The 55,176-nt window shown below is 63.3% G+C and carries 59 protein-coding genes and 5 pseudogenes; 44 read left to right on the top strand and 20 right to left on the bottom strand.

The annotated features are described in order from the left end of the window. The first annotated feature begins 1,375 nt into the window (after window positions 1–1,375). The gene (locus X756_RS140150; RefSeq protein ID WP_031239413.1) at window positions 1,376–2,128 is read left to right on the top strand and encodes a crotonase/enoyl-CoA hydratase family protein; all 753 of its coding nucleotides are present in this window, start codon (window positions 1,376–1,378) and stop codon (window positions 2,126–2,128) included. An 8-nt stretch (window positions 2,129–2,136) separates the two neighbouring features. Here the strand turns inward: X756_RS140150 and pdxH are convergent, their stop codons facing one another. Then, entirely contained in the window at window positions 2,137–2,766 is a 630-nt protein-coding gene (gene pdxH / locus X756_RS140155; protein WP_081725434.1) for a pyridoxamine 5'-phosphate oxidase, read from the bottom strand. Window positions 2,767–2,794: 28 nt separating this feature from the next. Here pdxH and X756_RS140160 point away from each other — a divergent pair, with 28 nt between their 5' ends. Then, a complete protein-coding gene (locus X756_RS140160) occupies window positions 2,795–3,256 on the top strand; it encodes an RT0821/Lpp0805 family surface protein (RefSeq protein WP_023731327.1) in 462 nt (153 codons plus the stop codon). A gap of 125 nt (window positions 3,257–3,381) precedes the next feature. After that, complete coding sequence (locus X756_RS140165) at window positions 3,382–4,311, top strand: J domain-containing protein (RefSeq protein WP_023692090.1); 930 nt, start codon at window positions 3,382–3,384, stop codon at window positions 4,309–4,311. A 19-nt stretch (window positions 4,312–4,330) separates the two neighbouring features. Here X756_RS140165 and X756_RS140170 read toward each other — a convergent pair whose 3' ends face one another. Then, window positions 4,331–4,966, bottom strand: a complete 636-nt coding sequence (locus X756_RS140170; protein WP_023692089.1) for a TetR/AcrR family transcriptional regulator — start codon at window positions 4,964–4,966, stop codon at window positions 4,331–4,333. 187 nt (window positions 4,967–5,153) lie between these two features. Here X756_RS140170 and mddA point away from each other — a divergent pair, with 187 nt between their 5' ends. The 3 genes from mddA to X756_RS140185 all read left to right on the top strand — a co-directional run bounded on the left by mddA (window position 5,154) and on the right by X756_RS140185 (window position 7,568). Then, the gene (gene mddA / locus X756_RS140175) at window positions 5,154–5,888 is read left to right on the top strand and encodes a methanethiol S-methyltransferase (protein ID WP_023702030.1); all 735 of its coding nucleotides are present in this window, start codon (window positions 5,154–5,156) and stop codon (window positions 5,886–5,888) included. Window positions 5,889–6,112: 224 nt separating this feature from the next. Continuing rightward, window positions 6,113–6,934, top strand: a complete 822-nt coding sequence (gene fabI / locus X756_RS140180) for an enoyl-ACP reductase FabI (RefSeq protein WP_031239410.1) — start codon at window positions 6,113–6,115, stop codon at window positions 6,932–6,934. A gap of 46 nt (window positions 6,935–6,980) precedes the next feature. Continuing rightward, a complete protein-coding gene (locus X756_RS140185) occupies window positions 6,981–7,568 on the top strand; it encodes a histidine phosphatase family protein (RefSeq protein WP_023731325.1) in 588 nt (195 codons plus the stop codon). Between the two features lie 79 nt (window positions 7,569–7,647). Here X756_RS140185 and X756_RS140190 read toward each other — a convergent pair whose 3' ends face one another. Continuing rightward, window positions 7,648–7,902 (bottom strand): DUF1344 domain-containing protein, encoded by a 255-nt coding sequence (locus tag X756_RS140190; RefSeq protein ID WP_023685405.1) that lies wholly within the window; start codon window positions 7,900–7,902, stop codon window positions 7,648–7,650. A 183-nt stretch (window positions 7,903–8,085) separates the two neighbouring features. On the opposite strand from X756_RS140190, the pseudogene aroC reads away from it, so the two are divergent. The 3 genes and pseudogenes from aroC (at window position 8,086) to X756_RS140200 (ending at window position 10,828) form a co-directional block, all read left to right on the top strand. Continuing rightward, window positions 8,086–9,212, top strand: a pseudogene (aroC, locus tag X756_RS04005) (chorismate synthase). Window positions 9,213–9,286: 74 nt separating this feature from the next. Further along, window positions 9,287–10,387: a 3,4-dihydroxy-2-butanone-4-phosphate synthase gene (gene ribB, locus X756_RS140195; RefSeq protein WP_023685407.1), complete on the top strand. Its 1,101-nt coding sequence runs from the start codon at window positions 9,287–9,289 to the stop codon at window positions 10,385–10,387. 18 nt (window positions 10,388–10,405) lie between these two features. Further along, the gene (locus X756_RS140200; protein WP_023685408.1) at window positions 10,406–10,828 is read left to right on the top strand and encodes a hypothetical protein; all 423 of its coding nucleotides are present in this window, start codon (window positions 10,406–10,408) and stop codon (window positions 10,826–10,828) included. A gap of 62 nt (window positions 10,829–10,890) precedes the next feature. Here X756_RS140200 and X756_RS140205 read toward each other — a convergent pair whose 3' ends face one another. Next, the gene (locus X756_RS140205) at window positions 10,891–12,114 is read right to left on the bottom strand and encodes an MFS transporter (protein ID WP_023716104.1); all 1,224 of its coding nucleotides are present in this window, start codon (window positions 12,112–12,114) and stop codon (window positions 10,891–10,893) included. A 118-nt stretch (window positions 12,115–12,232) separates the two neighbouring features. On the opposite strand from X756_RS140205, the gene X756_RS140210 reads away from it, so the two are divergent. From X756_RS140210 to X756_RS140245, 8 genes are all read left to right on the top strand, one after another. Beyond that, window positions 12,233–12,841: a TetR/AcrR family transcriptional regulator gene (locus X756_RS140210; protein ID WP_023685410.1), complete on the top strand. Its 609-nt coding sequence runs from the start codon at window positions 12,233–12,235 to the stop codon at window positions 12,839–12,841. Between the two features lie 93 nt (window positions 12,842–12,934). Then, a complete protein-coding gene (locus X756_RS140215) occupies window positions 12,935–13,918 on the top strand; it encodes a hypothetical protein (protein ID WP_023731322.1) in 984 nt (327 codons plus the stop codon). Window positions 13,919–13,989: 71 nt separating this feature from the next. After that, window positions 13,990–14,916 (top strand): histone deacetylase family protein, encoded by a 927-nt coding sequence (locus tag X756_RS140220; protein WP_023685412.1) that lies wholly within the window; start codon window positions 13,990–13,992, stop codon window positions 14,914–14,916. 3 nt (window positions 14,917–14,919) lie between these two features. After that, a complete protein-coding gene (locus X756_RS140225) occupies window positions 14,920–15,171 on the top strand; it encodes an exodeoxyribonuclease VII small subunit (protein WP_023731321.1) in 252 nt (83 codons plus the stop codon). 38 nt (window positions 15,172–15,209) lie between these two features. Further along, a complete protein-coding gene (locus X756_RS140230) occupies window positions 15,210–15,476 on the top strand; it encodes a DUF2277 domain-containing protein (RefSeq protein WP_023668432.1) in 267 nt (88 codons plus the stop codon). A gap of 10 nt (window positions 15,477–15,486) precedes the next feature. Then, the gene (locus tag X756_RS140235) at window positions 15,487–16,407 is read left to right on the top strand and encodes a pirin family protein (protein WP_023685413.1); all 921 of its coding nucleotides are present in this window, start codon (window positions 15,487–15,489) and stop codon (window positions 16,405–16,407) included. 101 nt (window positions 16,408–16,508) lie between these two features. Next, complete coding sequence (gene dxs, locus X756_RS140240) at window positions 16,509–18,422, top strand: 1-deoxy-D-xylulose-5-phosphate synthase (RefSeq protein WP_023731320.1); 1,914 nt, start codon at window positions 16,509–16,511, stop codon at window positions 18,420–18,422. 143 nt (window positions 18,423–18,565) lie between these two features. Further along, complete coding sequence (locus tag X756_RS140245) at window positions 18,566–18,850, top strand: hypothetical protein (RefSeq protein WP_023668429.1); 285 nt, start codon at window positions 18,566–18,568, stop codon at window positions 18,848–18,850. Here X756_RS140245 and X756_RS04065 read toward each other — a convergent pair. Then, window positions 18,847–19,249, bottom strand: a pseudogene (locus X756_RS04065) (GFA family protein). The gene X756_RS140245 and the pseudogene X756_RS04065 sit on opposite strands and share 4 nt — an antisense overlap. A gap of 146 nt (window positions 19,250–19,395) precedes the next feature. Between X756_RS04065 and X756_RS140250 the strand changes: the two are divergent. Continuing rightward, window positions 19,396–20,205, top strand: coding sequence for a TlyA family RNA methyltransferase (locus X756_RS140250; protein WP_023731318.1), 810 nt, complete (start codon window positions 19,396–19,398; stop codon window positions 20,203–20,205). After that, window positions 20,202–21,437, top strand: coding sequence for a class I SAM-dependent RNA methyltransferase (locus X756_RS140255; RefSeq protein ID WP_023731317.1), 1,236 nt, complete (start codon window positions 20,202–20,204; stop codon window positions 21,435–21,437). Before X756_RS140250 ends, X756_RS140255 begins: the two co-directional genes overlap by 4 nt. A gap of 66 nt (window positions 21,438–21,503) precedes the next feature. Here the strand turns inward: X756_RS140255 and X756_RS140260 are convergent, their stop codons facing one another. The 5 genes from X756_RS140260 to X756_RS140275 all read right to left on the bottom strand — a co-directional run bounded on the left by X756_RS140260 (window position 21,504) and on the right by X756_RS140275 (window position 24,786). Continuing rightward, on the bottom strand, window positions 21,504–21,893 hold the full coding sequence (locus tag X756_RS140260; RefSeq protein WP_023709873.1) for a type II toxin-antitoxin system VapC family toxin: 390 nt from the start codon (window positions 21,891–21,893) through the stop codon (window positions 21,504–21,506). Next, window positions 21,880–22,155 (bottom strand): AbrB/MazE/SpoVT family DNA-binding domain-containing protein, encoded by a 276-nt coding sequence (locus X756_RS1000000168100; RefSeq protein ID WP_084569973.1) that lies wholly within the window; start codon window positions 22,153–22,155, stop codon window positions 21,880–21,882. Before X756_RS1000000168100 ends, X756_RS140260 begins: the two co-directional genes overlap by 14 nt. A gap of 79 nt (window positions 22,156–22,234) precedes the next feature. Next, entirely contained in the window at window positions 22,235–23,938 is a 1,704-nt protein-coding gene (gene tldD, locus X756_RS140265; RefSeq protein WP_245264574.1) for a metalloprotease TldD, read from the bottom strand. After that, complete coding sequence (locus X756_RS1000000169510) at window positions 23,935–24,132, bottom strand: hypothetical protein (protein WP_155923284.1); 198 nt, start codon at window positions 24,130–24,132, stop codon at window positions 23,935–23,937. Before X756_RS1000000169510 ends, tldD begins: the two co-directional genes overlap by 4 nt. 69 nt (window positions 24,133–24,201) lie before the next feature. Further along, on the bottom strand, window positions 24,202–24,786 hold the full coding sequence (locus X756_RS140275) for an invasion associated locus B family protein (protein ID WP_023668422.1): 585 nt from the start codon (window positions 24,784–24,786) through the stop codon (window positions 24,202–24,204). A 375-nt stretch (window positions 24,787–25,161) separates the two neighbouring features. On the opposite strand from X756_RS140275, the gene coxB reads away from it, so the two are divergent. The 13 genes and pseudogenes from coxB (at window position 25,162) to X756_RS140335 (ending at window position 35,129) form a co-directional block, all read left to right on the top strand. Beyond that, window positions 25,162–26,046, top strand: coding sequence for a cytochrome c oxidase subunit II (coxB, locus tag X756_RS140280; RefSeq protein WP_023687148.1), 885 nt, complete (start codon window positions 25,162–25,164; stop codon window positions 26,044–26,046). Window positions 26,047–26,084: 38 nt separating this feature from the next. After that, window positions 26,085–27,737: a cytochrome c oxidase subunit I gene (gene ctaD, locus X756_RS140285; protein WP_023668420.1), complete on the top strand. Its 1,653-nt coding sequence runs from the start codon at window positions 26,085–26,087 to the stop codon at window positions 27,735–27,737. Between the two features lie 70 nt (window positions 27,738–27,807). Next, the gene (locus X756_RS140290; protein WP_023731315.1) at window positions 27,808–28,752 is read left to right on the top strand and encodes a heme o synthase; all 945 of its coding nucleotides are present in this window, start codon (window positions 27,808–27,810) and stop codon (window positions 28,750–28,752) included. A gap of 2 nt (window positions 28,753–28,754) precedes the next feature. Then, window positions 28,755–28,904 (top strand): hypothetical protein, encoded by a 150-nt coding sequence (locus X756_RS140295; protein WP_023698516.1) that lies wholly within the window; start codon window positions 28,755–28,757, stop codon window positions 28,902–28,904. An 8-nt stretch (window positions 28,905–28,912) separates the two neighbouring features. Further along, complete coding sequence (locus X756_RS140300; protein WP_031239405.1) at window positions 28,913–29,539, top strand: cytochrome c oxidase assembly protein; 627 nt, start codon at window positions 28,913–28,915, stop codon at window positions 29,537–29,539. A 1-nt stretch (window position 29,540) separates the two neighbouring features. After that, a complete protein-coding gene (locus X756_RS140305; RefSeq protein WP_023668416.1) occupies window positions 29,541–30,422 on the top strand; it encodes a cytochrome c oxidase subunit 3 in 882 nt (293 codons plus the stop codon). A gap of 82 nt (window positions 30,423–30,504) precedes the next feature. Continuing rightward, window positions 30,505–30,639: pseudogene (locus tag X756_RS1000000168095) on the top strand (L,D-transpeptidase family protein); the annotation flags it as partial. A 13-nt stretch (window positions 30,640–30,652) separates the two neighbouring features. After that, a complete protein-coding gene (locus X756_RS140310) occupies window positions 30,653–31,039 on the top strand; it encodes a DUF983 domain-containing protein (protein WP_023685423.1) in 387 nt (128 codons plus the stop codon). Then, window positions 31,036–31,857, top strand: coding sequence for an SURF1 family protein (locus tag X756_RS140315; RefSeq protein WP_023731312.1), 822 nt, complete (start codon window positions 31,036–31,038; stop codon window positions 31,855–31,857). The genes X756_RS140310 and X756_RS140315 overlap by 4 nt, the downstream gene beginning before the upstream one ends. Window positions 31,858–31,953: 96 nt before the next feature. Continuing rightward, window positions 31,954–32,964 carry a 4-hydroxy-3-methylbut-2-enyl diphosphate reductase gene (gene ispH, locus X756_RS140320; protein ID WP_023731311.1) on the top strand — a complete coding sequence of 337 codons (1,011 nt, stop codon included), beginning with the start codon at window positions 31,954–31,956 and terminating at the stop codon, window positions 32,962–32,964. Between the two features lie 7 nt (window positions 32,965–32,971). Beyond that, complete coding sequence (locus X756_RS140325; protein WP_023731310.1) at window positions 32,972–33,934, top strand: homoserine kinase; 963 nt, start codon at window positions 32,972–32,974, stop codon at window positions 33,932–33,934. Continuing rightward, entirely contained in the window at window positions 33,931–34,476 is a 546-nt protein-coding gene (gene rnhA / locus X756_RS140330; RefSeq protein WP_023731309.1) for a ribonuclease HI, read from the top strand. The genes X756_RS140325 and rnhA overlap by 4 nt, the downstream gene beginning before the upstream one ends. 29 nt (window positions 34,477–34,505) lie before the next feature. After that, a complete protein-coding gene (locus X756_RS140335) occupies window positions 34,506–35,129 on the top strand; it encodes a histidine phosphatase family protein (protein ID WP_023731308.1) in 624 nt (207 codons plus the stop codon). 28 nt (window positions 35,130–35,157) lie between these two features. Here the strand turns inward: X756_RS140335 and X756_RS140340 are convergent, their stop codons facing one another. From X756_RS140340 to X756_RS140350, 3 genes are all read right to left on the bottom strand, one after another. Continuing rightward, window positions 35,158–35,637 (bottom strand): DUF2938 domain-containing protein, encoded by a 480-nt coding sequence (locus X756_RS140340; RefSeq protein WP_023731307.1) that lies wholly within the window; start codon window positions 35,635–35,637, stop codon window positions 35,158–35,160. Window positions 35,638–35,715: 78 nt separating this feature from the next. Continuing rightward, entirely contained in the window at window positions 35,716–36,198 is a 483-nt protein-coding gene (locus X756_RS140345; protein WP_023698522.1) for a peroxiredoxin, read from the bottom strand. A gap of 111 nt (window positions 36,199–36,309) precedes the next feature. Next, entirely contained in the window at window positions 36,310–37,116 is an 807-nt protein-coding gene (locus X756_RS140350) for a protein-disulfide reductase DsbD domain-containing protein (RefSeq protein WP_023731306.1), read from the bottom strand. A gap of 215 nt (window positions 37,117–37,331) precedes the next feature. Between X756_RS140350 and X756_RS140355 the strand changes: the two genes are divergently transcribed. Further along, window positions 37,332–37,940 carry a YqgE/AlgH family protein gene (locus X756_RS140355; RefSeq protein WP_023668405.1) on the top strand — a complete coding sequence of 203 codons (609 nt, stop codon included), beginning with the start codon at window positions 37,332–37,334 and terminating at the stop codon, window positions 37,938–37,940. Between the two features lie 196 nt (window positions 37,941–38,136). On the opposite strand, the gene X756_RS140360 is transcribed toward X756_RS140355, so the two are convergent. The 4 genes and pseudogenes from X756_RS140360 to thrC form a co-directional block, all read right to left on the bottom strand. Beyond that, complete coding sequence (locus tag X756_RS140360; protein WP_023706671.1) at window positions 38,137–41,025, bottom strand: EAL domain-containing protein; 2,889 nt, start codon at window positions 41,023–41,025, stop codon at window positions 38,137–38,139. Window positions 41,026–41,028: 3 nt separating this feature from the next. Further along, window positions 41,029–41,625, bottom strand: coding sequence for a GNAT family protein (locus X756_RS140365; protein WP_023668403.1), 597 nt, complete (start codon window positions 41,623–41,625; stop codon window positions 41,029–41,031). Window positions 41,626–41,639: 14 nt separating this feature from the next. Beyond that, a pseudogene (locus tag X756_RS01000000166005) lies at window positions 41,640–43,008 on the bottom strand (pitrilysin family protein). A gap of 14 nt (window positions 43,009–43,022) precedes the next feature. After that, a complete protein-coding gene (gene thrC / locus X756_RS140370) occupies window positions 43,023–44,420 on the bottom strand; it encodes a threonine synthase (RefSeq protein ID WP_023754850.1) in 1,398 nt (465 codons plus the stop codon). 128 nt (window positions 44,421–44,548) lie between these two features. Here thrC and X756_RS140375 point away from each other — a divergent pair, with 128 nt between their 5' ends. From X756_RS140375 to X756_RS140405, 7 genes are all read left to right on the top strand, one after another. Continuing rightward, the gene (locus tag X756_RS140375) at window positions 44,549–45,280 is read left to right on the top strand and encodes a hypothetical protein (protein ID WP_023687159.1); all 732 of its coding nucleotides are present in this window, start codon (window positions 44,549–44,551) and stop codon (window positions 45,278–45,280) included. Between the two features lie 199 nt (window positions 45,281–45,479). Next, the gene (locus X756_RS140380) at window positions 45,480–45,803 is read left to right on the top strand and encodes a metalloregulator ArsR/SmtB family transcription factor (protein ID WP_023687160.1); all 324 of its coding nucleotides are present in this window, start codon (window positions 45,480–45,482) and stop codon (window positions 45,801–45,803) included. Continuing rightward, a complete protein-coding gene (locus X756_RS140385; RefSeq protein WP_023709863.1) occupies window positions 45,800–46,225 on the top strand; it encodes an SRPBCC domain-containing protein in 426 nt (141 codons plus the stop codon). Before X756_RS140380 ends, X756_RS140385 begins: the two co-directional genes overlap by 4 nt. A gap of 57 nt (window positions 46,226–46,282) precedes the next feature. Further along, window positions 46,283–46,675 carry a VOC family protein gene (locus X756_RS140390; protein ID WP_023731302.1) on the top strand — a complete coding sequence of 131 codons (393 nt, stop codon included), beginning with the start codon at window positions 46,283–46,285 and terminating at the stop codon, window positions 46,673–46,675. Window positions 46,676–46,701: 26 nt separating this feature from the next. After that, entirely contained in the window at window positions 46,702–46,923 is a 222-nt protein-coding gene (locus tag X756_RS140395) for a hypothetical protein (RefSeq protein WP_023731301.1), read from the top strand. A gap of 3 nt (window positions 46,924–46,926) precedes the next feature. After that, window positions 46,927–47,385 (top strand): DUF1801 domain-containing protein, encoded by a 459-nt coding sequence (locus tag X756_RS140400; protein ID WP_023731300.1) that lies wholly within the window; start codon window positions 46,927–46,929, stop codon window positions 47,383–47,385. A 13-nt stretch (window positions 47,386–47,398) separates the two neighbouring features. After that, window positions 47,399–47,830, top strand: a complete 432-nt coding sequence (locus tag X756_RS140405; protein ID WP_023731299.1) for a DUF1801 domain-containing protein — start codon at window positions 47,399–47,401, stop codon at window positions 47,828–47,830. A 5-nt stretch (window positions 47,831–47,835) separates the two neighbouring features. On the opposite strand, the gene X756_RS140410 is transcribed toward X756_RS140405, so the two are convergent. Then, complete coding sequence (locus tag X756_RS140410) at window positions 47,836–48,522, bottom strand: HAD family hydrolase (RefSeq protein ID WP_023698533.1); 687 nt, start codon at window positions 48,520–48,522, stop codon at window positions 47,836–47,838. Between the two features lie 196 nt (window positions 48,523–48,718). Here X756_RS140410 and X756_RS140415 point away from each other — a divergent pair, with 196 nt between their 5' ends. Further along, window positions 48,719–49,852, top strand: coding sequence for a site-specific DNA-methyltransferase (locus X756_RS140415; protein WP_023668392.1), 1,134 nt, complete (start codon window positions 48,719–48,721; stop codon window positions 49,850–49,852). Between the two features lie 48 nt (window positions 49,853–49,900). On the opposite strand, the gene X756_RS140420 is transcribed toward X756_RS140415, so the two are convergent. Together X756_RS140420 and mutY are read right to left on the bottom strand one after the other, a co-directional pair. Continuing rightward, entirely contained in the window at window positions 49,901–50,512 is a 612-nt protein-coding gene (locus X756_RS140420; protein ID WP_023706678.1) for an HAD family phosphatase, read from the bottom strand. A gap of 22 nt (window positions 50,513–50,534) precedes the next feature. Continuing rightward, window positions 50,535–51,656, bottom strand: a complete 1,122-nt coding sequence (gene mutY / locus X756_RS140425) for an A/G-specific adenine glycosylase (RefSeq protein WP_023731298.1) — start codon at window positions 51,654–51,656, stop codon at window positions 50,535–50,537. 50 nt (window positions 51,657–51,706) lie between these two features. Here mutY and X756_RS140430 point away from each other — a divergent pair, with 50 nt between their 5' ends. The 3 genes and pseudogenes from X756_RS140430 to X756_RS04260 all read left to right on the top strand — a co-directional run. Then, entirely contained in the window at window positions 51,707–52,213 is a 507-nt protein-coding gene (locus X756_RS140430) for a DUF721 domain-containing protein (protein ID WP_023687168.1), read from the top strand. Window positions 52,214–52,380: 167 nt separating this feature from the next. Further along, window positions 52,381–53,109, top strand: a complete 729-nt coding sequence (locus tag X756_RS140435; RefSeq protein WP_023692056.1) for a DsbA family protein — start codon at window positions 52,381–52,383, stop codon at window positions 53,107–53,109. Between the two features lie 69 nt (window positions 53,110–53,178). Further along, window positions 53,179–55,176, top strand: a pseudogene (locus tag X756_RS04260) (chromosome segregation SMC family protein); the annotation flags it as partial.

Here is a 55,176-nt window from a genome sequence, read left to right as displayed (position 1 = left end):
CTCGACAAGCATGCCTCCGAAGCGCTGAAGGCAAAGTATCTGGCGAAGCTCGTCTCCGGCGAGTGGATGGGGACGATGAACCTGACCGAGCCGCAGGCCGGTTCCGATCTCGCAGCCCTGCGCAGCCGCGCCGAGCCTGCCGGCGACGGCACCTACCGCATCTTCGGCCAAAAGATCTTCATCACCTATGGCGAGCATGATTTCACCGACAACATCATCCATCTGGTGTTGGCGCGGCTGCCCGACGCACCGGCCGGCACGCGCGGTATTTCGTTGTTCCTGGTGCCGAAATTCCTGGTCAATGATGACGGCTCGCTTGGCGCCCGCAACGACGTCAGATCGGAAGAGCACACGTCTGAACTCNACCATGATCTATGGCGACGGGTTCCAGGGTGCTGCGCCCGGCGCCATCGGTTGGCTGATCGGCGAGGAGAACAAGGGGCTCGCCTGCATGTTCACCATGATGAACAACGCGAGGCTTTGCGTCGGCATGCAGGGCGTGGCAGTGGCCGAAGCCGCGACGCAGAAGGCGATCTCCTATGCCAATGAGCGCCGCCAGGGCAAGGCATCGGACTTTTCAGGCGCCGGGATGGCACCGATCGTCCATCACCCCGACGTGCAGCGCAATCTCTTGACCATGAAGGCTTTGACCCAGATCGCCCGCGCCATCTCGTATTCCTGCGCCTACGCCATCGACTTCGCGCGTGTGTCGACAGGCGAGGAGGCAGCGCATTGGCGCGATCGCGCCAATCTGCTGACGCCGCTGGCCAAGGCCTTTTCCACCGATATCGGCGTCGATGTCGCATCGCTCGGCGTCCAGGTCCACGGCGGCATGGGCTTCATCGAGGAGACGGGCGCGGCCGCGCTCTATCGCGACGCCCGCATTGCGCCGATCTATGAAGGCACCAACGGCATCCAGGCGATCGACCTTGTAGCCCGCAAATTGCCGCTTGGCGGCGGCGAGCATGTGCATGGCTATATCGCCGAACTGAAGGCCATGGCCGACGAGGTGCGGACCTCGAACCTGCAGGGCTTCGGCCGCACCGCCGAAGCGCTTGACCAGGCGTTCGACGATCTCACCGAGGCGACGCGCTTCCTGCAGAAGCTGCTGGCCGATGGCCGTCTGGACGAAGCGCAAGCCGGTGCGACCCCCTATCTCAGGCTGATCTCGCTTGCCGCCGGCGGCGCTTATCTGGCGCGTGGCGGACTTGCCCAGCAGAGCCGCATCGCCCTTTGCCGCTTTTTCGCCGAAAACCTGCTCGGCGAAGTCAGCGCCTTGAAGGAACGCGTCATCGATGGCGCCGAGAGCCTCGCTACCGCCGGCAAGGCGCTGATAACGGCCTGAATACCAGAGCGCTCACAGGGAAGAATGACCGTGACAGACCATATTCTCGTCGAGCGCCAGGGCGCCATCCAGATCATCCGCATGAACCGTCCCGACAAGAAGAACGCACTGACGCGCGCCATGTACGCGACAATGTCCAAGGCGCTGGCCGATGGCGATGCCGACCCGGCGGTTCGCGTCCATGTCTTCCTCGGTGTGCCTGGCGCCTTCTCTTCCGGCAACGATCTCGCCGATTTCCTGGTCATCGCCACCGGCGGTGAGGGCGGCAACGAGGTCTGGGACTTCCTGATGGCGCTGGCCAAAACGGAGAAGCCGATGGTCTCCGGCGTCGACGGCATTGCGGTCGGCATCGGCACCACGCTCAATTTGCATTGCGACCTGACTTTCGCCACGCCGCGCACTGTGTTCCGCACACCCTTCGTCGACCTCGGCCTGGTGCCGGAGGCGGGCTCCAGCCTGCTGGCGCCGCTCATCCTCGGCAGGCAGGGCGCCTTCGCGCTGCTTGGGCTCGGCGAAGGTTTTTCCGCCGAACGCGCCAAGGCCGCCGGCCTGATCTATGAGGTGGTCGAGGAGGACGGGCTAGAAGCCGCGGTACTCGCAGCGGCCGGCGCGATCGCCGCCAAGCCGCCGCAGGCGCTGAAGATCGCTCGTGACCTGATGCGCGCCCCGCGCGACGAGCTTGTCGCCCGCATCAAGGTGGAGAGCGAGCATTTCTCCGAGCGGCTGAAGTCCGACGAAGCGCGCGCCGCGTTGACGGCCTTCATGACGCGCAAGAAGGCCTGAACCTCTCCTCAGGGATAAAGCCGTGTCTTGTCCCAGCCGCCTTCGGCGTTGCGCGAAAAGACCAGCCGATCGTGCAGCCGGAATGGCCGGTCGTGCCAAAACTCGATCGCCTGCGGCACGATGCGGAAGCCCGACCAGTGCTTTGGCCGCGGGATTTCGCCGATAGGGTAGCGCGCCGTGTATTCGGCCACCGCCTTCTCCAGGGCGAAGCGGCTTTCCAGCGGCCGCGACTGTTTCGAAGCCCATGCGCCGATCCGGCTGCCGCGCGGCCGCGTCGCGTAATAGGCGTCGGCTTCAGCGTCGCTGACGATTTCCACCGGTCCGCGTATGCGCACCTGGCGGCGCAGCGATTTCCAGTGGAAGCACATCGCCGCCTTCATGCTGCCAAGAATCTCGCGGCCCTTGGCGCTCTCGAAATTCGTGTAGAAGACAAAGCCGCTTTCATCGAACCCCTTGAGCAGCACCATACGCACATCGGGCATGCCATCGGCATCCACGGTTGCAAGTGCTACGCCGTTGGCATCGTTGATTTCGCTTTTCTTGGCGTCCTCCAGCCACTCGGCAAAGAGCCGGAACGGCTCGGCGGCTTCGGTAAAGTCACTACTTGTTAACTCAGTGTCACTCATAGTTTTTCTCAAATCGTCTCGAGCTTCAGGAGGTTGCCGATTGTCGCGTATCGCGCAAGCTTTTGACAGCGGGCAATGGAGCGTTATCGCTTCGGCCAGTTCGAAAGCCGTGATCGTGATTATCGCACTGCCGCTTGCCGCCTGCGGCGCCGGCGGCTTCAGCCTGGAAAAGGCCGAGGTCGATCGTTCCATCGTCACCTCAAGCGCGCCGGCCAGGGTGACATCGACGGACGCCGACAGCGCTTCCGACCAGACCACGATCGGCAATGCGGTGTCTTCGGCCGACATCGAGGAGCTTCGCGGCCAGGCCGTGCCGTGGGCGAATGCCGACACCGGCTCGCGGGGCTCCATCACCGAACTCGCCGAAGTGCAGGACAACGGCCAAGACTGCCGCAGCTTTACCGCCTCGCGCGAAAGCTTCGACGGCGTCGCTTTGTTCAAGGGGCAATTGTGCATCGTCGCGGCCGGCGGCTGGCACATGCAGGACTTCAAACCGCTCTGAGTTTTCGAGGTTTGCGGGCGCTGCAATTTCAACCCTCGATAAGCCTGTGCGCCACTGGAATTTCTTCCTATGGGAGCGCATATAAGGGCCAACGTGGATTTAACTCATTTTCCAGGGCAGGACGCATGCGCGACCCCTATGAGGTGCTGGGCGTTGCCAAGAACGCATCGGCCAAGGACATAAAATCGGCCTACCGCAAGCTCGCCAAGAAGTATCATCCGGACCAGAATCCGAATGATCCCAAGGCCAAGGACCGTTTTGCCGCCGCCAATCAGGCCTATGAGGTCGTCGGCGACGAGAAGAACCGTGCGGCCTTCGACCGCGGCGAGATCGACGCCGACGGCAAGCCGAAATTCCAGGGCTTCGAGGGTGCAGCCGGCGGCGGCGATCCGTTCGGTGGCTTCCGCCGCCAGCAGGGCGCCGGCGGCTCGCGCTTCGAATTTCGATCGGGGCGTCCGGGCGGCGATCCGTTCGACGGCAACAGCGACATTTTCAGCCAGATCTTCGGCGACGCCTTTTCCGGCGCGCGCGGCGCCGGAACAGGCGACCGCCGCCAGCAGGCGACCGCCGCCGATCTGAACGTCACGCTCGACGTCACCATCGAGGAGATAGCGACCGCCGAAAAGGTGACGGCGATGTTTCCCGACGGCCGCAAGATTGCGGTCAAGCTGCCGGTCTATGTCGAGGACGGACAGACCATCCGGCTGAAGGGCCAGGGCGAGCAGGGGCCGGGACAGCCGGGCGATGCACTGGTCAAGATCCGTATCCGCAGGCACCCGCGCTACCGCATCGAGGGCCGTGACCTGCATGCCGATCTGGAGGTAGCGTTGGCCGACGCGGTGCTGGGCGCCAAGGTACCGGTCGACACGCCGACCGGCAGGCTGGCGGTCAACATTCCGGCCTGGTCGAGCTCCGATAAGGTGCTGCGCCTGAAGGGCAGGGGCTTGCCGGAAAAGGCCGGCGGCCATGGCGATCTCTACGCCCATGTCCGCATCATGCTGCCGGAAGGCGGCGACAGCGAACTCGAAGCGCTGATGCGCAGCCGCAAGGGCTGATGCGGCCCGACTTGGCTGGCTAGCTGCCGGGCGCCGCTTCCTCCATCCGCCGGATGGTCTCGCCGAAGCGGCGCAACGCCTGCCGCACCGGGACATGCGGGCTCTCGATCTCCAGCAGGATCATCGTCTCGCTGCCGAGGAATGCGGCGCTGACCAGGCTGGTTACTTCGGCGGCGGAGAATGGCCCGAGGCCGCCGAACCGACGCTCCGCCTCTTGCGCCAGTCCGTCCAGCAGTTCGAACCAGCCGCGCAGGTCGCGGCGCACCGCCTTGGCGATCTCGGGGCTCGACAGGCTTGCCGCGATCATCTCGTGCAGGATCCGGACATAGCCGGACGCCAGATCATCGTCGAGGAAATCGCAAGCGCGCTCCCAGCGTTGCCACAGCGGCATCGGTGCCGCAAAGGTCTCCGCCTGGCGCTTCAGCAGGCCCTCGTTCAGATGGTCCAGCAGGGCCAGGAACAGCCGTTCCTTGGAGCCGAAATGGTAATGGATCTGGCTGAGCGGAACGCCGGCGATCTCGGCAACGCGGCGCGTCGACAGATCGGCATAACCGCCTCGATGGAGGCATAACTCGGCGGCCGAAATCAGTTCGGCGCGCGTGTCGCGCTTTTGCTTGTTCTGCGGCGGGGTAACGGCTTCGGCAGCGTCCGTCATGCGGCGTGGCTGCCGCTGTTAGCGGTGCAATCTGGGCGGATCATAGCTTCTCCTGTCCGGGGCTGGACGTCCCTCCACTCTATCTCGGTCGAGCGACCGATCAAGTTGACTCGCTGGAAAATTTATGGTTTTTGACGCTGAATTCGGTCGACCGACCGAATCCTGATGCTTGCATGGAGGGGCAGTCATGGCGGGCGTAATCACCCTTATCTACGGCGTTGCCGCATACCTGATCTTTCTCGGTTCGTTTCTCTATGCGGTCGGTTTCGTCGGCAACATGGTCGTGCCGAAATCGATCGATTCCGGAGTCGCTGGAAGTCCGGTCGAAGCCGTCATCGGCAATGCACTGCTGCTCGGCCTTTTCGCCGCCCAGCACAGCATCATGGCGCGGCCGGTTTTCAAGCGCTGGTGGACACGGATTGTCCCGCACGCGGCCGAACGCAGCACCTATGTGCTTTTGGCCAGCCTCATCCTGCTGCTGCTCTACTGGCAATGGCGGCCGATCCCCGGTCTCGTCTGGACGGTCGAGAACCCGGTCTGGGTCGCCGTCATCCATGGCGTGTTCTGGCTCGGCTGGGCGGTATTGTTGACCAGCACCTTTCTGATCAACCATTTCGAACTGTTCGGCCTGCGCCAGGTTCTCGCCGCTTTGCGCAAGAGCGAACCGGCGCCGCCCGTGTTCAGGACGCCACTGTTCTACAAATGGGTCCGGCACCCGCTCTATGTCGGCTTCCTCCTGGCCTTCTGGGCGACGCCGTCCATGACATGGGGCCATCTCCTGTTCGCGGTGGGCAGCACCGGCTACATCTTGCTCGGCATCTTCCTCGAGGAACGCGATCTCGTCGCGATGTTCGGCGATCAGTACCGAAGCTACCGCAAGCAGGTGGGAATGCTCATTCCCTGGCGCAAAATGGCTGGATAGGGCCGATGCGTTGCCGACCAGCCGATTCGGCTGGTCGGCCGGGCCTGGGCCATCAAGGCGCGCTGGCCGCAGTGAGGTGTTCAAATCTCACAACAACGTTATTATCCCCCATTCGTTGTCACGCCGAGTGTCTGAATTGAACGCGCGCCCCGTCTGCGCTTGATGCGCCTTTCTGCCTGTGCGATAGGCACTCCAAAGCAGAAAATCTTTCGGAGAGCGCTGACATGGCGGGTGGACAGGGCCTTATGGCCGGCAAGCGCGGCCTTATACTGGGCGTCGCCAACAACAGATCGATTGCCTACGGCATCGCCAAGGCCTGCGTCGACCATGGCGCCGAGATCGCGCTGACCTATCAGGGCGAGGCGTTCAAGAAGCGCGTCGAGCCGCTGGCTGCGGAATTGGGCGCCTTTGTCGCCGGTCATTGCGATGTCACTGATCCGGCGAGCCTCGACGAGGTGTTTGCCAATGTCGCCAAGCATTGGGGCGGCAAGCTCGACTTCCTCGTCCATGCCATCGCCTTTTCCGACAAGGACGAGTTGACCGGACGCTATGTCGAGACGACGCGCGACAATTTCCTGCGCACCATGGACATTTCGGTCTATTCCTTCACCACCATCGCCAAGCGCGCCGAAGCGCTGATGACCGATGGCGGCTCGCTGCTGACGCTGACCTATTATGGCGCCGAAAAGGTTATGCCGCATTACAACGTCATGGGTGTCGCCAAGGCAGCGCTCGAAGCCAGCGTGCGCTATCTCGCCGTCGACCTCGGCGGCAAGAAGATCCGCGTCAACGCTATCTCGGCCGGGCCGATCAAGACCTTGGCTGCTTCGGGCATCGGCGACTTCCGCTACATTTTGAAGTGGAACGAATACAATTCGCCGCTCAAGCAGACCGTCACCCAGGAAGAAGTCGGCGATTCCGCCGTCTATTTCCTGTCGGACCTGTCGCGTGGCGTCACCGGCGAGGTGCACCATGTCGATTCCGGCTATCACGTCGTCGGCATGAAGTCGGTCGACGCGCCGGATATTTCGACCGTCAAGGAATAGTTCTGCCGCGGTTTCCGCCTGCCTGTCCTGATTTCCGGAAGACCTGATGGTTCCGCTCGTCTACATCGTGCGCCATGGCCAGACGCAGTGGAATGCCGAGTCGCGGCTGCAGGGCCAGGCCGACACCGATCTCAACGCACTCGGCCGCGAGCAGGCGACCCGCAATGGGCGGCGGCTGGCCGAGCTGATCCAGAACCCTGAGGATTTCGACTTTGTCGCCAGTCCGATGAAGCGGACGCGCGAGACGATGCAGCGGCTACGCTTGGCGATGCAACTCGATCCCGATGCCTACCGCACCGACCCGCGTCTGGTCGAGGTGCACTTTGGCGACTGGCAGGGCTTTACCTATGCCGAACTCGATACGCGAATGCCGGGCTCGGCGAAGGCGCGACGGCGCAACAAATGGAATTTCCAGCCGCCGGGCGAGGGCGCCGAAAGCTACCAGATGCTGCTCGAACGGGTGAAGCCGTGGTTCGAGGCGCTCGACCGCCAGACGGTCTGCGTCACGCATGGTGGCGTCGTGCGGACCCTGTTTCGGATGGTCGAAGGTGTTTCCGAACACGAAGCGGCAAACCTGGAAGTGCGGCAGGATCGGGTGCTCAGGCTGCAGGACGGGCGCCTGGATTGGCTTTAGGTTCGAGCGGAACAGGACGACCGTCCTGTTTATCTGGGCAGGGCTCCGCCGAGCGGCAAGGGCCTGTGCGATGTCGGTGTTACTCGGTGTCGGGCAGTTCCATGTCGGTGACGACGTTCTCGCCATTCGTCACGTCATAGGCAATGACGATATCCATGCCCGGCTTCAGCGAATCGAGATCGGTCTCGGCGTTGAGCTTGAAGGACTTGCCGTCCTCCAGCGTCAGCGTCAGCGCGTCCTTGTCGACCTTCTTGATCAGGCCTTCGGTCTGGCCGGCATAGGCGGCGGTGGAAATCAGCAACATGGCGGCAGCAGCGCCAATCAGGGTACGCATCGTCGTCCTCTTTGTCATTGCGCCTGCACGGATGGCGGCGAGCTTTCAACGGGCGGATGGAAGAGAGCAGAAACCAACCGAATGTGTCAAAACTAAAACCGCCGGATCACAGTTTGACCGCTGTGGAAAACGCCAATAGAACGCACCTTTGATCCGGTCCGGTGCCGGGCAGGGCTAAAATTCATGTCTCACAACACGTTCGGCCATCTCTTCCGCGTCACCACCTGGGGCGAAAGCCATGGCCCGTCGCTCGGCTGTGTCGTCGACGGCTGCCCGCCCGGCATCCGCTTCACACGGGCCGAAATCCAGGCCGAACTCGACAAGCGCCGCCCCGGCCAGTCACGTTTTGTGACCCAGCGCCGCGAGCCGGACGAGGTGAAGGTGCTGTCCGGCTTCATCCTCGACGAGAACGGCGAGACGATGATCACCACCGGCACGCCCGTCTCGATGCTGATCGAGAATGTTGACCAGCGCTCCAAGGACTATGGCGAGATCGCCCGCCAGTACCGCCCCGGCCATGCGGACTACACCTATGACGTCAAATACGGCCTGCGCGACCATCGCGGCGGCGGCCGTTCTTCGGCCCGTGAGACCGCCGCTCGCGTGGCGGCCGGCGCCTTGGCGCGCAAGGTGGTGCCCGGAATGGTGGTGCGCGGCGCGCTGGTCTCGATGGGCGAGAAATCCATCGACCGCGCCAACTGGAACTGGAATTTCATCGGTGACGCCGAAAACCCGTTCTTCACCCCCGATCCGGCCTCGGTTCCGGTCTTCACGCAATATCTCGACGGCATCCGCAAATCCGGCTCCTCGGTCGGCGCGGTGATCGAGATCGTCGCCGACGGCGTGCCCGCCGGACTTGGCGCGCCGATCTACGCCAAGCTCGACCAGGACATCGCGTCCGGCCTGATGTCGATCAACGCCGTCAAGGGCGTCGAGATCGGCAACNGATCGGCAACGGTTTCGAAGCCGCCCGCATCACCGGCGAACAGAATGCCGACGAGATGCGCATCGGCAATGACGGCAAGCCGGTGTTCCTGTCCAACAATGCCGGCGGCATTCTGGGCGGCATCTCGACCGGCCAGGCGATCGTCGCCCGCTTCGCCGTCAAGCCGACCTCGTCGATCCTGAAGCCGCGAAAATCCATCGACAAGGACGGCAACGACGTCGACGTCATGACCAAGGGCCGCCACGACCCCTGCGTCGGCATCCGCGCCGTGCCGATCGGCGAAGCCATGGTTGCCTGCGCCATCGCCGACCATTATCTGCGGCACCGGGGACAGACAGGCCGGGGATTAGGCAGTAGGGATTAGGTAATAGGCCAGCCCATCCTTCCTTCCCTAACTCCTACTGCCCAACCCCTATTCCCTGCGAGCGAAGCGAGCCAATGCCATACGACCAGAAGAAAATCGTCGAAGCCATCCGCGCCTTCGAGCGCGGCGAGATCGTCGTCGTCATGGACGATGACGGGCGTGAGAACGAGGGCGACCTGATCGTTGCCGCCGTGCATTGCAGCCCGGAGAAAATGGCCTTCATCATCCGTCACACCTCCGGCATCGTCTGCACGCCGATGCCGCGCGAGGAGGCCAAGCGGCTCAATCTGCAGCCGATGGTCGCCGACAATGATTCCGCCCACACCACGGCCTTTACCGTCAGCGTGGATTTTAAGCATGGCACCACCACCGGCATTTCGGCCGAGGACCGCACGCTGACCGTGCGCAACCTGGCCAACGGCAATGTCGGCGGTTCGGATTTCGTCCGGCCCGGCCACATCTTCCCGCTGATCGCTAGGGAAGGCGGCGTGCTGATGCGCTCGGGCCATACCGAAGCCGCGGTTGACTTGTGCAAACTTGCCGGCCTGCCGCCGGTTGGCGTGATCTCGGAGTTGGTCAATGACGACGGCACCGTCAAGCGCGGCCCGCAGGTGGCGAGCTTTGCCGAGGAACACGGCCTCAAGCAGGTCTCGGTCGCCGACCTCATCGCCTACCGGCAGCGCAAGGAAACGCTGGTCGAACGCGTCGCCTGCTCCGAAATCGACACACTCGGCGGCAAGGCGCAGGTCTTCACCTACACGCTGCCTTGGGATTCCATGCACCATGTCGCGGTCGTTTTCGGCGACATCCGTGACGGCGAGGACGTCCCGGTGCGGCTGCATTCCGAGGATGTGGTGACCGACGTGTTCGGCACCAGCCACCGGCTCGACGCCATTATGAAGGCGATGGGCGAACGCAAGCGCGGCGTCATCGTTTACCTCCGAGAGGGTTCGGTCGGCGTCGCCCATCAGGAGCGCAACCGGCCGATGAGTGCCGACCGTGAGGACCACGAAGAGGCCCGCCGCCGTGAGAACGAGTGGCGAGAAATCGGCCTCGGCGCCCAGATCCTGAAGGACCTCGGCATTTCCTCGATCAACCTGATCGCCTCGCGCGAACGCCACTATGTCGGGCTGGAGGGCTTTGGCATTCATATCGCCAAGACCGAGATTTTCTAGGGGACAGGGGGCGGTCGGATGAGCTTCGAGGCCTATCTCAATTGCTTTGAAGATGGCGAAGAGAGCTACTTCCCCACATCGATCGTCGAGGATGCCTTCGCGCCGTTCGTCACCAGGCGTGAACCTGAATTCACCTGCTGGGTCGTCGCCTATGACGATGCGTCGTCGGCCGACCTCTATCTCAATTTCGACCCCGGCGATGCCTCGCGATGTTCAGGCTTCACCGTCGCGCGGCCGCCCGACGATCCGCGCCTCTACGAAGCGCTGTGGAAAATCCTGCGTGTCACCAGCTCGGTCGTGTATTGCGCCGGAGAATGTCCGCCGATGGTCGGGCGCGCTGAAACCATACCCCATCTGAACCCGGATATGGTTGAGACACTGGGAAGTCCTGTTGTCGTTCTCGATGGAAACGAGATCCGCAAGAGGCTTGAACAGTCGTAGGGAGCCGCGCTCCTTTGGAGAAGCTGCGTCCGATCCGCGTTCCCGACCGGACGCTCGTGCGTTTATTCCGCGGGAACGGCGGCTGCACCGCAGCCGTCCAGCTCGCAGGCGCGGGTGGCCAGGCTGCGCTGGCCCAGCAACACCGTCACCAATGCGATGACGCCGGCCGCCACCGAGACCCAGAACCCGTTGCGGGCGCCGAATTCATCCACCACCGCACCGGCGGCAAACGAACCGAGCGCCATGCCGATGCCGATGCCTGTCATCACCCAGGTGATGCCTTCGGTCAGCATCGCTTCCGGCACGTGGCGTTCGATCAGGCCGAAGGCGGTGATGAAGGTTGGCGAGATCGCCACGCCGCTGATGAAAACGGTCAGCGCCAGCAGCGGCACCGTGTCGGCGGTGAGCGGCAGCAGCGTGCCGAGCGCAACGAGGGCGACCGCGAGGGCCAACTGGCGCTGCAGCGGCGCTTTCAGGTTGAGCGCGCCGACGATAAGGCCGAGCACGAACGATCCCAGCGCATAGACGCCGATGACGAGGCTGGCGGCGCCCGGCTGGCCGAGTTCCTTGGTGATCGCCACCGTGCTCACTTCCGTGGTCGCGAAGGTGGCGCCGACGAAGATCAGGGCGAAGGTGATGATCTGCACCGACCTGAGCCGGATTGCCGAGCCGCTCGAGACATGATTCACCGGCCGCACTTGTGGTTCGGTCGAACGCTGCAGGATGAAGGCTGCCGAGCCAAGGGCGAGGAATAGCGTGCTGACCAGGACACCGGCTTCCGGGAACAGAGCGGCACTCAAGCCCACCGACAGCGATGCGCCTGCAATGTAGACGAGTTCGTCCGCCGCCGATTCGAAGGCGAATGCGGTGTTCATCTGCGGCCGGCCGCGAAAAATCTCGGTCCAGCGCGCGCGCACCATCGCCGGCATGCTGGGCATGGCGGCGGCCGCCAGTGCCGACACAAACAGCGTCCACACCGGCCAGTCCTGATTGGCTGCGGCAATCAGCACCGCGAAGGCGAGCACGGTGAGGATGGTGGTCGGAATCACGATCCGCGTCTGGCCGAGGCGATCGACCAGCCGTGATATCTGCGGCGCCACGAAAGCGTTGCTCAGCGCGAACGTCGCCGAGACAGCTCCCGCCAGCCAGTATTCGCCACGCGTCTGCGAGAGCATGGCCACGATGCCGATCGGCGCCATGGCGATCGGCAGCCGCGCGAGGAAGCCCGCGGCGGCAAACCCCTTGGCTCCAGGGGCACCAAAGATTTCCGAGTATGGGTTTTGCATGGCTGGTTCCTCGACAAAGGCCAATTCGACAATTACATACGGTCCGTATGAATATAGGTAGTCGATACGCCGCGTATGTCAATTGGCATACGAAGCGTATGTGAATAAGGCCAGAACCATGCACAGACCCCGCAAGGAGATGATTGCCGAAACGCGCGCCAAGCTGATCACGGCGGCCCGCCACGCTTTCGGCACAATCGGCTATGCCGAGGCGTCGATGGACGACTTCACCGCCTCGGCCGGGCTGACCCGCGGCGCGCTCTACCATCATTTCGGCGACAAGAAGGGCCTGCTGCAGGCTGTCATCGCCGAAATCGATGGCGAGATGGCCGTCCGCATCCATGAGATTGCGTCGCGGGCGCCAAGCCGCTGGCAGCGTTTCGTCGACGAATGCACGACCTATATCGAGATGGCGCTGGAGCCGGAAATCCAGCGCATCATGTTTCGCGACGGTCCGGCTGTGCTCGGCGATCCGGCGCAATGGCCGAATGCCAATGCCTGCGTCGGTTCAATGACCGATCATCTGACGGCTCTGCAGCAGGAGGGGGTGGTCGTCCCCGGCGTCGACCCCGAAACCGCCGCCCGGCTGATCAACGGCGCCAGCAGCCAGGCGGCACAGCGCATCGCCAATTCGAACGACCCCGAAGCCACGTCGAAGACCGTGGTGGCGGCCTTCCAGCAGTTGCTTGAAGGCTTGCTTAAAAAGCAGGACTCGCAGCCGGTCTGAAATCTCGCCAGCCGATCCCCGGCATTGCCGAGATTGACAATTCCCGGCCCGGGTTCATCCTCGCCGTCCATCTCTGAGGGGAGATTCGGGCGCATGTGGGATTTCGAAATCGGCAGGTCGGTGTCCATCATGATCAGGACATGGCCATTCATCGTCTTTCGCATGATCGTCTATTTCGGCATTACGCTCGCCTACATCGTGGCGACCGGCAGCGGCGCCTCGGTCGGCTATGGCGTCGGCCACATCTCCACCGATCCCGACGGGCCGCTGTCTTTTGCGCTCTGGGGCGGCATCGTCGGCATCGGCGTCGTTTCGATCGCGCTGTACTGGATCCGCGAATACATCCTCTATGTCGTCAAGGCCGGCCATGTCGCCGTCATGGTCCATCTGATCGATGGCCGCGAGATTCCCAATGGCCAGGACCAGATCGCCTACGCCAAGGGTGTGGTGAAGGAACGTTTCGCCGAGGCCAACATCCTTTTCGTGGTCGACCAGCTGGTCAAGGGCGCCATCCGCGCCATCACCGGCCTGATCGGCGGCATCGCCGCCTTCCTGCCCATTCCGGGCCTCGGCGGCCTGGTCGCTTTCATCAATACGGTCATCCGCCTGTCGCTGACCTATGTTGACGAGATCATCCTCGGCTACAACATCCGTATCAACTCGTCGTCACCCTTCGAAACCGCCCGGCAAGGCGTCGTGCTCTATGCCCAGAACGGCAAGACCATGGTCAAGAACGCCGTCTGGCTGGCGGTCATCATGTGGGGTGTGTCCTTCGTCATCTTCCTTTTGATGCTGGCGCCGGCCGCCGCCATCATGTGGTTCATTCCGGGGCAGCTCGGCGGCTGGGCCTTCGTGCTCGCCATCCTCCTTGCCTGGGCCTTCAAGGCGGCCTTCATCGAACCCTTCGCCATAGCCTGCCTGATGCAGGTCTATTTCAAGACCATCGAAGGCCAGGTGCCGAACGCCGAATGGGACCAGCGGCTGGCCGAGGCGTCGTCCAAGTTCAGGGAACTCAGGGACAAGGCGGTGGCTTCCTTCGGCGGCTCGCGCTGGACGCAGCCCGCGCCCGGGGTGTAATCCCTGTTGAACGTCGGGGCGGTGAGGCGTCAAACCATGGTCAAAGCGGCCGGGCGCGCCTATATCGGGTCATGGTCACCAGGCTCTACACCCATCCGATCTTCCTCGAACATCTGACGCCCCCCGGTCATCCGGAGCGGCCGGACCGCTTGCGCGCTATCGAGCGCGTGCTCGACGACGAGGCCTTCACCGCACTCGATCGGGTAACGGCGCCGCAAGGCGACGAGGCCACAATCCTCTACGCCCACCCCGAGGATTTCGTCGCCCGCGTCCGCGCCGCGATCCCTGAAAGCGGCATTGCCTCGATCGACGCCGACACCAGCGCCAGCCCGAAAAGCTGGCAGGCGGTGGTCACTGCCATCGGTGCGGCCAACGCTGCCGTCGACGATGTTTTCGAGGGCAGCGTTGCCAATGCCTTCGTCGCCGCGCGTCCGCCCGGCCATCATGCCGAAAAGACCACGGCCATGGGCTTTTGCCTGTTCAACACCGCGGCGATCGCGGCCCGCTACGCGCAGAAGAAACACGGCGCCGAGCGTGTCGCCATCGTCGACTGGGACGTGCATCACGGCAATGGCACGCAGGACATTTTCTGGGACGATCCCTCGGTGCTCTATTGTTCGACGCACCAGATGCCGCTCTATCCCGGCACCGGGGCTAAAAACGAAACCGGCGCCGGCAACATCGTCAACGCGCCGCTGGCGCCGCAGACCGGCTCGGACATGTTTCGCGATGCCTTGCTGTCGCGCGTCCTGCCGGCACTCGACAATTTCGCGCCCGATCTGATCATCATTTCCGCAGGGTTCGACGCTCACCATCGCGATCCGTTGGCCGAGATCAACCTCAGCGAGGACGATTTCGACTGGGCGACCGGCCAGTTGCTGGAACGCGCCGGGCGCCACAGCGGCAACCGGCTCGTCAGCCTGCTCGAGGGCGGCTACGATCTGCAGGGATTGGCATTTTCGGTCGCTGCCCATGTCGGGCGGCTGATGAAGGGATAAAGTATGGCTGGCGAAGCAAACGAAGACGTCAAGGCGATGAGCTTCGAGCAGGCACTCGACGCGCTGGAAAAGATTGTCGATGATCTGGAACGCGGCGACGTGCCGCTCGACCAGTCGATCAGAATCTATGAGCGCGGCGAGGCGCTGAAGGCCCATTGCGACCGGCTGCTGAAGGCTGCCGAAGACAAGGTCGAGAAGATCAGGCTGTCGCGTGATGGCAAACCGGTGGCAACGGAGCCGCTCGACGCGGAGTAGTGGAATGGGGCGGGCATAAAGCAGATAGGAGTTCAAGCATGTGCAGAAACATCAAGACCCTGTTCAATTTCGAGCCGCCGGCGACCCATGACGAGATCCGCGACGCCGCGCTTCAATTCGTGCGCAAACTGAGCGGAACGACGCGGCCCTCGCAGCGCAACCAGGCGGCCTTCGACCGTGCCGTCGAGGCGATCGCCGAATCGGCGCATGAATTGCTGCATTCGCTCGAAACCACACATCATCCGCGCAATCGCGAAGAGGTGGCGGCCAAGGCAAAAGCCAAATCGGCGCTCCGCTTCGCCTGAGGACATCCAGATGAGTTTCTTCCCCGGCAAGGACCCTGAGCCTGGCGATGCCTTCGCCAGCGACCAGATCGAGCTCATGGTCATTCCAAACGCCAAGGATATTGGCGGCTTCCAGGTTCGTCGCGCTCTGCCGACGGCAAAGCGGCGGCTGGTCGGTCCCTTCATCTTCTTCGACCGCATGGGGCCGGCGATCTTGCGCGCCGGCCAGGCGATGGATGTGCGCCCGCACCCGCATATCGGGCTTTCCACCGTCACCTATCTGTTCGACGGCAATATCAGGCACCGCGATTCGCTCGGCACCGAGATGGTCATCCAGCCCGGCGACGTGAATTTGATGACCGCCGGCCGCGGCATTGTCCATTCCGAGCGCACGCCCGAAGAACTGCGCGGCGCGCCGATGTCGGTCTCCGGCCTGCAGACATGGCTGGCTTTGCCCGACGGCAAGGAGGAAGTGGCGCCGGTGTTCGAGAACACGGCCGCGCTCCTTCTGCCCGAGATCGACGCCGAAGGTGTTTCCGGCCGCGTGGTGATCGGCGATTTCCAGGGACTGCGCTCGCCGGTAAGAGCCGACACCGAGACGCTCTACGCCGATCTGAGGCTGGCGCCCGGCGCCAGCGTCAAAATTCCCGCCGACGCCGAGGAACGCGCCATCTACACGCTGGACGGCGATGTCTCAATCTCGGGCGACCGTTTTCCGGCCGAACGGCTGCTGGTGTTCCGGCCTGGCGACGAGATCGTCGTGTCGTCCGAGCGCGGCGCCCATTTCATGCTCTTCGGGGGCGCTTCGCTCGGCTCTCCGCGCCACATCTGGTGGAACTTCGTCTCGTCGTCGAAGGAACGCATCGAACAGGCCAAGCAGGAATGGAAGACGGGCCGCTTCGATATCGTTCCTGGAGATGAGGAAGAGTTCATTCCGTTACCGGACAATTAACGTCAGCATCACCCGCGTCACTGACACGCATTTACATTCCGGCGACGCAGGCATATTTCGCCATGATCGACGCGCATTATAGCTGAGCAGGCCCTTTAACAGTGAACGCAACGCTGCATACGCCGCTTCTCGACAAGGTCCGCATTCCAGCCGACCTGAAGAAGCTTGACGAAAGCGAGCTGCCGCAGCTGGCCTCGGAGCTGCGCGCCGAGCTGATCGATGCCGTCTCGCATACGGGCGGGCATCTCGGCGCCGGCCTCGGTGTCGTCGAACTGACGGTGGCGCTGCACTATGTCTTCAACACGCCGGAAGACCGCGTGATCTGGGATGTCGGCCACCAGGCCTATCCACACAAGATCCTGACCGGCCGCCGCGACCGCATCCGAACGCTCAGGCAAGAAGGCGGCCTGTCCGGCTTCACCCGTCGCGCCGAGAGCGAATACGACCCGTTCGGCGCCGCGCACTCTTCGACCTCCATTTCCGCCGGCCTCGGCATGGCCATGGCGCGCGACCTCTCGGGCGGCCACAACAATGTCATTGCCGTCATCGGCGACGGCGCCATGTCCGCCGGCATGGCCTATGAAGCCATGAACAATGCCGGCGCGCTTGATGCCCGGCTGATCGTCATCCTCAACGACAACGACATGTCTATCGCGCCGCCGACCGGCGCCATGAGCGCCTATCTGGCGCGGCTCGCGTCGGGCAAGACCTATCTTGGCCTGCGCGATTTCGGCAAGAAGCTGACCTCCTATCTCGGCAAGCGCGCCGACCGCGCCATCAAGCGGGCGGTCGAGCATGCGCGCGGCTACGTCACCGGCGGCACGCTGTTCGAGGAGCTTGGCTTCTACCATATCGGCCCGATCGACGGCCACAATCTCGAGCATCTGATCCCGGTGCTGAAGAACGTCCGCGACCATGCCGACGGTCCGGTGCTGATCCATGTCGTGACCCAGAAGGGCAAGGGCTACGCGCCGGCCGAGGCTGCGGCCGACAAATATCATGGCGTGAACAAGTTCGACGTCATCACCGGCGCGCAGACCAAGGCCCCGGCCAATGCGCCGGCCTACACCAAGGTGTTTGCCGAAAGCCTGGTCCAGGAAGCCCGCCTGGACGAACTTATCGTCGCCGTCACCGCCGCCATGCCGAACGGCACCGGCCTCGATTTGTTCGGCGAAGCGTTTCCGACCCGGACCTTCGATGTCGGCATTGCCGAGCAACATGCCGTGACCTTCGCCGCCGGCCTCGCCAGCGAGGGCTACAAGCCCTTCGCCGCCATCTATTCGACCTTCCTGCAGCGCGCCTACGATCAGGTCGTCCATGATGTGGCGATCCAGAAACTGCCGGTGCGTTTCCCGATCGACCGCGCCGGTTTCGTCGGCGCCGACGGCGCCACTCATTGCGGCGCCTTCGACACCACCTTCCTGGCGACGCTGCCGGGCTTCGTGGTGATGGCGGCCGCCGACGAGGCGGAGCTTCGCCACATGGTGCGCACCGCCGCCTATTATGACGAAGGCCCGATCGCCTTCCGCTATCCGCGCGGCAATGGCGTCGGCGTCGACATGCCGGAGCGCGGCTCGGTGCTCGAAATTGGCAAGGGCCGCATCGTCAGGGAAGGCACCAAGGTGGCGCTTCTGTCCTTTGGCACAAGACTGCAGGACTGTCTGCTGGCGGCCGAGGAACTCGGCGCGGCAGGGCTTTCGACGACGGTTGCGGACGCCCGTTTCGCCAAGCCGCTGGACGAGGATTTGATCCGCCGTCTCGCCCGCTCGCACGAAGTGCTGGTGACGGTGGAAGAGGGGGCTGTCGGCGGTTTCGCCAGCCACGTGCTGCAGTTCCTCGCCCATGAAGGCTTGCTGGAAAGCGGTCTGAAAGTTCGGCCGCTGGTGCTGCCGGACGAGTTCACCGACCACGCCAAGCCGGAAAAAATGTATGCCGATGCCGGGCTCGACGCGGCCGGCATCGTGCGCACCGTGTTCGTCGCGCTCGGCCATTCCGCGCGCGCGCAGCGCGCCTGAATCAAACCTCACGCAGCTGAAGCAGTTGCCTGAGCAAGCCTGACACTTTGTTAACGCTTCTCTTTGGCGTTTCGCTTACCGTCTCTTTTGGCCGTTTTTCAACGCCGCCCTGCTAGAACTCTCCAGGCAGGGAGTTAAAAACAATGCGAACGCTTCTGTGCGGCGCGGCCCTTTTGGCCGTCATCGCCGCGCCGGCCATGGCCGAGACGCGCTATGACCGCAAGCTCGAACAGGCGGTGGCAGGCATCGTCGCCCGCAAGATGGGCGATATCAGGGGCGCTTTTTCCTACAAGCAGGTGCCGCAGCTTGTCGTCGTGCCGGACGCACCAGTCGTTGCTGTCGAGCGCCCGCGCAAGCAGGCTTCAGATGACGGAAGCGACGGCCTGATGCCGGCCGTTGAACGGCAGGTCTCACGGACGATCTTCTAAAACCACATATCGCGCACGCAGCGCCCATCGCGCGGCAGGTCGTCATAAGTTGTCCAGCCCGTCGAAATGGTCGATCGGCAGGTCGGCGACCGCCTCCGGCGGTGCCAGCCTGACATTGACGGCGATCCGCGTGCGGCCGCTGTCGCTGCGGCGCAAACCGCGCCAGGCAAGCACACAGGCACATGTCGGGCAAAACAGTATTTCCAGCGACGGCGTCTCCTTGCCAGCGCGGGTGTAGGACTGCACAGGCCCCACAAGCCGGATACGCTCGTCGACAAAGTCATAGGCCCAGAGTGTGCCATAGCGGCGGCAAAGCGTGCAATTGCAGGCCGTGATCGGGCCGGGATCGCCTTCCAGGGTCCAGTGGGCGGCGCCGCAATGGCAGGTTCCCGTCAGCATTCGTCTTCCTCCGCATTGCCTGAGCCTCTACATCTTGCCGGACTGGCTGCGCTATTCAACCGGGCGGACTGGCTTGCGGCCCGGGTCTCGACGTCCTCCTATGCCAATGTCCTTGCCTTCGCGGCCGGCTTTCGCCATGAAGGCCGATGAACTCCCCTCTGCCAGCCAGCACACGCCAGCGGCTCGACGAATTGCTCGTCCAGCGCGGCCTGTTTGCGAGCCGCTCGCGCGCCCGCGACGCGGTCGAGCGCGGCACCGTGACGGTCGACGGCGTGGTCGCCCGCAAGCCCGGCCAGACGGTTCTGCCGCACTGTCTCATCGTCATCGACGACCCGGCGCAGGGTTATGTCTCACGCGCGGCGCTGAAGCTGATCGCCGGGCTCGACCATTTCAGTCTCGATCCCGCGGGCAGTGAAGCCCTCGATATCGGCGCCTCGACAGGCGGCTTCACCCAGGTGCTGCTCGAACGCGGCGCGGCCCATGTCACTGCCATCGATGTCGGCCACGGCCAGATGCATCCCGGTGTCTCGTCCGACCCGCGCGTCACCGTGATCGAGGGCCTCAACGCTCGCGAGCTCGCGGCTGCCGATCTCGGCGGCCGTATCCCCGATTTCATCGTCTCCGATGTCAGCTTCATCTCGTTGAAACTGGCGATGCCACCGGCGTTGGCATTGGCACGGGACGGCGCTCGTGCGGTGTTTCTGGTCAAGCCGCAATTCGAGGCCGGCCGCGAGGCGATCGGCAAGGGCGGTCTTTTGAAAGACCCTTATGACGCCGCCCGTGTGGCCGGCTTGCTGCAGGAATGGCTCGAAGGCGTCCCTGGCTGGCGTACATTGGGCTTGCACATGTCGCCGATCGAAGGCGGGGACGGCAACCGCGAATTCCTGCTTGCCGGGATCAAGGATGCCGGGATCAAGGATGCCGGGACCAAGGATGCCGGGACCAAGGACCGATGAGCACGGGCTTCACCATCAAGAGACTGGGTTCGCAGGGCGACGGCGTCGCCGAGACGGAAACCGGCGAGCTGTTCATTCCCTTCACCCTGCCCGGCGAGACCGTCACCGCCGCGCGCGAGAGGGATCGCGCCATGCTGATGGCGGTATTGGAGACGTCGCCGCTGCGTATCGATCCGGCCTGCCGGCATTTCACCGAATGTGGCGGCTGCGCCGTCCAGCATCTGCAAGCCGACGCTTACCAGCAATGGAAACGCGACAAGGTCGTGCACGCTTTGAAAGGCATTGCCGGCGACATCGGCGCCCTGGTGCCGTGTGCGCCACACACACGCCGCCGCGTCGTGCTTGCCGCCAGGCGCGCCGACACAGGCATGCTGCTTGGCTTCCATCGCCATCTTTCGCCGGAAATCATCCCCATCGAGGAATGTCCGATCTCGCTGCCGGAGATCGTTGCCGCGCTCGATCGCTTGAGGTCGGTCGCCGACCTGGTTTGCGCCACCACCAAATCGTTCCGGATGGCGGTCACTGTGACGGGCTCGGGGCTTGACGTCGCTGTCTATGAGTCGGGCAAGCTGGGCGAGAACCAGCGCCGGGTCGCCTCCAACTTCATCATGGCCAATGGCTTTGCCCGGCTTTCGATCGACGACGAGATCGTCATCGAGCCGAAAAAGCCGGTGGTCATGTTCGGCACCGTCGCTGTCGCCATACCGCCTGGCGCCTTCCTGCAGGCAACGCAAGCCGCCGAACAGACGATGGCCGATCTCGTTGGCGGACATCTGAAGCGGGCCAGGAAAGTCGCGGATCTTTTCGCCGGCTGCGGCAGCTTTGCGCTTCGGCTGGCGGCCAAATCCGAAGTCCACGCGGTCGAAGGCGACGCGGCAGCCCTTTCGGCGCTCGACCGCGGATCGCGCTTCGCCACCGGCCTGAAGCGGGTAACCGGCGAACGCCGCGACCTGTTCCGGCGGCCGGTGACGTTCAAGGAGCTGAATGCTTTCGATGGCGTCGTCTTCGACCCGCCGCGCGCCGGCGCCGAGGACCAGTCGAAGCAGATCGCCCGCTCGGATGTGCCGTTCGTCGCCGCCGTCTCCTGCAATCCGGTGACGCTGGCACGCGACCTGCGCATCCTGATTGACGGCGGCTACATCTTGAAGAGCGTCACGCCCATCGACCAGTTCCTGTGGTCGCCGCATGTCGAGGCCGTGGCGCTGCTGGAGAAGCCGAAACGGCGACGTTAATCCGCCGATTTTCACAAGGCCGTGCTTGAGTTTGCCGCCCCCCGCAAGACGTAGCCGGCTGGCAAACTAGCCTTCGCGAACGCTTTCGTACCCGGCCGCTTGTGCGGCCTTGATGAACTTACGGTCGAAGGACACAAATGCTGAGCAGTGCGAGGACTTGCCCAGATGGAGCGCATCGGCGAAATCCATTCCCGTCTCGGCTAGATCGACCGCGGAAGAGACCATCGCAGCATCCTCTATCTCGATAGTGGGAAGCCCGCCGAACACCCGCAGTGCATTGACGATCGAGGCCTGATCATAACCATAGCCGCTGCGCAGCACCCACTCAGCCTCCAGGATCACCGTGACGGCGACGAAAACGGGCTGACCGTCGATCAGCCGCCGGGCTCGCGGGGACTGCTCGGGATCGTCGTTCGTCAGATACCTGACGACAACGTTGGTATCAATCGCGAGCATGGCGCCGCCGTGCTTCAGCAAGGACGGCTGCGTCCATCTCCTCCAAGGTCTTCGGTCTGCCACTGTGCGGCAGGACACCAAAGACATCTTCTGGTCGTGTCGGGACAAAGGCAGGCGCCGGTCTCAAAAGTACACCGTCCGGTGTGTCTTCGACCTGCAGGCGCGTGCCCGCGCCCCAGTCCCTCCGTTTGCGGATAGCGCTGGGCAGGATGACTTGTCCCTTGGTCGAGACGGTCGTTATAAGCTTTTCTATTGCACCCATTGCGGTATTACTCTTGTGTAAGACAAAGGTAAGATATCCCTGTGAGGGGAACTATTCAAGCCCGCCGACGTCTCCTCGCTCAAACCCTGGTGCCGCCGAGGGTCATCTGGTTCATCCTGAGATGCGGCTGGCCGACGCCGACCGGCACGCCTTGTCCGGCCTTGCCGCACATGCCGATGCCGGTGTCGAGTTTCATGTCGTTGCCGATCATCGAAACGCGGTGCATGGCGTCCGGTCCGTTGCCGATCAGCATGGCGCCCTTTATCGGCTGCGTCACCTTGCCGTTCTCGATCATGTAGGCCTCGGTGCAGCCGAACACGAACTTGCCTGACGTGATGTCGACCTGGCCGCCGCCGAAGGATACGGCATAGATGCCGGTCTTGACCGAGGCGATGATCTCGTCCGGCTCCATGTCGCCCGCCGTCATATAGGTGTTGGTCATGCGCGGCATCGGCTGGTGCGCATAGCCTTCGCGCCGGCCGTTTCCCGTGGCTTTCATGCCCATCAGCCGGGCGTTCTGGCGGTCCTGCATGTAGCCGACAAGCTTGCCGTCCTCGATCAGCACATTGCGGGCCGAAGGCGTGCCTTCATCGTCGACGGTCAGCGAACCCCGCCGCTCCGGCATGGTGCCGTCATCGACCACGGTAACGCCCTTGGCCGCCACCTGCTGGCCCAGCAGGCCGGCGAAGGCGGACGTCTTCTTGCGGTTGAAGTCGCCTTCCAGCCCGTGGCCGACAGCCTCATGCAGCATGACGCCCGGCCAGCCGCTGGACAAAACGATGTCGAACGTTCCGGCCGGCGCGGGAATGGCTTCGAGATTGACCAGCGCCTGCCTGAGCGCCTCCCTGGCCGCATGCTTCCAGGCGTCCTCGACCAGGAACTCGCCGAACGCCTTGCGCCCGCCCATGCCATAGGAACCGCTTTCCTGGCGGTCGCCGTCGCCGACGACGACGGAAACGTTGATGCGGACCAGCGGGCGGATGTCGCGCACGATCTGGCCGTCGGCGCGCACGATCTCGACATGCTGCCAGGACGCCGCGAGCGAGGCCGTCACCTGGCGCACGCGCGGGTCCTCGGCACGCAGCCATGCGTCGATCTCCTGCAACAGCTTGGCCTTGACCTCGAAGGAAGGCGAGGGGATCGGGTTCTCCTCGCCATAGAGATGGCGGTTGGTGCGCGCGGGCGCCCCGGCAAGCGTGCCGGAATAGCCGCCCTTGACGGTCGAGACGACGTCGGCGGCGCGCAGCAGCGACGCCTCGGAAAGATCGCTGGAATGGGCGTAGCCGCTGGCCTCGCCGGCCACGGCGCGAAGGCCAAAACCCTGGTCAGTGTTGAAATTGGCGGTCTTCAGCCTGCCATTGTCGAACATCAGCGCTTCGCTCTCGCTGTATTCGAGGAACAGTTCGCCGTCGTCGGCGCCGTTCAGTGTGTCGGCGACGATCCGCTTGATGCGATCGTCTGAAATGTCGAATTGGCCGGTCAGGCTGTTCATGGCAGGTCCGCTCACAAGAGGAATGGTGTTGCCACGATGTAGGCGCGAAGACGCGCCTGCACAATCCGCAATGACGATCCGCAGCAGGTAGGAGCGGGTAACCCCGCCCCTGAACATGACATCCATCTTGAAGTTCGACCCGTCACCCGAAAAGGCCTTCACCCAGCGATATTTCTTGTTCCATTCATCGGCCTGGTCGGCCGTGAAGGGGTCGGTATAGCCCGAGGAGAACTGGATCGACTTGCACTTCTCATGGTTTTCGCAGCCATAGAAGTAGATGACATATTTCATGCCCTGAAGCCGGCCCGAGACCATCGGATCGCCCCGTCGTCCTTGTCCATCTTGGCCGAGCCATAGCCTTTCGCAAGCTCGAAAATGACGGCCGGATCGGGCGCCGTGATGATTTCGGAATCCTCGGCAAAGGCGACGGAAACGGCGCCGGTCAGGATTAGACCGGTCGACAAAAGCAAAGAACAAGCACGCATGATGACCCCCACAGCCAAAGATCAAACCCGTGGGAATTGTGAGGAAAGACGGTTTCGCAAGCATCAAGCTCAGGGCAGGGCGGCAAAACCGTCGGCGAAGCCCTTGAGGTCGACGGGGATGCCGATGCCTTCTTCCGGCGTCTGGAAGACGATGAAGGTGGCCGACGTCCCGGTCTTCAGCGTATCGAGCAGCGGTTTTTCGAGAATGACCTCGGCATAGCAGCCGTCCTGGAAGCAGCGCACGAAATAGGCGCGGCCAATATCCTTGCCGTCGACATTGAGGCCCAGGCCATTGGGCAGCAGAACGCCGAGCGGGGCCAGCACGCGCAGGATCTCGGCCTTGTTGTCGGCGGTGCGCAGGACGACGACGGACAGTCCCATTTCCGGGCGATCCTCGGCAACGACGTTCTGCATCATCACGCATTGTTCCGAGGTGGCGCCGGCCGGCGTGTCGCAGATGATCGACCACGCGCCATGCGTTGACTTGACCGTGCCGCTGGGCTGCGCTGCATTGGCGACGCCGGTTGCGGACGAGCCGATACCGATCAGGGCGGCGAGAAAAACGACCTTCGCCCCGCTTCTCGAAAGCCAAGCGCTTTTCGAATGCCAGGCGCTCTTCGAATGCCAGGCGTTTCTCGAAAGCCAAGAGGTCATGACGGCTCCATTGCGAATCACGGCACTTTAAGCCGCGCCAAGGCCAAGTAAAGGATAGGGCGACCGCCGGTCAGCCCCGGCAGGCGCAATAATGCGCTTTTCCCTAGCAAATTCGCCCGAATTGCGACCGTCGGGCGCATTCCGGACACAAGCCCGCATAGCCTGTCTGTCGACGACCCGCGCGGGCCACGAGGCCGTCGAAACAGCGCGGCAGCACTTGCGCGCAAAAATGCCGCACGGTTTCGCCCGCTCCTTTCTTGCGGAGGGAAATAGAGTATGGTTTGAACCACCCTTGGGACTGTCCGGGATTCCCATCCCGGCATTGTTCGATATTCTTGCGTCGCGATCGCGAGGAACCGGGAGATGAAGAGGGCGATGAGAAAATTCCCAGCAAGCGCCAAATTGATGGCAACGGCAGGCGCCGCCGCCGCATTTTTCGCCGGTGCCTCCGCCCATGCGGCCCAGCCGCAGCCGTGGGAGATGACTTTTCAGCCGCCGGCGACAGACATGATGCGGCAGATCGAGTGGTTCGGGAACTACACGATGTGGTTCGTCGTCCCGATCACTGCTTTGGTTCTGGCGCTTCTCGCTTGGTGCATCTTCAGGTTCCGCGCCAGCAAAAACCCGGTTCCGTCCAAGACCAGCCACAACACGCTGATCGAGATCATCTGGACAGTCGGGCCGGTCGTCGTCCTGCTGTTCATCGCCATTCCCTCGTTCCAGCTGCTGACGGCGCAGTACACGCCGCCGGAAGAGGCCAAGCTGACCGTCAAGGTAACGGGCAATCAGTGGAACTGGGACTATGAGTACCAGACCGAGAACACGCTCTCCTTCAACTCGGCCATCCTGCAGGACGCCGACCGCGCCGCGATCGGCAAGGAAGACCGGAAGGTCTATCCGCGCCTGCTGGCGGTCGACAACGAGCTGGTCGTGCCGGTCAACACCATGACGCGCGTCCTGGTTACCGCAGCCGACGTGATCCATTCCTTTGCCGTTCCGGCCTTCGGCATCAAGATGGACGCGGTTCCCGGCCGCACCAACGAGACGTGGTTCAAGGCGGAAAAGGAAGGCATCTATTACGGCCAGTGCTCGCAGCTCTGCGGCAAGGACCATGCCTTCATGCCGATCGCCGTCCGCGTCGTATCCGATGCGCAGTACAAGACCTGGCTGGCAGCAGCCAAGACCGACCTCCCCGGCGCCAACAAGGCGCTGATGGCCGAGGTCGACGGTACCAACAAGGTAGCGGCCGCCGGCAATTGATGCCGCGGGTTAGCAAGAATTAGGGAACGGAGCCGACCATGGCAGAAGCTGCAGCTCACGACGACCACGACCACAAGCCCTATCACGGCTGGGTCCGGTGGGTGTACTCCACCAACCACAAGGACATCGGCACGCTCTACCTGATCTTCGCGATTTTCGCGGGCATCGTCGGCGGCGCGCTTTCGGTCGTCATCCGCATGGAGCTGCAGGAGCCGGGCATCCAGATATTCACCGGTCTGGCGCAGATGGTCTACGGCATGAACGGCGATGCCGCCATCGACGGCGGCAAGAGCATGTACAACGCCTTCGGCACCGCGCACGCACTGATCATGATCTTCTTCATGGTCATGCCGGCGCTGATCGGCGGCTTCGCCAACTGGATGGTGCCGATCATGATCGGCGCGCCTGACATGGCCTTCCCGCGCATGAACAACATCTCGTTCTGGCTGCTGCCGCCGGCCTTCCTGCTGCTGATCGCTTCGGCTTTCATGCCGAGCGCGCCCGGCGCGTACGGCGTTGGCGGCGGCTGGACGCTCTATCCGCCGCTGTCGACCTCCGGCCAGCCCGGGCCGGCCATGGATCTGGCGATCCTGTCGATCCACATTGCCGGCGCGTCCTCGATCCTGGGCGCCATCAACTTCATCACCACCATTTTCAACATGCGCGCGCCGGGCATGACGCTGCACAAGATGCCGCTGTTTGCCTGGTCGGTTCTGATCACCGCCTTCCTGCTGCTCTTGTCGCTTCCGGTTCTGGCCGGTGGCATCACCATGCTGCTTACCGACCGCAATTTCGGCACCACCTTCTTCGCCCCGGATGGCGGCGGTGATCCGATCCTGTTCCAGCATCTGTTCTGGTTCTTCGGTCACCCCGAAGTGTACATCCTGATCCTGCCGGGCTTCGGCATCATCAGCCACATCGTCTCGACCTTCTCGAAGAAGCCGGTGTTCGGCTATCTCGGCATGGCCTACGCCATGGTCGCGATCGGCGCCGTCGGCTTCATCGTCTGGGCGCACCACATGTACACGACCGGCCTGTCGCTCGACACGCAGCGCTACTTCGTCTTTGCCACCATGGTCATCGCCGTGCCGACAGGCGTGAAGATCTTCTCCTGGATCGCGACGATGTGGGGCGGCTCGATCTCGTTCAAGACGCCAATGCTGTGGGCGCTGGGCTTCATCTTCCTGTTCACGGTCGGCGGTGTCACCGGCGTCCAGCTCGCCAATGCCGGCCTCGACCGCTCGCTGCATGACACCTATTTCGTCATTGCCCACTTCCACTATGTGCTGTCGCTGGGTGCGGTCTTCGCCATCTTCGCCGGCTGGTACTACTGGTTCCCCAAGATGACCGGCTACATGTACTCGCCGGTGATCGCCAACACCCACTTCTGGGTCACCTTCGTCGGCGTCAATTTGATCTTCTTCCCGCAGCATTTCCTCGGTCTGGCCGGCATGCCGCGCCGCACCATCGATTATCCCGACGCGTTCGCCGGCTGGAACATGGTGTCGTCCTACGGCTCCTATATATCGGCCGTCGGCGTGGTGATCTTCCTCTATGGCGTGTTCGAGGCCTTCCAGAAGAAGCGCGTCGCCGGCGCCAATCCGTGGGGCGAGGGTGCAACGACGCTCGAATGGCAGCTGCCTTCGCCGCCGCCCTTCCACCAGTGGGAACAGCTGCCGAAGATCAAGTAAGGCAGCCCGAATACGAAACCGCCGGCCCGCCGGCGGTTTCGGCCAACGGAATTATTGGACTTATGTACGCATGGCCCTTGTCGACGACCCAATGATTGACGAAGCGGGCTTTCGCATGTCGGAAGCCACGTCGGGCGATTTCTTCGCCCTGCTGAAGCCGCGTGTCATGTCGCTGGTGGTGTTCACGGCCTTTGTCGGCATGGTCGCTGCGCCCGTGACCATCAACCCGCTGCTGGCGGTGATCGCCATCCTGGCCATTGCCATCGGCGCCGGCGCCTCTGGTGCGCTCAACATGTGGTACGACGCCGACATCGACGCAGTAATGAGCCGGACCGCCGGCCGCCCGGTACCCTCCGGCCGCATCCTGCCCGGCGAAGCCCTGAGCTTCGGCCTTGTGCTTTCGGTGCTGTCGGTGATGACGCTGGGCGTACTGGTCAACTGGCTGTCGGCGGCGCTGCTTGCCTTCACCATCTTCTTCTACGCCGTCGTCTACACGATGTGGCTGAAGCGCTCGACGCCGCAGAACATCGTCATCGGCGGCGCCGCCGGCGCCATCCCGCCGGTCATCGGTTGGGCCGCGGTGACCGGAACGGTGAGCCTGGAAAGCCTCGTCCTGTTCCTGATCATCTTCCTGTGGACGCCGCCGCACTTCTGGGCGCTGGCGCTGTTCAAGTCCGACGACTACGCCAAGGCTGGCATCCCGATGATGCCGAACGTTGCCGGCCAGGCCTCGACCCGCCGCCAGATCTTTGCCTACGCCCTGATCCTGGCGCCGATCGGCGTGCTGCCCTTGGTGCTCGGTTTCGCCACCGCCTTCTATGGCGTCGCGTCAGTCGCTCTCGGCGCCGGCTTCGTCTGGTATGCCTGGAAAGTGGTGTGCATGACCGATAGCGACCGCGTCATGAAGCCGGCCAAGGCTCTGTTCGCCTATTCGCTGCTCTACCTCTTCGCCATCTTCGCCATCTATCTTGCCGACTGTGTCGTCGGTCGCGCTTTGGCCATCGGTGGAGCATGACCATGATCGACAAGAAGCTTGAACTGGTCACGCTGACCGAAAGCCAGAAGAAGGCGCGGCGCAACCGTTCGGCGGCGATCGGCGTCGCGCTGGCGATTCTGGTCGTCATCTTCTACGTCGCGACCATCGTGAAATTCGGCCATACCGGATGAGGCCGATGATGACCCGCCAGACCGTGACCGATCCCAGGAAGAAGAACACCAACCGCGCCGTCGCCGCGGTCTGCGTCGCCTTCTTCGGCGGCATGATCGGCATGGCCTACGCCGCGGTGCCGTTCTACAAGATGTTCTGCCAGGCTACCGGCTATGGCGGCACGACGCAGCGCGCCGAAAAGCAATATGCCGGCCGCATCCTCGACCGCGACATCACCGTGCGCTTCGACGCCAACACCAACGGCATTCCGTGGCAGTTCCAGCCGGTCGCCCGTTCGGTCACCATCAAGATCGGCGAGACCACGCAGGCGCATTACAGCGCCACCAACAAGTTCGACCGCGCCGTTACCGGCCGCGCCACCTTCAACGTGCAGCCGGAACTGGCGGGCCCCTACTTCAACAAGGTCGAGTGTTTCTGCTTCACCGACACGACGCTGAAGCCCGGCGAGACGCTGGACATGCCGGTCGTGTTCTATGTGGATCCCGATATCGTCAACGTGCCGGAACTGAAGGACTTGAAGACCATCACCCTGTCCTACACGATGTTCCCGGTCCAAAAGAACAAGCCGGTGGCGTCATCGACGCCGGACAGCAGCAGCAAAGTTTCAGATACCGAAGCAAATCTCGGGGGTTGATATGGCAGACGCGCACGCAAAACCACAACACGACTACCATCTCGTCAACCCGAGCCCGTGGCCCTTCCTGGGGTCGATAGGCGCACTGGTGACTGCAGTCGGCGGCGTCGCCCTGATGCAGTATCTCAAGAACGGCGATTTCCCGATTTTCGGCCACAACATCGCCAATCCATGGCTGTTCTTCATCGGCCTCGTCATCGTCCTCTACACGATGTTTGCCTGGTGGTCGGACACCATCAAGGAAGCGCATGAGGGCCACCACACGCGCGTCGTGTCGCTGCATCTGCGCTACGGCATGATCATGTTCATCGCTTCGGAAGTGATGTTCTTCGTTGCCTGGTTCTGGGCCTATTTCGATGCCAGCCTGTTTCCGAGCGAAGTGCAGAATTACGCCCGCACCGCTTTCACTGGTGGCGTCTGGCCGCCGAAGGGTCTCGAAGTCCTCGATCCCTTCCATCTGCCGCTCTACAACACCATCATCCTGCTTCTGTCGGGCACCACGGTGACATGGGCGCACCATTCGCTTATCCATGGCGACCGCAAGGGCCTGATCAACGGCCTGGTGCTGACCGTCGGCCTCGGCATGCTGTTCACCATGGTGCAGGCCTACGAGTACATGCACGCTCCGTTCGGCTTCAAGGATTCCATCTACGGCGCCACCTTCTTCATGGCGACCGGCTTCCATGGCTTCCACGTCATCATCGGCACCATCTTCCTCCTGGTCTGCCTGATCCGCGCCTGGAAAGGCGACTTCACGCCCAAGCAGCATTTCGGGTTCGAGGCGGCTGCCTGGTACTGGCACTTCGTCGACGTGGTCTGGCTGTTCCTGTTCGCATCGATCTACGTCTGGGGATCGGTCGGCGCGGTGATCGAAGGCCACTGACGGCTTTCACCGAACCGACAAATCAGAAGGGCGGTCGCGGCAACGCGGTCGCCTTTCGTCTTTTCGGCGCCCATCAATGGCCAACGGATACGGCTGGTCGGGCTGGCTGCTTCAATTGGTCGACTGGACCGATGGCTGCATTGGGGTTACCGACTGCGACATGGACCAAATCTGGACTATGGTGCCGGATGGAACGCTGATCGAAATCGAGCCGTAAAGCATGACTATCCATGAGTGAAGATAGGGCGATCTGGCCACCCATCGAGCCGATCTCGGCCGGCCTGCACGGACGCTGCCCGCGCTGCGGCGAAGGACGGCTGTTTTCCGGCTTCCTCACCGTCGGCAAGCGCTGCAACAATTGCGGCCTCGACTATTCCTACGCCGATGCCGGCGACGGCCCGGCGGTGTTCGTCATCCTGATCATCGGCTTCATCGTCGTGGGGCTGGCGCTGTGGGTGGAGGTGACGCTGAGCCCGCCGCTCTGGCTGCATTTCATCATCTGGATACCGCTGGCCGTGGGACTGTGCCTGACGGCGCTGAGGTTGATCAAGGGGGTGCTGCTGACGCTTCAATACGCCAACAAGGCGGCCGAAGGCCGCCTGGACCAGGGGCAATGAACGAGGCTCTGACCAAGCCCGCCGGCCGCTTGCGGCCGAAGACGGCATTGCTGCTCGGCCTCGGCCTGGTGGTGTTCGTCATCCTGCTCGGGCTTGGCACATGGCAGGTGCAGCGCCTGTACTGGAAGGAAGCCCTTCTGCAGACCATCGACCAGCGCACCCATTCAACGCCGCAGCCGCTGGCGGACGTCGAGAAGGAATTCGCCGCCACCGGTGATGTCGACTACACGCCGGTCACCGTCAGCGGGACGTTCCTGCACTCCGGCGAGCGGCATTTCTACGCCACATGGGACGGCGACGCCGGCTTCAACGTCTATACCCCGCTGGCCCTCGACGATGGCCGCTATGTCCTGATCAACCGCGGCTTCGTTCCCTATGATGTAAAGGATGCCGCCAAGCGCCCGCAAGGGCAGGTGACCGGCAAGGTCACGGTCACCGGCCTGGCGCGCAACCCGCTGCCGGCCAAGCCGTCGATGATGCTGCCCGACAATGACGTGGCCAAGAACATCTTCTATTGGAAGGATCGCGATGCCATGGCGGCGAGTGCCGGCCTGCCGGCCGGTGCCGTGCTGGTGCCGATCTTCATCGACGCCGACAAGACGCCGAACCCGGGCGGGCTGCCGGTCGGCGGCGTCACCATCATCGACCTGCCGAACTCTCATCTGCAATATGCCTTCACCTGGTATGGCCTGGCGGCGGCTCTTGCCGCGGTTCTGATCGTCAGGCTGCGCCGTCCGGCAAGACTGAATGATCCAGAGCATCATCCCGAAAAGTGGGAACCGGTTTTCGGACAAGATCATGCTCCAACAAAGAGTTAGATCAGGCTGACCATTCAACCTGATCTCAACTGCCCTTGACAGGGCAGGGGTGCACACCTCATTTCGCGTCACGATACGATCAACCGATCTGGAATCATGCTGCAGACCGCCACAAAACCACCGCTGACGATCCGGCTCTGCCAGCCGCGCGGCTTTTGCGCCGGTGTCGACCGCGCGATCCAGATCGTCGTGCTGGCGTTGAAGAAATACGGCGCGCCGGTCTATGTCCGCCACGAGATCGTGCACAACCGCTATGTCGTCGAGGGCCTGCAAAGCCTTGGCGCGGTTTTCATCGAGGAACTCTCGGAAATCCCGGCCGAGCACCGCAAGTCGCCGGTTGTCTTCTCGGCCCACGGCGTGCCGAAATCGGTGCCGGCCGACGCCAAGGCACGCGAGCTCTTCTATCTCGACGCCACCTGCCCGCTGGTGTCCAAGGTGCACAAGCAGGCGATGCGCCATCAGCGGCTCGGCCGCCATGTGCTTCTGATCGGCCATGCCGGCCATCCCGAAGTGATCGGCACCATGGGCCAACTGGCTGAAGGCGCCGTCACGCTGATCGAGACCGAAGCCGACGCTGGGACCTTTGCCCCCGCCGACCCGGAAGCGCTCGGCTTCGTAAGCCAGACAACGTTGTCGGTCGAAGACACTGCCGGCATATTGCGGGTGCTGCAGGAGCGCTTCCCGCAACTGCATGCACCGGCCGCCGAATCGATCTGCTACGCCACCACCAACCGCCAGGAAGCGGTCAAGGAAACCGCCGCCGGCGCCGATCTCTATCTGATCGTCGGTGCGCCCAATTCCTCCAATTCGCGCCGTCTTGTCGAAGTGGCGGAGCGCGCCGGCGCCACCATGTCGCTTCTCGTACAGCGCGCCGCCGAAATTCCGTGGAATGACGTCACAAACATCTCGACGCTCGGCCTGTCTGCCGGCGCGTCGGCGCCGGAGATCATCGTCGACGAGATCATCGATGCCTTCCGCCAGCGCTTCGAGGTGACCATCGACCTGGCGATCACCGCCACCGAAACGGAGGATTTTCCAGTCATGCGGGTTCTGCGCGATGTCGAACTGACGCGGGCCGACATGGCCTTCGTCAACGGAGCCGCGTGAACAGCCCATGGCGGTCTACACCGACGTCAATGAGGGCGAACTCGGCGCGTTCCTGAGGGCATATCCGGTCGGCGAACTCTTGTCCTACAAGGGGATCGCCGAAGGCACCGAGAATTCGAACTTTTTGCTGCACACCTCAAGCGGCTCTTACATACTGACGCTTTACGAGAAGCGCGTCGACAAGGCCGACCTGCCGTTCTTCCTCGGCCTGATGGGCCATCTCGCCCGCAAAGGCATTTCCTGCCCGTTGCCGGTGACCGCGCATGACGGCACCGTCATCGGCACGCTGGCCGGCCGCCCCGCGGTCATCATCACCTTCCTCGAGGGCCTGTCGCTCCGGCGGCCGACAGCGGCGCATTGCGCGGAGGTCGGCAAGGCGCTCGCCGCCCTGCATCTCGCCGGCCAGGATTTTGCGATGACGCGTGACAACGCGCTCGCCATCGAGGGCTGGCGCAAACTCTGGAATGCCTCGCGCGACCGAGCCGACGAGGTCGAGCCGGGACTGGCGGCCGAGGTCGACGCGGATTTCGCGGATTTCGAACGCCATTGGCCGCCAGGCCTGCCGGCAGGCATCATCCATGCCGATCTGTTTCCCGACAATGTCTTCTTCCTCGGCGAGAAACTGTCCGGCCTCATCGACTTCTATTTCGCCTGCCACGACCTCTACGCCTATGACGTCGCCACCTGTCTCAACGCCTGGTGTTTCGAGAAGGATTTCTCCTTCAACCTGACCAAAGGCACGGCGCTGCTGGCCGGCTATCAGAGCGTGCGGCCTTTGAGCGATGGCGAGAAAGCAGCGCTGCCGATGCTTTCTCGCGGCTCGGCGCTGCGCTTTATGCTGACCCGGCTCTATGACTGGCTGACCGTTCCCGACGGCGGGCTGGTCATGAAGCGCGATCCGACCGAATATATCCGCCGCATGCGCTTCCACCGCGCGATCAAGTCGCCTTCTGAATACGGACTGACATGACCAAGCAGGTTGAAATCTTCACCGACGGCGCCTGCTCGGGCAATCCCGGTCCCGGCGGCTGGGGCGCCATCCTGCGCTTCAACGGCAAGACCAGGGAATTGTCGGGCGGCGAGGCCGAGACGACCAATAACCGTATGGAGCTGCTGGCCGCCATCTCGGCGCTGAATGCGCTGAAGGAGCCGTGTACCGTCGAGCTTCACACCGACAGCAAATATGTCATGGACGGTATCTCCAAATGGATCCACGGCTGGAAGAAAAACGGCTGGAAGACCGCTGACAGGAAGCCGGTCAAGAACGGTGAACTGTGGCAGGCGCTGGATGAGGCCAATCGGCGCCACAAGGTGACCTGGAACTGGGTCAAGGGCCATGCCGGCCACACCGAGAACGAACGCGCCGACGAACTCGCAAGGGAAGGCATGGCGCCGTTCAAGAAGGGTCCGTTAAAACCTGTGGCGCCGAAGCCTGCGGCGGCGCTGAAGCCGGCGGCATCCGAGAAGCAGCCTGCGGCGCCACGGGCACGGCGCTCGACCCAGAGCTATTGAGCTCAAGCTACCGGCAGGAGACCTCACTCATGCCGATCGTATACTACATCGCCCATCCCCAGGTTCAGATCGATGCCAACGTTCCCGTGCCGCACTGGGGGCTGTCCGAGATCGGACGGGCTCGAGCATCAGCCATGCTCGAGCAGCCATGGGTCGGGTCGATCCGGCGGGTCGTCTCGTCGGCCGAACGCAAGGCGATCGAAACCGCCGAGATTCTTGGCAAACACCTCGGCCTCGCGGTCGAGGTGCGGGAGCGCATGCACGAGAACGATCGGTCGGCAACCGGCTTCCTGCCGCCGCCGGAGTTCGAGGCGGTCGCCGACCAGTTCTTCGCCAACCCGCACAAAAGCATCCGCGGCTGGGAGCGGGCCATCGATGCCCAACAACGCATTGTCAGCGAGGTCGAAACGGTGCTGGGTGCTGCGGATGGCGGCGACATTGCCTTCGTCGGCCATGGCGGCGTAGGAACGCTCTTGCTGCTCTCGCTCAGCGGCCGCGCAATCAGCCGCGAGGCGGATCAGCCGGCCGGCGGTGGTAATTACTTCGCCTATGATGTCGGCACGCGCCGCGTCGTCCACGGCTGGCGGCCGATCGACAGTCTGGCGCCGCGCCAAAGCGGCGTCAGGAAATCATCGATACCCTCGCCGCGATGAAGCCGCTCACGATCAGCAAATAGAATCCTCAGCGGATCAAAAGGGCCGTGCCGTAGAGGCCGAGCGCGAACACCGTGTGCGAGATCACGTTGAAGGCGCGGATCTGCATCGCGTTGGGGCGCTTTGAGGCGGCCCAACCGGCGCCCATGCCGGGCGCCAGCAGGAACCAGCCGGCGCCGATGGTGACCATGCCGAGGATGAAGGCCGGCAGGAAGGTCGGCGCGTCCAGCCATGCCGTGCCCACCAGCGCCACCAGGATGAAGCCGTAGACGATGCCGGTGACATAGTGGAAAGCCCAGCCCAGCGCCTGCTCATGCGCATAGGATGCGGCTTGGGCGATATCGTCGTGGAAAACCTTGCCTTCCCTAAGGTGCCAGACCCAGCGGCCGGGCGGCCCCCAGTTCGGCCGCGGCTGGCTGAGCGCCAGATGCAGGAACAGCGCCCAAAGATCCATCAGCACCGTGGCGCCGATGCCGATCGCAACGCTGCGCCAGATGATGTCAAACATCGTCGATNGCAGGCAATCCGGCTGGAAGCGCGTCGTCGTCAGGCCATGGCGCTCATGAGCCGACGCGGCCGCCGCGGTTTAGAGCTGGCTCAGAATGTGAGCGGCACCCGATGTGTCGACTCCTGGCTTGGTCTCGACATTGAGCGCCGTGACCTTGCCGTTGTCGACGATCATCGAGAAGCGCTTCGAGCGCAATCCCATGCCGCCGCTGGAATAGTCGGAGTCGAGGCCGATCGACCTGGCGAAGTCGCCATTGCCGTCGGCGAGATAGAGGATCTTGCCTTGACCGCCGGTGAAATTGGCCCAGGCGCCCATGACATGGACATCGTTGACGGACACGACGGCGATGGTGTCGACGCCGCGGGCCAGGATGGCATCGTGGTTCTCGAGATAGCCCGGCAGATGATTGTTGCTGCAGGTCGGCGTGAAGGCGCCTGGAACGCCGAACAGCACGACCTTCTTGCCCGCGAAAATCTCGGCCGAGGTGATCACCTTGGCGCCGTCGGCGGTCATTTCCTTGAAGGTCGCATCGGGCAGTTTGTCGCCAACGGCAATCGTCATGATGGTCCTCGTGTGAAAAGCAGGGAAGGTTTCTTGCGATAGCGAAATCGGGCATCTCCCGCAACCGCCGACAAGGCCTGGATCAAGGGAAAGCCCGGATCGGGTTCGGTATCAGGGGAACGGCAGAACGCCCTCGACCGCGCCTTCGGCACTTGTCAGGGTGTAATACAACCCGCCATCGGTCGGTGTCGTCGACGGCCGGTCGAGGATCGGAATGGTAAATACCAGCCGGCCGTCCTTTTCGCTGCGTGCAGGCGCCCCGAACATATAATCGCGTCCCCCGGCGACGAATAAATCCGCCGCCTCCGGATCTCCGGGAAAAGTCGCCTCGACCATCAGCGTCTCATGGTCGCCCGGCAGCACCTTGATCCCGAAATCGGGCTTGGCAGGCGCGGGCAAGGTGGCGAGTGCAGCCTTCACCAGCGCCGCATCCTCGGCATTGTCGGGATCGGCGGCGGGATCGACGCTCAGCCGCGTCTGCACCGGAATACAGATCGTCTCGCAGATGCCAAGAAAGATGTCGGCATCGATGACGGCCGCATCCCCAGGCGACGACAAAGTGAATGTCACCGGCAGCGAGACCGGATGGTTGTAGCCGGCCCATTTGCCGTAGCCGTCGTCATGGCGCTGCGGCGGCGGGAAGGAAAACGCCGCATCGGTGATGTTGGTGCTGGCCGAAACGTCGATCTGCGGCGGCACGCCGGCGTCGCCCGGATCGCGCCAATAAGTTTTCCAGCCGGGCTTGAGCGCGATTTCGAGCACGCCCTGTATGCGACCGGCCTCGTCGGCCTTGCCTGTTGTCACCAGCCGCACCTTGCCGCCTTCGCTGTTGTACCATTCCGACGAGGCGGCGGCGGCGGGCAGGACTGCTCCGCATCCGATAGCAATACCGAGCAGCAGGATTTTCAAGCTTTGCATGGCGTTGATTTGATCGTCAGTTCATGGCCGCGCAATGTTTTCATGGCGCTCTGCGTATCATATTTGCGTGACCTTCGGGCAAGGAACAGTTGGCTTCAAGCAATCGGCCGAGTGAAGTTCGCAGTCAAGATTCCGTTGTTCCAACCGTTGGGCTTTGGCCGAATCGCACGCGGCGCATCTTTTCGGCGTCCCGGAAACGCGTTACGCTCCAGTCCATGGACTTGTTGCGCCACAAAAAGACAGCCGGTGGACGCGGCTTTCTTGACGACCAGTTCCTGATTGCCATGCCCGGCATGAAGGACGATCGCTTCACGCGCTCGGTCATCTACATCTGCGCGCACAGCGATGAAGGCGCCATGGGCCTGATCATCAACCAGACGCAACAGATGCTGTTTCCCGATCTTCTGGTGCAGCTCGGCATCATGAACGAGCAGGAGGCGATCAGGCTGCCGGCGCAGGCTCGCGACTTCGTCGTGCGCAATGGCGGCCCCGTCGACCGTAGCCGCGGCTTCGTCCTGCACTCGGGCGACTACCGGGTGGAATCCTCGCTCACCGTCTCCGACGATATCTGCCTGACCGCGACGGTCGACATATTGCGCGCCATCTCGTCCGGCCGCGGCCCGCGGCGCGCATTGATGGCGCTCGGCTATTCCGGCTGGGGCGCCGGCCAGCTGGAAACCGAGATCGCCGAGAATGGCTGGCTGACCTGTCCGGCCACGCCGGAGCTGCTGTTCGACGCCGACATCGAGCGGAAGTACGACCGCATCCTGGCATCGATCGGGATTGATCTGGCGCATCTGAGCCTGGCCGCGGGGCACGCCTGAGGCCTCGCATTCGCCGACGTTCCGCCGAACCTTCGCGACTAGCCGAAGCCGCCCGCCACTTTCGTCATCCTAGGGTCTGCGCCGCGTCGCTGCGCTCCTTGCTTCGCCCTAGGATGACGAAGGCGCGGTCGCTTCAGCTAATTTTCGGGGTTCATTCCAATGTAACCACGCGCCTGCACGACGCATGCCTCACCCATCACGCCTGCGTCATCGGGTACTGCTCTTTCAACGCCTTCAGCACCTGGTCGCCTGGCATCGGCGCGCCGAACATGAAGCTTTGCACATACTCGCAGCCCATCTGGCGCAGTTCCAGCGCATCGCTTTCGTCGGAAATGCCCTCGGCCACCACCGACAGGCCGAGTTCATGCGCCATGTTGACCATGGATTTGAGCAGCACCGCCCGCTTCGGCGTCGCGTCGTCGACGAAGCTCTTGTCGATCTTGATGGTGTCGAAGGGGAAGCGGGTCAGATAGGCGAGCGAGGAATAGCCGGTGCCGAAATCGTCCAGCGACAGGCCGATGCCGAGCTGCTTGAGCTTGGTCAGCACATGCGAGGTCTGCTCTGGATTGTCCATGACCAGCGATTCGGTAAGTTCGAGCCGGAAGCAGCGCGGCTTCAGATTGGCGCGGGCGATGACCGAGCGGACATCGCTGACCAGGTCGCGGCGGATCAGCTGGCGACTGGACAGATTGACCGACACCGACAGCGGCGTGTCGCCGATCTGCTTTTGCCAACCGGCGAGGTCTTCGGCCGCCTGCTGCATGGCAAACAGCCCAAGCTGCACGATCAGGCCACAGCTTTCGGCGACCGGGATGAAATCGCCCGGCGGGATCATGCCGCGGCGCGGATGGTCCCAACGCAGCAGCGCCTCGAAGCCGGCAATGCTGCCGTCCTCCAGCCGTACGATCGGCTGGTAGGCAAGGGTGAACTCACGCCGCTCGATGGCGCGGCGCAGATCGGATTCGAATTGCAGCCGGTCGGTGCCGACGGTGCGGAAGGCCGGCCGGAACGGCTCGATCCTGTCGCCGCCGAAGCGCTTGGCCTGGTGCATGGCAAGCTCGGCGTCCTTGACCATGTCTTCTGCCGAAGTCTGCGCCGAGGTCCAGGTGATCAGGCCGATCGAGGCAGTCAGCACGATCTCGCGCTTGGCGAAGGTGATCGGGTTGTTGATGGCGTGCTTGATGGCGTCTGCCACCGCCGCGATGCGGGAGGGTTCCTGTTCGGAGAGCAGCATCAGGGCGAACTGGTCACCGGCAAAGCGCGACAGCGAATCCTTAGGTTTCAACAGCCGGTGCAAGCGGCGCGCAATGGTGAGCAGGATGGTGTCGCCGGCCGAGATGCCAAGCCCGTCATTGACCTGCTTGAAACGGTCGATGTCGATGACGAAGACGGTGGGGCGCACCTTCTCTTCGGTGCGCGCGATCGAGATGATGGCTTCCAGCCGGTTCATCAGAAGTTCGCGGTTGGGCAGGCCGGTCAGATTGTCGTGAACGGCATCGTGCAGCAGCCTTTCCTCGGACTTTTTCTGCTCGGTAACGTCGACCATGGTGCCGACGCAGCGAATCACTTCGCCATCCGAGCCGATCACCGGCCGCGCCCGAAGCAAGAACCAGTGGTAGTGCCCGTCGGCGCCGCGCAGGCGGAAATTCTGCGAGACCCGGCCGCGCCGATGTTCGAGCACCACGTCGAGCGTGGTGCGGAACGTGTCGCGGTCGTCGGCATGCAGCACCGGCAGCCAGTTGCGGGCCGCACCCCCCAGGCTGTTGGGAGCGAGGCCAAGCTGGATGCTGACGTCGGGCTTGGTGACGACGCGGTCGCGCAGCACGTCCCAGTCCCACACCGTGTCGCCGGAGCCGGCTACGGCCAGCGCCTGCCGTTCGAGGTCGGAGAACAGGCCCTGATGCAGCGCGCCGCCGGCAAAGGCATGCTGCATGACGGTGAAGCCGATCAAAAGGATGATCAGGATCAGCCCGCCGCCCAATGCCGGCTGGGCGATGTCGTTGTCGAGCATGCCGGTGATCGCCATCCACGACCCGCACAGCCATAGCAGCACCATCACCCAACTGGGCACCAGCATGATCGCACGGTCATAACCACGAAGACCGAGCAGGATGATGAGGCCAAGCCCGGTCAGCGCGGTGGCGGCGAAGGACAGCCGGGCAATACCGGCGGCGACGGCCGGATCGATGATGGCCACACCCGCAATCAGCACCAGGCCGAGGATCCAGACCAGCGCGCCATAGCTGAAATGGCCGTGCCACCGGTTGAGGTTGAGATAGGCGAACAGGAACACCACGAAGGTCGCCGCAAGCGCCACCTCCGTTCCCGCCCGCCACATCTGCTCGTTCCCGGGCGATATCTCTATGATCTTGTTTAGAAAGCCGAAATCGACGCAGATATAGGCAAGTACCGCCCACGCAAGTGCGGCTGTCGCCGGAAACATCGAGGTTCCCTTGACGACGAAAAGGATGGTCAGGAAGAGCGCCAGCAGCCCGGCGATGCCGATGACGATGCCGCGGAACAGCGTATAGGAATTGACCGAGTCCTTGTAGGCTTCCGGCTCCCATAGATAGACCTGCGGCAGCTTCGGCGAGGCGAGTTCGGCGATGAAGGTGATCACCGTTCCCGGGTTCAGCGTCACCCGGAACACGTCGGCGTCGGAGCTTGACTGGCGGTCGAGCGCGAATCCCTCGCTGGGGGTGATAGCGGCGATGCGGGTGGCGCCGAGATCGGGCCAGAAGATGCCGGAATTCACCAGCCGGAAATGCGGCGCCACGATCAGCCGGTCGAGCTGCTGGTCGGTGGTGTTGGCGAGCGCAAACACCGCCCAGTCACCGCTCGAGCGCGCGTCATTGGCCTCGACCTCGATGCGCCGGACGATGCCGTCGGGACCGGGCGCGGTCGACACCTGGAAGTTTTCGCCCTGATTGACGTAGATCTGGACGGCGCGCGACAGGTCGAGCGCGACATCGTCGCGGGCAATCTTGATCGGTTCGACGGCGAAGGCCGGGAGCGCCGCGCAAAGCGTGACGACAACCGCCAGAACAAAGGCCAACAGCGACCCGTTTCGCAGGAAATTCGTCAAAAATCAGTCCTTCGTTCCAGCGCCCGGCGGATCGTCCGCGATCCGGGCGTAGAGGTAGTGGTCCTGCCAGATGCCGTTGATCCTGAGGTAGGATCGCAGAAGTCCTTCGCGCCGGAATCCGGCTTTTTCAAGCACGCGGATCGACCGGACATTGTCGGGAATACAGGCAGCTTCGATCCGGTGCAACCTCAGCGTATCGAAGGCGAAGCGGCAGACCACCTTGACCGCGTCGGTCATCAGGCCGCGGCCGCCGAACCGCTCCCCGATCCAGTAGCCGACATGGCCGCTTTGCGAGACGCCGTGGCGGATATTGCCGAGCGTAATGCCGCCTGCAAGCTTGCCGCTCGCCTTCTCGAAGATGAAGAAGGCGATGGCGGTTCCCTGCGCATAGTCTTCGCGGTAGCGGCCGATGCGCAGCCGCCAGGCGGTGCGGTCGAGTTCATCGGGCGTCCAGCGCGGCTCCCACGGTTCGAGGAAGGCACGGCTTTCGCCGCGCACCGCCGACCATTCGCGATAGTCGTTGGTGTAGGGCACGCGCAGCATGACCCGGTCGCCTTTCAGTGCCGGCAGGTCACGGCGAAAGAAAGGGAGCGCGAACACCGGCGCTTGAAGGCTTAGACGGCGAGCTTGCGGGCCGTGGTGTGCGTGCCCGCAAGCGAATCGAGAATCGCCTCATAGGGCGCGAGCGTACCCACCGGTCCAACCGCGGTCAGCGTCGGCTTGGTCGAAAACAGCCGGGACGAAAGGTCGGTCAGCCGCTCGACGGTCAGCGCCGACAGCCGTTCCATCAATTCCTCCTTGGCGATCGGCCGACCGAACAGAAGCAGCTGCCTGGCGATCTGCGAGGCGCGGCTGGCCGGGCTTTCAGCCGACATGATCAGGCCGGCGCGATATTGCGCGCGGGCGCGGTCGAGCTCTTCCTGAAGGATATTCTCGCCGGCCTTCTGCAGCTCGTCGATAATGACCGGCACCAGTTCGGCAATGTCGCTCTGCCCGGTCGCGGCATGAACGCCGAAGATGCCGGTATCGGAAAAACCCCAGTGGAAGGCATAGACCGAATAGCACAGGCCACGCTTTTCGCGGACCTCCTGGAACAGCCGGGACGACATGCCGCCGCCGAGGATCATCGACAGCACCTGCGAAGCGTAGAAATCGCGCACATGATAGGCTCGGCCTTCGAAGCCGAGCACGATCTGCGCGTCCATCAGGTCGCGATCCTCGCGGAAATCGCCGCCGACATACTGCGCATATTGCGGNGCCGAGCACGATCTGCGCGTCCATCAGGTCGCGATCCTCGCGGAAATCGCCGCCGACATACTGCGCATATTGCGGCATCGTGCTGTCGGACTTGCTGCGGAAACCGCCGAGCTGCTTTTCGACCTCGCGCACGAAATTGTCGTGCTTAATGTCGCCTGCCGCCACGATCACCATCTTCTCGGCGCCATACTGGCGCTCTATGAAATCATGCAGCTGTTTGGAGGTGAAGGATTTGACGGTTTCCGGCGTGCCGAGGATCGAGCGGCCGATCGTCTGGTGGCGGAAGGCGGTCTCGGTGAAACGGTCGAAGACGATGTCGTCGGGCGTGTCGTGCGCGGCGCCGATCTCCTGCAGGATCACATGCTGCTCGCGCTCCAGTTCCTCTGGGTCGAATTCGGACTCCTGCAGGATATCGGCAAGGATATCCACCGCCAGCGGCACATCGTCGGACAGCACCCTGGCGTAATAGGACGTCGTCTCGACTGATGTGGCGGCATTGATCTCGCCGCCGACATCCTCGATTTCCGAGGCGATCTCGAAGGCCGTCCGCCTTTTCGTACCCTTGAAGGCCATATGCTCGAGCAGATGGGCCATTCCGTGCTCGTCGTCACGCTCATTGCGGGCGCCGGACTTGACCCAGGCGCCAAGGGCAACGGATTCGAGGCTTGGAAGGGTTTCGGTGGCGACTGTCAGGCCGTTCGACAGACGGCTTACCTCAACACCCATATGGCAAGTACTCCCTAACGCGCTGCCCTTGAGTGGCGGCTCACGTAATCTTCCACCATTTTCAGGTCGGATGGAAGTACCGTGTACTTTTCGTCGGCTGACATCAAGGACCCCAGCCATGCGGGCAGGGCCGGCGACACGCCGCAGGCGGCTTCGACCGCGGCCGGGAACTTGGCCGGGTGCGCCGTGCCCAGCACCACCATCGGCACTGCACCGTCAGCCTTGCCGGCGGCGACATGCACGGCCGCGGCCGTGTGCGGATCGAGCAGATAATTGCTGGATTCGAGCGTTGAACGGATGGTGGCGGCAACCTCGTCCATATCAGCGCGTCCGGCGTCGAATTCGGACCGCATCCGGTCGATTTCTGCGGTCTCGATGGTGAAGGCGCCGGATTGCTTGAGGCCGGCCATGTAACGCCGCACCGTCTCTGCGTTACGGTCGCAGGCCTCGAACAGCAGTCGCTCGAAGTTCGACGATACCTGGATGTCCATCGATGGCGACGTCGTCGCAAACACACCCTTGGTGCGGTATTCACCGGTCGCGAAAGTGCGCGCCAATATGTCGTTGTCGTTGGTGGCGACGATCAGCCGCTCGATCGGCAGGCCCATCTTCTTGGCGGCGTAACCGGCGAAAATATCGCCGAAATTGCCGGTCGGCACGGTAAAGGAGACCGGCCTGTCCGGCGCGCCGAGCGAAAGCGCCGAGGAAAAATAATAGACGATCTGGGCCATGATGCGGGCCCAGTTGATCGAATTGACGCCCGACAGCGACACGCGATCACGAAAACGATGATCGTTGAACATATCCTTCAGCAGGCCCTGGCAATCGTCGAAATTGCCTTCGATCGCCAGCGCCTGGACGTTGGCGGCAGTCGATGTCGTCATCTGCCGCTGCTGCACCGGCGAGACGCGGCCATGCGGGAACATCACGAAAATGTCAGTCCGGTCGCGGCCGGCGAAGGCATCGATGGCGGCGCCGCCAGTGTCACCCGAGGTCGCGCCGACGATGGTGGCGCGCTGGCCACGCTCAGTCAGTACATGGTCCATCAGCCGGGCAAGCAGCTGCATGGCAACGTCCTTGAAGGCCAGCGTCGGACCGTGGAAGAGCTCGAGGATGAACGTGTTGGCGCCGGTCTGCACCAGCGGGCAGACGGCCCGGTGGCGGAAGGTGGCATAGGCTTCTCGCACCAGGCGCTCGAAGACGGGTGCGGCGATCTCGCCGCCGAGGAAGGGCGTCAGCACGCGGATGGCGAGGTCCGCATAGGGCAGGCCGCGCATGGCGCGGATCTCGGCTGCCGAAAACTGCGGCCATGTCTGCGGCACATAAAGCCCGCCGTCGCGGGCCAGCCCCGCCAGCACCGCATCGGCAAATCCAAGCACGGGCGCATCCCCGCGGGTACTCACATAGCGCATCGTCAAAGGTCCATTGCTGCCGCCGGTTTCATCCACGGCAATTGGTTAATTTTCCGAGCCGCCTCAGTCGCATTTTTGCCGTGGCGTTGCTATACGTCACCAACTTTGCGAGAGGGAAGTGCAGTTTCATGGCGTTTCATAAGTTCAACCGTCGCTTTGTCGCGGGTCTGGCGCTAACCGGCTTTATGCTTGCCGCCGCCGGTTGCCAATCGAGCGACAATGGCATCCTCAATCTCGGTTTCGGCAAGAAGACCGACCCGAATGCGCCAATACCGCCTCAGGATCCGAAGGTTCTCGCCAGCCAGTTGCAGGCCTACTGCCCGAAAGTGACGGTGCGTGACGGCACCGCATACTTCAATACCTACGCCAAGGGCGCGCCGCAGCCGAAAAAGAAAAAGGCTGATGCAACACAGGATGCCGAGGCCGCTGCCGCCGCGCAGACGGCGCCTGACGGCTCCATCGTCGACCCGAACAAGGATCCGGCCAAGATCATCTACCAGGCCTCGATCAGCGATGTGAGCCGCGATTGCAGCCGTGCCAACGGCCAGTTGACGATGAAGGTTGGGGTTGCCGGCAAGATCGTGCCGGGACCGCTGTTCGCCCCCGGCACCATCACCATGCCGATCCGCATTGCCGTCATGCACGGCCCCGACGTACTTTATTCGCAGATCCACCCCTATCAGATCCAGGTCAGCGATCCCTCGACCGCCACCCAGTTCGTGTTCACCGATCCCAACGTCGTCGTGCCCGAACCCTCCGCCCGGGATTACACTGTCTATGCCGGCTATGACGACACCGCGCCGGCGGCGGTGGACAAGAAGTCCGGCAAGAAAAAGAAGCGCGCTCCGGCGACGAACTAAGCGCCTGGGCGCCGTCGCTGCTGCGACGGTGCCGGTCAACTCTTTGAAAGATCCAAACGATCCGATCGTAATCCTGCAGGCGTGCGCCTGCGGCAGGTCGCGTCTGCGCTTTAATCTCGATCCATTCCGCCAGCGCACTTGACTCATCCATATCCCGGCGGTTATACGTCAATCAATAGCTCGCAGGTTATTGATCCCGATGCCGGACGCCCACGATACTTTGTTCAGAACGCTTGCCGACCCGACCCGGCGGGCCATCTTCGAGCGCTTGTGCCGCCAAGGTGAGCAGACCGTGGGGGCGCTGACGGCGCAGTCCGGGGTCTCGCAACCGGCGGTGTCGAAGCATCTCGGCGTCCTGAAGCTGGCCGGCCTGGTGCGTGACCGCCACGCCGGACGCCAGACCCACTACAGCGCGCAGCCCGAGGCACTTGGTCCGCTGACCGACTGGACAGTTCAAATGACAGGATTCTGGGAGAGCCGCTTCGATGATCTCGAGAACCTGCTGAAAAGGATGGACCAGTGAGCAATCCCGAGCTGCGCACCGTCGTCGTCGAACGTGAAATATCCTGGCCGGCGGAGAAGATCTGGCGCGCGTTGACGCAGCCGCATCTGATGGAGGATTGGCTCATGAAGAACGATTTCAAGCCTGTCGTCGGCCACAGCTTCAATCTTCGCGGCGACTGGGGCGGCGTGCTCGACTGCGAGGTGCTGGCCATCGAGCAAAACAGGACGCTGTCCTACAGCTGGGATTTTGCGCATGAGGATGCCGCCTACAATCTGAAGAGCGTGGTGACGTTCACGCTCACACCCACGAGCTCGGGAACCCATCTGCGCGTCGAGCAGTCGGGCTTCCATCCGAGCCAGAAGCAGGCCTATGGCGGAGCCATGGCCGGGTGGCAGCAATTCCTCACCAAGCTGGAGCAGCTTCTGGCGAAGCCGGATTGAAGCCTGTCGGTACCATGCCCTGATCGCGGGGCACCGAATGCAAAAAGGAGGAAATCGATGAAGATCAAGCTGACCAGCGTCTATGTGGACAACCAGGATAACGCACTGCGCTTCTACACCGACGTGCTGGGCTTTGCCGTGAAGGCCGACTTCAGCAAAGGGCCTTTTCGTTGGCTGACCGTCATCTCACCCGATGAGCCCGAGGGAACCGAGCTACAACTGGCGCTCAACGAAAGTCCGGCCGCCAAGGCCTACCAGCAGGCCATCTTCAAGCAGGGGCAGCCCGCGCTCATGCTGTTCACCGACGACGTCAAGGGTGATTACGAGCGCATCAAGGGACGCGGCGGTGCGTTCGCCACGGCGCCGACAGAAGTGACCGGCTCGACCATCGCCCAGCTCAACGACAGCTGCGGCAATCTCATCCAGATCACCCAACTGGCGCGTTGGTAGGCGCTGGTTTCAACAGGAGGGTTGCAATGAACTTGAGCAAATGGATACGTCAAACCCATCGTTGGCTGTCGATCATCTTCACGCTGACCGTGGCAGCCAATTTCATCACCATGGCGTTCGGGCAACCTCCGGCCTGGGTGGTCTATTCGCCGCTGCTGCCGCTATTCCTGCTGCTGTTCAGTGGCCTCTATATGTTCGTGCTGCCTTACGTCGCGAGATCGCGTGGCGAGCAGGGCACGCAAGGGTAGGACATGGCCAAGGCGCTGGGAAAATCGAAGGTCGCAAAACCGGCCCCAGACAAGCCGGAAAAGCCGGTCCTGCTTTCGGGCGGCAACCCGCAGATCCCGAAGGCCTATGGGGACGCTCCGGTGCAGGCGTATATTGCTGCCATGCCGGGCTGGAAAAGCGATGTCGGGCGCCGGATCGACGCACTTATCGTCAGCGCCGTCCCCGGCGTCTGCAAGGCGGTGAAGTGGAACTCACCGTTCTATGGCATCGAGGGCGAGGGTTGGTTCCTCAGCCTGCATTGCTTCACCAGATGCGTCAAAGTCGCCTTCCTTCGCGGCACGTCGCTCGATCCTGTGCCTCCGGGCGGTTCCAGGCAAAAGGAAGTGCGCTATCTCGACATCCATGAAGGCGAAGAGATCGACGAAGCCCGCTTCGCCTCCTGGGTGAAGCAGGCCAGCCGATTGCCCGGCGATAAGATGTGAACGGAGGCAGACCATGAAGATCAGCATGTCGAGCAAGGATGAGGGAGGCGCCTCTGCCTCCGAGCGGATAGATGCCCGAATCCGGGAGCTGGACGATTGGCGGGGCAAGACGTTGGCCAGCCTGCGCAAGACCATCCTCGACGCCGACCCGGAAATCATCGAGGAGTGGAAGTGGATGGGCAGCCCGGTATGGTCACGCGACGGCATGATCGCCGTCGGCAACGCTCACAAGGACAAGGTGAAGCTGACCTTTTCTCACGGTGCCAGCCTGCCGGATCCCTACAGGCTGTTCAACAACGGGCTCAACGGCAAGGTGTGGCGCGCCATCGATGTGTCGGAGGGCGACGAGATCGATGCGGATGCGCTGAAAGCGCTCGTCCGCGCCGCGATTGCCTACAACAGGGCTAAGAAGAAACCGGCTAAGTCGGCCAAAGCTAAGGACTGATCGGTTCAGGCGTCCGACCACTCCGACAGAGCGGCAATCACACTTTTCAGTTCGGCCCATCGGCGGATGACGGTTTCGGCGCCGGCTTCGGTCAGCACATCGGCATGGCCGGGATAGCTGTGCGCGGCGCCGGTGAAGCCGATCACGCGCATGCCAGCGGCCCTGGCGCCGGTGACGCCGTGCACCGAATCCTCGATGACGAAGGTGTTTGCCGGATTGGCGTTGAGTTGCTGCGCCGCGATCAGGAACACATCCGGCGCGGGCTTGGTTTTCTTGCTTGGTATTTCCAGCGCTGAAAAAATCCGGCCGGCGAAGAACGGCAGCAGGCCCACTTTCTCGAGCATGAACTCGATCCGCTCCAAGCGTGAGTTCGAGCAGACGCAGCGCGGCGCGGTGACCGCGGCGACCGCCTCGCGCACGCCGTCGATGGCGCGCACGTCGCTGCGCAGTTTGCGGTCGACCAGCTCTTCGGCCCGGTCGATCATCGAGGCCTGGAACGGGATGGCGGATTTTTGCTCGACCCGCATCATGATGTCCTTGAAGGTCAGTCCGGCATAGGTTTCGGCGTATTCCTCAGCCGAGATTTCATATCCGGCCAAGGTCAGCAATTCGGCCTCGACGCGGGCTGCGATGATTTCGGAATCGACGAGCACGCCGTCGCAATCGAAGATGACAAGATCTGGCTGGGGCATGGCAATCCGANAATCCGAACGAGGGAGGGTGATGGAGGCCCGGCAAGGCTCAAGCGGCGCGACATACACCAACGGGCCGGGCTGCGCAAATTGACGACGTCAGGGCTGCCTGGACCGTTGCGTCCTTCACCGAATATTTACGCTGATCGGTAACCATAACGGGGAGTAAACAGTAACGCGTGCCTTGGGTGTAAAAATGTCTGCCGTGCGTCTTCTCGCCGACCTCTCCCACGCCCCCCAGCAATCCGAGTGGCTGGACACGATCCTCAAGGGCGATTGTGTCGCCGCGCTCGACCGGCTGCCGGAAAAATCCATCGACGTCATCTTCGCCGATCCGCCTTACAATCTGCAACTCGACGGCGATTTGCACCGGCCCGACCAGTCCAAGGTCGACGCCGTCGACGATGACTGGGACCAGTTCGAGAGTTTCGAGGCCTATGACGCCTTCACCCGCGCCTGGCTCCTGGCGGCACGCCGCGTGCTGAAGCCGAATGGCACCATCTGGGTCATCGGCTCCTACCACAACATCTTCCGCGTCGGCGCCAAGATGCAGGATCTCGGCTTCTGGATCCTCAACGATGTCGTCTGGCGCAAGACCAACCCAATGCCTAATTTCCGCGGTCGCCGCTTCCAGAACGCGCATGAGACCATGATCTGGGCCTCGCGCGACCAGAAGGGCAAAGGCTATACCTTCAACTACGAAGCCATGAAGGCATCGAACGACGACATCCAGATGCGCTCCGACTGGCTGTTCCCGATCTGCACTGGCGGCGAGCGGCTGAAGAACGACAATGGCGACAAGCTGCATCCGACGCAGAAGCCGGAAGCGCTGCTCGCCCGCATCATGATGGCCTCGACCAAGCCGGGCGACATCGTGCTCGACCCGTTCTTCGGCTCCGGCACAACCGGCGCCGTGGCCAAGCGGCTTGGCCGCCATTTCGTCGGCATCGAGCGCGAGCAGGCCTATATCGACGCCGCCAATGAGCGCATCGATGCCGTGCGGCCGCTGGAAACCGCCGATCTCACCGTGCTCACCGGCAAGCGCGCCGAGCCGCGCGTCGCCTTTGTCAGCCTCATCGATACCGGGCTTATGCAGCCCGGCGCCACGCTTTACGATGCCAAGAAGCGCTGGTCGGCCAAGGTACGCGCCGACGGCACGGTTGCCATCGGTGACAGCGCCGGCTCGATCCACAAGATCGGCGCCGAAGTGCAGGGCCTGGACGCCTGCAATGGCTGGACCTTCTGGCACTATGAGCGCTCGGGCGGCCTGACCCCGATCGACGAACTGCGCCGCATCGCCAGGCTCGGCATGGAACGGGCAGGGGCTTGATCTCAGGGTGTAAAGTCGTAGAGCGCTACCTTCCGGCCTCTGCGCGGCTCACACCGCGATGCCATACCGCTCTAGGTCCGCCTTGAGCGTTTTTGCATCTGTGAACAGCACAGCATTCCAGCCAGCCGCCCTGGCTCCGTCGACATTCCTGGGGCTGTCGTCGATGAACAGCGTGGCGGAGGGCTCCAGGCCGAACGCGACCACGTGATGGTCGTAGATGGCGCGGTCGGGCTTGATCTCACGGATATCGGCCGACACGGTCACGCCGCGCGGGCGGCTAAGGAAATCGAAGCGCAGTCGTGCCTCGGCAAGCGTGTCGGCGGCGAAGTTCGTCAGCATGGTCACGTCGCGGCCGCTCTCGATCAGGCCGAGCATGATGGCGACGCTGTCCTCATAGGCATGCGGCACCATGTCGTTCCAATAGCGCCGGAAATTGCGAATGTTTTCAGCATGATCCGGGTAATCCGCGATCAGCAGCGCTTCCGCCTCTTCCCACGTCCGGCCACGATCCTGCTCGATGTTCCAGTCATGCGTGCAGACATTGTCGAAGAACCACTTGCGCTCTTCGGCATCGGGAATGAGGCGGCTGAACGGAATGTTCGGATCGTAGTGGAGCAAGACGCGGCCGATGTCGAACACGATATGGCGGATTTCAGTCATTTCTGGCCTTTCAAAGCGAATGCTAGTCAATCGGGCGGTGTTTTTTGGTTGCGCCCGGTATCGCTGCTTCGATGACCTTTTTCATGACGGTCGGCAGCGCTTCTCCGGAAATGTCATGGGCCAGCGACCAGAAATGCCCTTCCGGCGCATCACTTTTCACTTGAGCGTGAAAAACTTCGAGCGCGAGCGCGAAATGGGTGAAGACATGCGTGATCTCTCCGGCGCGCCGCCAGTCCGCAGGGAAGGGCGCTGCCTCCGAAGTGGTTGCACCGTCGATCCGCGCTGTCCAATCTGTGGTCGGCACCTCGGTCATGCCGCCGAGCAGGCCCTTGTCAGGCCGCTTGCGCAACAGGATGGCGCCGTCGCCGCGCTCGGCGACGAAGGCGGCACCCCGCCTGAGTGGTTTGTCGACCTTGGGCAGGCGGACCGCAAAGCGCTCGGGGTCGCCGGACAGGATGGCGCTGCAATCCTCGCGCACCGGGCACAGCATGCAGCGCGGCCGTCTTGGCGTGCAGATCGTGGCGCCAAGGTCCATCATTGCCTGGGCGAAGTCGCCCGGCCTTGTCTGCGGAACCAGTCTTTCGACGAGCGCGCGGATTTCAGGCTTTGCCTCGCTGAGCGGCGTTGCGATCGAATAGAGCCGCGAGATGACACGTTCGACATTGCCGTCGACGACCGCCGCCGGACGGTCAAAGGCGATCGCCGCGATCGCCGCCGCCGTATAGGCGCCGATCCCCGGCAATTCCCTCAATCCCGTTTCGTTGTCGGGAAAACGGCCGCCCTGGCTCGCAACCAGATCGGCGCAGGCCTTGAGGTTGCGCGCCCGTGAATAATAGCCGAGCCCGGCCCAGGCCTTCATCACATCCTCGGCCGGCGCAGCCGCCAGCGCCTTCACATCAGGCCATTTCTCGACAAAGGCGCGAAAATAGGATTTTACCGCTTCGACCGTGGTCTGCTGCAGCATCACTTCCGAAAGCCAGATGCGATAGGGGTCCGGCCGTGCACCGCCGGCCGCGGCGTGCGGCGTGATCCGCCACGGCAGTTCGCGATGGTGCGCGTCGTACCAGGCAAGCAGACGCGCGGCGATCTCTCCCGATAGAGTTGGTCCGGATGCGGCCTTGCGGGTCTGTTCGTGCAGTGCCATTGATCGCGGGCTGGCTCTAGGCTGGTGAGGAGCGTGGCTGGAGAACGTACATGGCAGGGAGAACGCCTTACGGCAATCCCGTTCCGGTGAGCGATCTCGCGACCGCGATCCTCGACCCCGTGCTGCGCAAGCGGGCCGGCATTTCGATCGGGCTGGTGCAGTCATGGGAAGAGATCGCCGGCCCCAGGCTCGCCGGCCATTCGCGCCCCGAAAAAATCCAGTGGCCGCGCCGCATGCATGAGGACGATCCGTTCGAGCCGGCGGTGCTGGTCATCGCCTGCGAGGGCATGGCCGCGCTGCACCTACAGCACGAGACCGGCGAGATCATCAACCGCGTCAATGCCTTTCTCGGCTTCAACGCGATCGGCAGGATCCGGATCGTGCAAAAGCCGGTGCTGAGGGACAAAGCCCGGCCGAAACCGACGCCGAGAGCACTGACTTCTGTCGAAAAGGCCAAATTGTCGGATACCGTCGGCAAGATCGAGGATGAAGGCTTGCGCGCCTCGCTGGAGCGTCTTGGCGCCACAATTCTTGGCCAAAGGAAGCGGCCAAGGTAATCAACCGGTAATCAGTCGGTCATGAACGCGTCATCTATCTCGCGCATTCGTGATCCTGCATGTAGAGTTTGGCGATTGGAATGGGGACGGCGATGCCTTAATTCCCGCCAACTCTCGCCTTTTCTAGCCTTTGCGTTGCAAAATCAAACCACAGTCAGGTGATTCGCATGAACCGTAGCTTGTCCCGCAGAAACCTCCTGTCTTCGCTGGCCGTCATTCCGGCAGTGGCTATGCTCGCCGCATGCAGCGATTCAGGCGAGGATGCCAAAGCAGCGGATGTGAAGCCTGCGGCTCCCGCGCCTGCTTCGACGCCTGCCACTCCGGCCGCCGTCAAGGTCCCGGAGTCTTCCGGCAATGTCGACATGGCCGAACTGCTGAAGCCCGGCGCTTTGCCCGACAAGCAGCTCGGCAAGGATGACGCCAAGGTCACCATCGTCGAATATGCCTCGATGACCTGCCCGCATTGTGCGCATTTCGCCGCGACCACCTTCCCTGAGTTGAAGACGAAGTACATCGACACCGGCAAGGCGCGTTACATCCTGCGCGAATTCCCGTTCGATCCGAGCGCCGAGGCCGGTTTCATGCTGGCGCGCTGTTCGAAGGACAATTATTTCCCGATGGTCGACGTGCTGTTCAAGCAGCAGGCCAACTGGGTCGGCGTCAACAATACCAAGGATGCGCTGCTGCAGATCTCCAAGCTCGCCGGTTTTACACAGGAGTCCTTCGAGGCCTGCTTGACGGACCAGAAACTTCTGGACGATGTGAGATCGGTCCAGAAGCGCGGCGCCGATGAATTCAAGGTCGACTCGACGCCGACCTTCTTCATCAACGGGAAAACCTACAAAGGTGCGATGTCGATTGAGGAAATATCGGCCATCATCGACCCTCTGCTCTGACGTCCAGGCGGCGCCGGAGCGACTGCGCTTCGGCGTCAGCGCACCTTTGTGCCTTCCAGGCAGGCGCGAATGAAGTTTTCGCGCCTTCGCCTCCTCGGCTTCAAGTCCTTCGTCGAACCCGGCGAGTTCGTCATCGAACGTGGCCTGACCGGCATTGTCGGGCCGAATGGCTGCGGCAAGTCGAACCTTGTCGAGGCGATGCGCTGGGTGATGGGCGAAAGCTCATACAAGAACATGCGCGCGTCCGGCATGGACGACGTGATCTTTTCCGGCTCGGGAACGCGCCCGGCCCGCAACACCGCCGAAGTCACGCTGTTCCTCGACAATAGCGACCGGACCGCGCCCGCCGCCTTCAACGACGCCGATGAATTGCAGGTGTCGCGCCGCATCGAGCGCGAAGCCGGCTCGCTCTACCGCATCAACGGCAAGGAAGCCCGCGCCAAGGACGTGCAGCTTCTGTTCGCCGACCAGTCGACCGGCGCGCGCTCGCCTTCCATGGTCGGACAGGGCCGTATCGGCGAACTGATCCAGGCCAAGCCGCAGGCGCGCCGCGCGCTGCTCGAAGAGGCCGCCGGCATTTCCGGCCTGCACACGCGCCGTCACGAGGCCGAGCTTCGGCTGAAGGCGGCCGAACAAAATCTGGAACGGCTGGACGATGTCGTCGGCGAACTGGAGAGCCAGATCGAAAGCCTTAAGCGCCAGGCGCGCCAGGCATCGCGCTTCAAGAACCTGTCGGCCGATATCCGCAAGGCGGAAGCCACGCTCTTGCATCTGCGCTGGACTTTGGCCAAAACCCAGGAGGGCGATGCGCGTTCGGCATTGGCGGTTGCCACAGCTCTGGTCGGCGACCGCGCCGCCGCCCAGATGGCTGCCGCCCGTGAGCAAGGCATCGGTGCCCACCGGCTGCCCGATCTGCGCGATGCCGCGGCCGCCGCGGCTGCCGCCTTCCAGCGCCTGTCGATCGCCAAGGCGCAGATCGAGGAGGAGGCAGGCCGCATCCGCGCCCGCCAGGCCGAACTCGAGCGCCGGCTGCAGCTGCTCGACGGCGACATCGCCCGCGAGGAGCGCATGGTCCGCGACAATGCGGATATTCTTGAGCGCCTGCGCGAGGAAGAAGCCACGCTCAACTCAGACAATGCCGGCGCCGCCGAGCGCGAAGCCACGACGCGGGCCGCTTTCGAGCAGGCCGGCGCAACGCTGTCGCAGAGCGAAGCCAAGCTCGCTGCGCTGACCGCCGAACGCGCCGAGGCCGCCGCCGCGCGCAATCAGATCGAACGAACGCTGCGCGAAAACGCCGAACGCCGCGATCGCTTTGCCCGCCAGCTGGCCGATGTCGACCGCGAATTGTCCGAGATTGTGTCGAAGGTTGCGGGCTTGCCCGATCCCGCCGAGAAGCGCGCTCTGGTCGAGGACGCGCTCGCCCGGTTGGAGGAGGCCGAGGCCGGCGCCATTGCTGCCGAACAGGCGGTCGCCGAGGCGCGCGCCACCGAGAGTGCCGCCCGTCCGCCGCTGCAGGATNGGATGCCAGGGCCGAACTCGCCGGCATCGAGACCGAAGCCCGCACGCTGGCCAAGATCCTCAATGCCGCCAGCGGCGATCTTTTCCCGTCGGTGCTGGAGCAACTCAGCGTCGAACGCGGCTATGAGACGGCCCTTGGTGCTGCGCTTGGCGAGGATCTCGACGTGCCGCTCGACCGCAGCGCGCCGGTGCACTGGGGCGAAAGCCAGGTTCAATCAGGCGATGCGGCCTTGCCGGAAGGCCTCAAGAGCCTCGCCAGCGTGGTGCGCGCGCCTTCGCAGCTTGCCCGACGGTTGGCGCAGATCGGCATTGTCGACACCTCTGACGGCCGCCGGCTGCAGGCTCTACTCGCTCCCGGCCAGCGGCTGGTCAGCCGCGACGGCGCGCTGTGGCGCTGGGACGGGCTGACCGCCAGCGCCGATGCACCGACCGCGGCCGCGCAAAGGCTGGCGCAGAAGAACCGGCTGGCCGAGCTCGATGCCGAGGCGGTACAGGCGACGCAGATCGTGCGCGAGGCCGAAGCCGCCCTTGCCCAGGCCGAACAGGCAC

Source organism: Mesorhizobium sp. LNJC405B00 (genome assembly GCF_000502615.1).
In the GTDB taxonomy this organism is placed as follows: Bacteria; Pseudomonadota; Alphaproteobacteria; order Rhizobiales; family Rhizobiaceae; genus Mesorhizobium.
This window is presented reverse-complemented; position numbering and strand designations above follow the sequence as displayed.

Coding starts and splice junctions, on each gene's coding strand:
- X756_RS140165 (WP_023692090.1), top strand. CDS start 3,382: ATGCGCGACCCCTATGAGGTGCTGGGCGTTGCCAAGAACGCATCGGCC.
- X756_RS140170 (WP_023692089.1), bottom strand. CDS start 4,966: ATGACGGACGCTGCCGAAGCCGTTACCCCGCCGCAGAACAAGCAAAAG.
- mddA (WP_023702030.1), top strand. CDS start 5,154: ATGGCGGGCGTAATCACCCTTATCTACGGCGTTGCCGCATACCTGATC.
- fabI (WP_031239410.1), top strand. CDS start 6,113: ATGGCGGGTGGACAGGGCCTTATGGCCGGCAAGCGCGGCCTTATACTG.
- X756_RS140185 (WP_023731325.1), top strand. CDS start 6,981: ATGGTTCCGCTCGTCTACATCGTGCGCCATGGCCAGACGCAGTGGAAT.
- X756_RS140190 (WP_023685405.1), bottom strand. CDS start 7,902: ATGCGTACCCTGATTGGCGCTGCTGCCGCCATGTTGCTGATTTCCACC.
- ribB (WP_023685407.1), top strand. CDS start 9,287: ATGCCATACGACCAGAAGAAAATCGTCGAAGCCATCCGCGCCTTCGAG.
- X756_RS140200 (WP_023685408.1), top strand. CDS start 10,406: ATGAGCTTCGAGGCCTATCTCAATTGCTTTGAAGATGGCGAAGAGAGC.
- X756_RS140205 (WP_023716104.1), bottom strand. CDS start 12,114: ATGCAAAACCCATACTCGGAAATCTTTGGTGCCCCTGGAGCCAAGGGG.
- X756_RS140210 (WP_023685410.1), top strand. CDS start 12,233: ATGCACAGACCCCGCAAGGAGATGATTGCCGAAACGCGCGCCAAGCTG.
- X756_RS140215 (WP_023731322.1), top strand. CDS start 12,935: ATGTGGGATTTCGAAATCGGCAGGTCGGTGTCCATCATGATCAGGACA.
- X756_RS140220 (WP_023685412.1), top strand. CDS start 13,990: ATGGTCACCAGGCTCTACACCCATCCGATCTTCCTCGAACATCTGACG.
- X756_RS140225 (WP_023731321.1), top strand. CDS start 14,920: ATGGCTGGCGAAGCAAACGAAGACGTCAAGGCGATGAGCTTCGAGCAG.
- X756_RS140230 (WP_023668432.1), top strand. CDS start 15,210: ATGTGCAGAAACATCAAGACCCTGTTCAATTTCGAGCCGCCGGCGACC.
- X756_RS140235 (WP_023685413.1), top strand. CDS start 15,487: ATGAGTTTCTTCCCCGGCAAGGACCCTGAGCCTGGCGATGCCTTCGCC.
- X756_RS140245 (WP_023668429.1), top strand. CDS start 18,566: ATGCGAACGCTTCTGTGCGGCGCGGCCCTTTTGGCCGTCATCGCCGCG.
- X756_RS140250 (WP_023731318.1), top strand. CDS start 19,396: ATGAACTCCCCTCTGCCAGCCAGCACACGCCAGCGGCTCGACGAATTG.
- X756_RS140255 (WP_023731317.1), top strand. CDS start 20,202: ATGAGCACGGGCTTCACCATCAAGAGACTGGGTTCGCAGGGCGACGGC.
- X756_RS140260 (WP_023709873.1), bottom strand. CDS start 21,893: ATGCTCGCGATTGATACCAACGTTGTCGTCAGGTATCTGACGAACGAC.
- X756_RS1000000168100 (WP_084569973.1), bottom strand. CDS start 22,155: ATGGGTGCAATAGAAAAGCTTATAACGACCGTCTCGACCAAGGGACAA.
- tldD (WP_245264574.1), bottom strand. CDS start 23,938: ATGAAATATGTCATCTACTTCTATGGCTGCGAAAACCATGAGAAGTGC.
- X756_RS1000000169510 (WP_155923284.1), bottom strand. CDS start 24,132: ATGCGTGCTTGTTCTTTGCTTTTGTCGACCGGTCTAATCCTGACCGGC.
- X756_RS140275 (WP_023668422.1), bottom strand. CDS start 24,786: ATGACCTCTTGGCTTTCGAGAAACGCCTGGCATTCGAAGAGCGCCTGG.
- coxB (WP_023687148.1), top strand. CDS start 25,162: ATGAGAAAATTCCCAGCAAGCGCCAAATTGATGGCAACGGCAGGCGCC.
- ctaD (WP_023668420.1), top strand. CDS start 26,085: ATGGCAGAAGCTGCAGCTCACGACGACCACGACCACAAGCCCTATCAC.
- X756_RS140290 (WP_023731315.1), top strand. CDS start 27,808: ATGGCCCTTGTCGACGACCCAATGATTGACGAAGCGGGCTTTCGCATG.
- X756_RS140295 (WP_023698516.1), top strand. CDS start 28,755: ATGATCGACAAGAAGCTTGAACTGGTCACGCTGACCGAAAGCCAGAAG.
- X756_RS140300 (WP_031239405.1), top strand. CDS start 28,913: ATGACCCGCCAGACCGTGACCGATCCCAGGAAGAAGAACACCAACCGC.
- X756_RS140305 (WP_023668416.1), top strand. CDS start 29,541: ATGGCAGACGCGCACGCAAAACCACAACACGACTACCATCTCGTCAAC.
- X756_RS140310 (WP_023685423.1), top strand. CDS start 30,653: ATGAGTGAAGATAGGGCGATCTGGCCACCCATCGAGCCGATCTCGGCC.
- X756_RS140315 (WP_023731312.1), top strand. CDS start 31,036: ATGAACGAGGCTCTGACCAAGCCCGCCGGCCGCTTGCGGCCGAAGACG.
- ispH (WP_023731311.1), top strand. CDS start 31,954: ATGCTGCAGACCGCCACAAAACCACCGCTGACGATCCGGCTCTGCCAG.
- X756_RS140325 (WP_023731310.1), top strand. CDS start 32,972: ATGGCGGTCTACACCGACGTCAATGAGGGCGAACTCGGCGCGTTCCTG.
- rnhA (WP_023731309.1), top strand. CDS start 33,931: ATGACCAAGCAGGTTGAAATCTTCACCGACGGCGCCTGCTCGGGCAAT.
- X756_RS140335 (WP_023731308.1), top strand. CDS start 34,506: ATGCCGATCGTATACTACATCGCCCATCCCCAGGTTCAGATCGATGCC.
- X756_RS140340 (WP_023731307.1), bottom strand. CDS start 35,637: ATGTTTGACATCATCTGGCGCAGCGTTGCGATCGGCATCGGCGCCACG.
- X756_RS140345 (WP_023698522.1), bottom strand. CDS start 36,198: ATGACGATTGCCGTTGGCGACAAACTGCCCGATGCGACCTTCAAGGAA.
- X756_RS140350 (WP_023731306.1), bottom strand. CDS start 37,116: ATGCAAAGCTTGAAAATCCTGCTGCTCGGTATTGCTATCGGATGCGGA.
- X756_RS140355 (WP_023668405.1), top strand. CDS start 37,332: ATGGACTTGTTGCGCCACAAAAAGACAGCCGGTGGACGCGGCTTTCTT.
- thrC (WP_023754850.1), bottom strand. CDS start 44,420: ATGCGCTATGTGAGTACCCGCGGGGATGCGCCCGTGCTTGGATTTGCC.
- X756_RS140375 (WP_023687159.1), top strand. CDS start 44,549: ATGGCGTTTCATAAGTTCAACCGTCGCTTTGTCGCGGGTCTGGCGCTA.
- X756_RS140380 (WP_023687160.1), top strand. CDS start 45,480: ATGCCGGACGCCCACGATACTTTGTTCAGAACGCTTGCCGACCCGACC.
- X756_RS140390 (WP_023731302.1), top strand. CDS start 46,283: ATGAAGATCAAGCTGACCAGCGTCTATGTGGACAACCAGGATAACGCA.
- X756_RS140395 (WP_023731301.1), top strand. CDS start 46,702: ATGAACTTGAGCAAATGGATACGTCAAACCCATCGTTGGCTGTCGATC.
- X756_RS140400 (WP_023731300.1), top strand. CDS start 46,927: ATGGCCAAGGCGCTGGGAAAATCGAAGGTCGCAAAACCGGCCCCAGAC.
- X756_RS140405 (WP_023731299.1), top strand. CDS start 47,399: ATGAAGATCAGCATGTCGAGCAAGGATGAGGGAGGCGCCTCTGCCTCC.
- X756_RS140410 (WP_023698533.1), bottom strand. CDS start 48,522: ATGCCCCAGCCAGATCTTGTCATCTTCGATTGCGACGGCGTGCTCGTC.
- X756_RS140415 (WP_023668392.1), top strand. CDS start 48,719: ATGTCTGCCGTGCGTCTTCTCGCCGACCTCTCCCACGCCCCCCAGCAA.
- X756_RS140420 (WP_023706678.1), bottom strand. CDS start 50,512: ATGACTGAAATCCGCCATATCGTGTTCGACATCGGCCGCGTCTTGCTC.
- mutY (WP_023731298.1), bottom strand. CDS start 51,656: ATGGCACTGCACGAACAGACCCGCAAGGCCGCATCCGGACCAACTCTA.
- X756_RS140430 (WP_023687168.1), top strand. CDS start 51,707: ATGGCAGGGAGAACGCCTTACGGCAATCCCGTTCCGGTGAGCGATCTC.
- X756_RS140435 (WP_023692056.1), top strand. CDS start 52,381: ATGAACCGTAGCTTGTCCCGCAGAAACCTCCTGTCTTCGCTGGCCGTC.